The organism is Allobosea sp. NPDC055594, assembly GCF_053618995.1.
In genome coordinates, this window is sequence record NZ_JBSHIO010000013.1 from 53097 (window position 1) to 103893 (window position 50797).

Here is a 50797-nt window from a genome sequence, read left to right on the forward strand (position 1 = left end):
TCGGGCTGGCGCCCGCACCCTGTTCAGAGGTGCGGGGAAATGCGTTCACGTCGCGTTCGCCGCCGGGCATGAATGCAGCCGCAGCCTTGGCCATTTTCTTGCGGCTGGCGGCCCGCGTGTAGACCTCGGCTTGCTTCCCGCTGACCCACCCGAACATGGCCTTGAGCTGTTCTTCGGAAGCCCCGTTCTCAGCGCAGATTGTCGCAGCCGCCTTCCGAAGCCCGTGTGCGGAGCCAGGGACGCCGGCCGCCTTGCACTGCTTGCGAAACCAGTTCGTGAAGCTCTCCTTGGTGTAGGGCGCGCCCCTGTCGCTGACGATGAACGTCATGTCGCCGGTCGGGCCGGCTGCGATCGACTTCGCCAGCTCGGGCAGGATCTCAATCGTCACGTCGACACCGGAAGTCTCTTCCGTCTTGACCGGGCGCAGGAACAGATAGCCCCCGACCACATGCTGGCGGCCAAGCCCCACAAGGTCGGAGCGCCGCAGCCCGGTGAAGATCAGAAGGTCCATGGCTAGCCGGGCGCGCGTGCCGAGCTTGTGGTGATTCTGGTAGCGCTCGATTTCCTCGACGGTCCACGTATGGAACCCGCGCTTGCTGGCGCTGAACAGTTCGACGCCCGTCGTCGGGTTCTGGTGGACGAGCTTTTCCTTGACCGCCCAGGCGAAGAGAGTGCGCATCGTCTTGACGAACGAGTTGGCGGCTTCCGGCTTCGCCTTGCGCCTATCGCGCCCCGCCTCGATAGCCTTCGGCGTGATCTTGCGCAGGTCGTGCCGGCCAGATTCCTCCTCAAGGCGCTTCAGGATATTCTCGCGGGCACGCTTGGTGCTCTCCGCAAGCCCATTCTGAAACGCACTGCTAGCGCGATAGACGCCGATCAGCCACCCAAGGGTGTTGGCAGCATAGGCTTTCCGGCCGGGCTTCTCCGGCTCTTTCCCATTGGCGGCGTCCCAATAGGACTGCATGAATTTCTCGGTGCCTGGCTCGCCCTCGATGCGCGTGCGCTTTCCCTTCCCGGCACGATAGTACCAGACGGTTTTGCCGTGTCGCGTCCTCTCGCAGGACAGGTTTTTGAGCGCGATATCGGCCATGGCGCGAATCATAGAACCACGTCTTCGCTGTCATCAATCAGCGGCGGAGCTTCGACCGCCGGGATGATCGAGATGCGACCGCCTTCGATGTCGATGCGACCGACAGCCAAGCCGGCGGCACGCATCGCGCGCACAGCTCTCTTGATATCGTTCTCGCGGAAGGTCGAAGGGCCTCGTGGCGCCCGAGGCAGTTCGCGTGGCTCGCGCTCGATCGTCGCCGGTACGCGGCTCATCCCATCCTCCTGGGCGGCAGTTTCTTGGCGAGGGGCGAGGAGGCCCGGCGCTGTGCCGGCGGCTTCTCGAACCCTCTCGATCTGATGCGCGAGGGCTTGGCGCTGGCGGCGGTGTGCTTGTCGCGCTGGCGGTCGGCTTTTCGAATGCGGCCGATGTCATCGGACGATTTCGCCCTGTGGCAGACACGGCAGAGCACACGGGCATTCGACAGGACCGGATCACCGCCCAGCGCATCGGGCAGGATGTGGTCGACTTCGGCCTCGCCGACCTTGAGCTTGGCGCTGCACGCTTCACAGCAGCCATTGGCGCGGAGGATGGCTTGAGCCTTCACCTTGCGGGGGAAGTCGCGCCTCATGACGTAAGCCTCATCTCGGCGCGCTGCGTGGCGTTCGCGCTCTGCCACTCCATGAACTTCATGCGGATGTATTCGAGGTGGACCCGCTTGAGCTCAGCCTGCTCGCGAGCGTCGACCATGGTCTTGATGTAGTCGGACCACTCGTCGGAGCCCTTCACCGCCATCTCGGCGCGGCTGACCGGCATATCCCCGAGGGCCGCCATCCGCTTGGCGAGAACGGCGGATTTCGTCTCTTCCAGCATGTCGGCAGCAGACTTCAGCGCGACGTAGTCCTTCGCGACGATCCGATACTGCTCCGACCATGGGAGGTTCGAGGCCGGCGCAGTCATCGCGGTAGGCCCCGGTAATGCGTGCGCGCCTCGTTCAGCACGTCCGCTGCAAGCTGGCCCGGAAGGAGGTTGTCGATCGACGTGCGATGCCCCTCGACCCAAGCCGCCAACGCTGCGCGCTCCCGCGCCATCTTGGCCGCGAAGATGAAGACCTTGGCCACCTGGCTGACAGAAAAGGTCATGCCGCCTCCTTGCGCTCGTAGAGCGACAGAAGGGCTTCGACCTTGGCGTCGAGTTCAGTCAGGAACTTGCCGACTTCCTCGGATATCTCTGCGATCATGGCGTCGTTGCGCGCTTCGCGGCGGACGAACATCCTCATGTTGTCCGGCATGCGAGGGTCGTAGCTGACGAAGTCGCACCACTGACGGCCTGTGCACGCCATCTGCCATTGCATCTGTGTCTCATATTTCGCCGGGATGCTCTGGCCCAGCAGCGTATCGATGTGGGTCGCGGTGTTCGGGCACTTGATCTCGACAAGCCCGGCATCGCTTACCAGTCCGTCAGGGCTAGCGCCGCTCATGGAAATGGTCGGATGGGGAACGAACCCGACCTGGCTGACCTCGGCATCTGTCAGGAACTCGTAAAGCGCACGCGCTTCCGGCTCCTTCTCGGTCCCCCATGCCATGGGGCCGCTAATGAACTTCTCGGCAGGCGCGCCGGTCAGGCGCTCTGCTATCAGTTCGGCCATGTAGTTGGCGCGGCTGGCGCCGTAACCGGTCTTGGTCTTGGCGATGACATCGGAAACGCGGGAGGCTGTGACCTTGCCGCAGCGGATCGCAAGCCATTCGGCGCTGCCCTGAACGATCTCATCCACGGCGCTGCTCCTTGCGCTTGAGCATCGAGACCAGTTCTGGGAACTTGTCGGCTCTGATGGACGACAGATCTCTGGCGCGGACATAGGCCAGCACGCCGCGCTGATCGGCCTTCGTCGCCTCGATCAGCTCTCGCAGCTGCATAACCTGATCTTCAGTGATGGTTTCGGCGTCCTGGCCGCCGCTCTTGCCTCCGTCGTCGTCTTCGGACGCCGCCAACCCGAGCGCCTGAACAAGCGTGTAGCGTTGGAGGTAGGTGAGCGTGCTGCCGATCGCCTGGATGGCGTTCTTGCTGCCGCTGGTGTCTGCGGGGCCGGAGAGTGTCGTTTCCTCTGCGTGCCCGGCTTTGTGCGACAGGATGCAGGTTACGTTGATCCGGTCGGTTTGCGTGGTGCGAAACCTGTAAGACAGGCCGTATTGGCCGATGATCGGGTCAACGACGCTGGCAATCGCCGCGAAGTCGGCATAGCGCTTGTTGTTGTGCCCCTCACGGTTCTTGGCGATCGTGGGGATCTGAGCCTTGGCGCTCGCCACCGCCTCGTCGAAGGCCTTGCGGGCCTGCCCGGCCTCCCAGCGGTCGCGCAGGTCCATGAGCTTTGTCATGACCTCGATGTTGGCGCCGCGCTCGACCGCCATGCTGAGCATGTCGACGGGGGTCATCGCCTGCTGGCGAACGGGGGCGGCCTCTTCAGGCCGCAGGATAAGAGCTGCTTCGCTCATGCGATCCTCCTGCGCTCCAGTCGGAGCAGTTCACTGGTTGCGGACGCGGTGTGAGCCGCGCCGCAGCCGAGCCGTGTTCAGTTCTTCGAATAGGGTTCGAACTCGAAGCTCTCGACCCAGATCGGGATGATCGATGCATACCGGCCGCCGAAGCGTGCGACCCGCATGTCGCACCGCTGGCCATGGCCATTGCTGCCGGGGTTCCCAGATCCGAAGTCGATGGTTGAACTGATGACTTCCAGGACGACGGCAGGATCGCCCGGGCCCTTAACCGAGCCATCCTTGCGAGGAGTGACGAGATCCCCAGCCTTGAAAGGGCAGCCGATCAGAAAGCCGGCATAGCGCCGCTGGTATTCAGCGAGCAGTTCCGGCGCCATTGCCGGCACTCGATCACGGTCTTCTTCCTCCCGCATATCAGCGAGCAATTCAGCCAAACCCATGGAATTCTCCTGTTGTTGGGTCTCAGACCCGGTTAGCCCCTCGCGGGGTTTCTTCGGCCAGCCGGCGATGAACGATCGCGCGGCGGGAAAGGTGGATGTCCTTGACGGGACGGTGATTGCGGCGTGCCTCGGCTTCGGCTTTGCGAAGGGAGGCCAGCTCAGGCATACGGCGCTCGACCCTGCGAGCGAGCCACCAGGAGGTGACGCGGCGGACGATGCGGCGCAGGTCGATCATGCGTCGATCTCCGCCGGCTTGGTGTTCAGCATGGCGGTGAAGATCGAGATATCGGTCTTGCGATCGACTACGGGGCGGAAGCGTTCCGCGAGCCACAGCGGCTCAGCGTCCCCGTCAACATACGGGACGTCAGGGTTGACCAATTCTGCCAGGCGAATGCGTTCGCCCTCAACGCAGCGAACCGTGTAGACGGTACCCGGCTGCGGGAGCTCGAACCCGTATTCGAAAGCAATATTGCGATCCCTGTCGTCATAGGTTTTCACCAATTCGACGCGCTGCCCAACGTACAACATGGCTACTCCCCCGCTTCGCGGAGACGCTGGTCCCGGCGCTTCTCGACTTCAGGGAGGGCGCCTTGCTCGTTCTCTGCGTCGACCGTCTTCCGCCCGAGGTCAGCCCACATCAGGGCGCAGATGCCGGCGAGGAAGATGAGAGCGGGGGCGATGTGGTCGTATTCCATCGGTCAACCTCCAATCGCGATGAAGAACAGGAAGGCCCAGCAGGCGAAGCCGGCCATGTAGAGGGCGAAGGCGGAGAGCTGGGCGAGGGTGAGAAGAGCGGGGCGCATCAGGCCCCGCGCAGCGACCGGCGCGGGCGCAGGCACATAGCTGGCCGCGATCGCCTTGACCGGAAGCGCCTGCTTCGGGAACGCGACGACGTTCTCCATCACGCCGCGCTCCTCTGGTGGTAGTCGAAGCAGCCGCGGTCATCGGCGCGGGCGTCGGGGTCGTCGAGTTCGGCAAGAGCCTCGAAATAGGCTTGGCGAACGAGGGACTGGTTCCCGCGCGAAAGATCGACGTTGAGCCAATCTCCGATGAAGTCCTCGATGTGGCGCGGGGCGCGCTTTAGCGTCTCGGTCTTCAAATCGACCGGGGACCTGATGACGTAATGCACGCTCTCGATTTCGAAGCGGTCGCCGTCTCCGGAAACGCTGATGTCGAGCCAGCCCGCAGCGAGGCCGTTGCCGTCGCTGTCATCGAACTCGCTATTGCGGACTGTGAAGCTGTCGAGCCACTGGGCCATCGGCCTGTTCTCCTCATTGCGTGAGGAGAGCTGTAGCGTGTATCGCTACATTACGCAACCTGTTTGTAGCTCTAAAAGCTACCTTGCTCAGCTGGCAACAAAAAAACCCCGCCGGTGAGGGCGGGGTTCGAAAGCGTTCTGAGTTAGTTGTATCAGGCTACTTTCCGCGGGGCCGGCTCTGGCTGTTGCTTGTCAGCCGCAGGACGGCGCAGCGCCGCACGGAAATAAGAATTTTGCAGCCAGCGCTGGAGGTGCTCCCGATGGCGCTCCTCAACAGCCTGCATCAGCTCAATTTTCTTGTCCCGCTCCATAGCGACTCTCCTATGGCTCCCGCACTCTTTGATGTTGTCGGAACCGTACGCGTCTCAACGTGGGTTTGCAAACCTTCGTTTACAACGAACCAACCGCTCAATCGCCGTCACGTTCCAACGTCCAACATATCTTACCATGATACTCAAACGTGTCGGAAACACGATACCCACAAAGGGTAAACACGTTGCAGAGCAATTCCGACTTAACCAGAGCCCGCTGCGGCAAGTCAGCTCCATATGTGATCATAAAAAATTTCTTTGGGTTGCACCGCAACACAAGCGCGCGCGCTGCATTTGCGACCGCCTCCAGAACGCTCTTCCGGTTGGGCCCTTGGATGAACGGCGTCTCCTTGCCACACCAATATTGCCGGACTTCACTTTCGATCTCGCTATCTGCTGCGATGTAAAAAATAAACTCGAGCTCCCCAGGGGCGGGGACGAAGGAGACAACGACCGAGTAGGAGATTGGCTGGACATCGTCGTAGCCGATACCAGCGACCAGCGTGTTCTCGTCAGACCATTCGATGCCAACGACCTGCGCCCACTGTCCGTCGATGGTGCACACGAAAGCCATTCAGCGCCTGCCAGCCCGTCAATTATCTCGGCAGCACCAATCTGATCGGCGCGACCCATTCGATCCCGACATTCTCTTCGACGGAGCCCCCAACTGACAATAGCGACCAATTGCCGGCACTATACGAGCGATAAACCCTCATCGTCAGGTTCCTGCCGTCCTTCGTACGAATAATACAGAGCTTGCCGACATGCTCATCCGATGGGGCGGCCTGCTCATCGCGATTGTAGCAAGCCGTCCAGTTGTCCATGAGCGCGCCTTGCGGCTCGACATGCATGCGCATGCCGACTGCGGTCTCGTTCAGGACGTCGAGACTGATGCGTTCGCCTGGCTCAGGATGGGGGCGCGGAGGTTTGGCCATCAGAACATCCTGAACCCGCCAACGACCTTACCGAAGATATGCACATCGGCCAGCCGGCGCTTGGTCGTCGAGTGCGAGGGATTGTCCGATATAATCAGGATCATCGGCTCTTCGCCGGATTCGTCGAGCTGCAACCGCTTCACCACGATATTCTCGAAGCGATCGCGCATCGCATAGATGCCGTCAGGGCTCGGGATCTTGTGCGTCGTGTCCACCCAGACGCGCTCGCCCGGCGCTAGTGTGGGCTGCATGCTATCGCCTTCGCACTCGATGACCAGCAAGGCAGTCGCCGGCCGGCGCAGCGTCTCGTTGAGGAAACGCTGGGGAAAGCGCCAATAGTCCGGCCGGATCGCGTCGACCTCTGATACCCCGTCGACTTCGCGCGAGAATGCCGTCAGTGCGGTTTCGCCAGCCCCCATTCCGCCGCGTGGCGCAGCTTCCAGGATTGCGTCCTTCGGGAAGTCGGCGGGGTGCGGCGCGGCGTCCGGCCGGTCATCGCCATGCTGTTCGAGCGGGTCGATTTCGTCAGGGTCGAAGCTCTTGACTAGCTTCGGCCGAAGCGAGGCATCGTCAGGCTTGCCGATGCCAAGGATTTCGGTGATCGCAATCAGCTCATCGGCCGAAATCTTGCGGCCCCCAGTGGTCATTTTGTTGACCGCCGCCCGATCAATCGACCGCCCAAGCCTTTCCGATAGCTCACGCGCCAAACTCGCCTGAGTGTGAGACGACGAATCGAGATTGGTTTTGAGCCATTTCGCGAGCATGGCGGCACCGTAGCCATGGGCGCTACAGTCGTCGCGCGTGATTATCGCTACATTTGAGTTGCGTATTGTAGCGATATAAGCTACATCAATGTCATGACACCGGCATCCGTGATCGTCCAGCGCTTTGGAGGCGCTACCGCAGTGGCCCGCATCGTCGGTGTCCATCGAACGCGCATCTACACCTGGTTGCGAAGCGGGAGAGTTCCGCAGGCCCATCAGCTCAAGCTCCTGACCGAGGCGCAGCGTCGCGGCCTGCCGCTGACGGCTGAAGAACTCATCGGCGCCAAGCCCCAGCCCGAGAAGGCCGTGGCATGAGCGTGCTCCCGTACTCTGCGGACGAAATCGCGCAAGAGGTCGGTGAGTTTGCCGCCCGCATTACCCCGAGCCGGGCCCGGTGGGAGTATTGCCTTTCCCGCGCTTCCTATCCCGGCAAGACTCCATGGGGCAGCGAAACCCTCTATCTTGATCAGCGGACGCTCCCGGTCTGTGACCGGATTGCGGGGGTCAATAGGGGATGCGCCGAAAGCCGTCTTAGGCGCCTTATCCAGTTGGGATACGACGCGGCAGAAGCCGACGCCGCCCAACGGCTGAGTGTCAACGGGAAGCCCTTCTTCGCCGCTGGGCCGCTGGAAGCTTGGCACATCGGCCATGTCTATTTCGCTCGACTGAACGGGTACCCTCATATCGTCAAGGTCGGGTTTTCAAGGCGGGTTCGTGATCGCCTCGATGACATCGAAAGCAAGTGCAAGCACCCCCTGTCCGTGAGGCAGGGAGAGCTTTTCGTCGGCACTATGGCTGATGAGCACATGCGGCATCGCAACTGGCGATCGTCTCGCATCAGCGGCGAATGGTTCTTCGACCCGGCGTCATCTGACCGGAGTCTGCCGCCCTTTCTGACACCCGCTCAGAAGCTAAAGGCCGCTTGAAATGGCCTCGCCCTTTTACCCCCGCGCCACATCCTCCCGGCGCCTCCTTGCCGGGGCGAGCAGAATCGCTCGCCCCGGCCTTTCTCTCTCGACGCTTGCGCCTGTTCTTCCGTCGCAGCGCTTCCAATTCTGCGGCGACCCGCTCGAAGCGCTCGCCTCTCGGGCGGCGATCGCACTTCGCGCCGCCGCCCGATTTTTCCGCGTCGATGCGTTCGCGCACGCCTGCCAGCAACTCGCGAACGATCTCGTCCAGTCTCTGCAAGCCAATCCCTCCAACTCCTGTCTGACGACAGGAGCACGGAACCTTGCGACCGATCATCCACCCCAGACGGATAAATGAGCCACTGATGTCCAGCGTAGAGTTTCGGGACCAGAGCCGCGACATCATCGCGCGGCTGGAGCTTAGAGAGGCCCGTCGCTGCGGGTCACTTTCCGTAGCGCGCCAGCGGCTTGCCCAGCGGCTCGGCACCTTGCCCGGCACACTGGAAACCCTGGCGCGCGGGCGTCTCAAGCGCATCGACGATTGGCTGCGTGCCCGCGCAGAACACCTCCTTATTCGGGAAATCGAGAATGAAATTTCGGCGCTCGAGAGTGAGCTGGCGTGCCTTCGTGCGACGGGCGCTGACCCTCGCCTCCCTGCGATTGGGGAGATTGAGGCGGCGCTGGAGACGGCGCGTAAACTGATGGAGCGGCCATGAGCCTCGTGCCCGTTAGAGAGTACACTTCGGCCGAAGAGATGATGTCGGCCTATCGCGATCGGCTTCGGCCTAAGCAGCCAGTCGTGGCGATCGATCCCGGGCGTGTCACAGAGCCGGAGCCGGAGCCCGTTATCGAGCCAGTCTCGGAACCCCGCCGTCGCGACTGGATCGACGTCGCGAGCCCGAAGGCATTCAAGCCGGCGCCAACGCGCGTCGTCCTGGATGTCGTCTCCCAGGCGACCGGCATCAGCGTGGCCGCCTTGCTCGGTGACCAGCGAGTGGCGTCGATCATCCGCCCGCGGCAGATCGCATGCTGGATCATGCGCCAGGAGACGACCCGCTCCCTCCCGCAAATCGGCCAGGCGATGGGCGGACGCGACCACACGACGATCCTCAACGCGATCCGGCGCGTCGATCAGATCCGCGAGCAAGACGAGGTCTTCGCCGCGCTGGTCGATGACATCCGCGATCAGGTCAAGGCGAGGGTGGCGCAATGAGCGAGGTCATCGACATAACTGCCGCCATCCTTGCGCGCAGGGACGAAGAGCACAGGCGCCGCTTCCAGATCCAGCCGCATGAGACGGCATCGCCGATTGGCTACCTCGCCGCGCGCCTCATGGACCGCGTGAAAATCCAGATGGCGGAGAAGCGGAACCGCGAGGCTGTCGCCCGATGAATGCTCACTTCGACGCCTATCAGGCTTGGGGCGACGGCGTGGCAGGGATCGAGATGTCGCTGATCGGCGGCGTCATCCTTCACTCTGGCGCTGTTGGTCGGGTGCTATTGACCGGCATCGAGGCAGAGCATTTCGCCGATGCCGGTTGCCGGTCGCTATGGCAGCGGATCAGCGACATCATCGGGCGCGGCGGCGCCATCGATCATCGCACCGTCCTCCAAGGCGCCGCCGATATCGTCGAGCCCGGTGCCGGCCCGAATGCGTTCCTCGCCCGCATCTTGGCCGAGGCGGCGACGCCGAACTCGCTCGCCGAGTATGCCAACATCATCAAGTCGGCATGGGTCATCCGGAATTTCATTCAGGTTTCGGAACAGGCTCGTTCCGAGGCTGCCGCGGCTGACACCATCTCGCTGGCTCGGAACCTGATCGATGCCGTTGACGGGTTCCGGGAGGGGGCCTTCGATCGGGCTGGATCGCGCCGCGGCTCGCTTAAGCAGATCTCCGAAATCGTCGGCCGAGAAGCTCAAGAAATGCTGCAGGGCTTGCGCGAAAGGCCGCCAGCAACCGGATGGGCTGACCTCGACAAGCATCTGCCCATGGGCGGGCTGGCCCCTGGCTCACTGGTCATCCTGGCCGGCCGGACGGGAGCCGGCAAAACGATGGTTTCGGCCGCAATGGCCGCGCAGCTCGCTTTCGCTGGTAAGGGCGTCGCCTATTTCTCGCTCGAGGTGCCTTCGACAGAGATCGCGGCGCGCGTCATCTGCTCGCGCATCCGTGGTCGTGCGCCCTCCTATGGCGATATTCTCGCCGGGCGTGTCACGCCTGATGAGCTAGAAGCCTATTACCTCGTCCAGCGGGAAATCGACGCGGTGCCACTCGAGATCGAGGACGCCCCGGCGATGGGTATCCAGGATATCAACCTGGCATCGCGCAAGGTGGCGCAAAAGCTCGAGCGCACCGGCATGGGCTTGGGGCTGGTCATCGTGGACCACGCCCAGATCGTAAAGCCTTCGGTTCGCTATCAAGGCAACCGCGTCGGTGAGCTCGGAGAAATCGCAAACGCCGCCAAGGTCATGGCCAAGCAGCTCGGTTGCGCAGTCGTCCTGTGCAGCCAGCTCAACCGTGGCGTCGAGGGGCGAGAGGACAAGCGCCCGCAGCTTTCGGACCTTCGCGCCTCCGGCGAGGTCGAGGAAGCCGCAGACGCCGTCCTGATGCTTTACCGCGAAGCCTACTATCTCGCCCGCGACAAGGACTATCTGGCCGGCGACGCGACCGCGCTCGATCGGATGGATGTCGTCCGCAACATGCTCGAGGTCGGGGTCGAGAAGTCCCGCCAAGGCTCGACCGGCCGCTGCACTCTCTGGTGCGACCCGGCACGCTCAATCGTCTCTGGATGGCATGGAGATCGCCGATGAGCGCGCCCTGGATGAAGTTCTTCCCGTCCGACTGGCGCGCTGATCCTGCGCTCCGCATGTGCTCGATCGGTGCGCGCGGCCTCTGGATGGAAATGCTCTGCGTGATGCATGAGGCGACGCCGCGCGGCGCTCTCGTCATCAACGGAAAGGCCCTCGGCACGCGCCAGATCGCCGCCCTTGCTGGATGCACCTTGGACGAAGCTGAGGCCATGATCGCTGAGCTCGAGGAGGCCGGCGTGTTCAGCCGCGAGAGCGATGGCACGATCATCAGTCGCCGCATGCAGCGCGACGCCGAGAAAGAAGCGAGGGATAAGGCCAACGGCGGCAAGGGGGGGCATCCTGACATTCGGCGCGGTACAGTTCCAAAGGAGGACCGTGTTCGCCGGTTTCGGCGCTCGGATTCGCCAGCTAAGGCTCGGAGAATTTTCGATAAATCAAACGGCCGTTGCCACTGGTGCGCCAAGCCGCTCAGCTACGACAATCACCACATCGACCATTTGATCGCGGTGCGGGATGGCGGAACGAACGACGAGGGCAACCTCGTCGCGGCTTGTGCCGACTGCAACGGAGAACGCGCGATGTCTTCGGGTCGGTCTGATTCCGACCTTATGGTCGGAAGGCAAACCGACCATAAAGCCCAGAAGCCAGAAGCCAGAAGCCAGATACCAGAAGAAGGCACTGACGTGCCTTCCGCGGCCGAGGCGAGCGTGGAGCGCGATCAGGCTCCCCCTCGCAAAGCCGAGTCAGGGCAGGGCAGGATCGATCTCGAGGAGGTCAATTGCTGGGTTTCCGGGTTGGTTGGCACGAACCCGGTCGCGGTCAATCCCGACATCAGCCCGATCGTGGCGTTGATCCGGGCCGGCTACAGCCGGGAACGCATCGAGATCGGAGTGAGGGCCGCAGTTGCGGCAGCGAAGCAGCCGATCAGGTCGTGGAAGAGTTTCGACGGCTGGGTGAGGAACACGGCGGCCGACGCTGCACCCATCGCCAAGCCCATCGACCGCGAAACCGAGTGGCGCAACAAGCTGAAGCGCTGGACCGAGAAAGGCGACTGGCCGCCGATGTGGGGCGACCCGCCTGGCCATCCGTGCTGTTCGATCCCCGCCGCTGTCATTGCCGCGTTCAAGGCAGATCCCGCCCGCAAGGATGCCGCCTGATGGCCCGCAAGAAGAAGCGCCCCCGTCCGATCCCAGAGATCGAGATCATCGAGTCGCTGCAGCCGGCGCCGGCGGATCTCGACTTCGGAACGAAGGAAAGCCCGAAGCTCTGGTATCTGGTCTGGACGACACCGCGAGGCGAGGAGCGTGCGGCAGATGGCTTGCTCGAGGCTGGCTGTCAGGTTTTCTGGCCGCACTGCATCCGCACCACGCGGCGCCGGAACAAGCCGGAGGTCACGAACAAGGTCTCGACCTTCCCACGCTACCTCTTTGCGTCTGGCCTTCCGAAGCTCGCCCAGCGCCTGACCCTGGTCGGCCCCGACGGCAGGACCGGCATCACCATTGACGGCCGGCCGATCGAGAACATTCGCGAGATTGACGGCGTCGCCGCGGTCGTCAGCAACGAGCGGGGGTGGTGCGCCGTGCCGCGCGCCGCGATCGAGAAGATCGCCCAGACCCACGGCGATCACCCCGAGCCGGTTAGCTCGGCCACTCCGAACGGGGCGAAGCCGCAGGCCGGCGACCGCGTCGTCATCCTAGACGGGCCGTTCATGGGCTTCTTCGCCATCGTCATGGACGTGCTCGGTCACGACGAAGGTTCGATCCTCATCGACATGTTCGGCGGCCAGGTTAAGGCCGACATCGGCCTCGCGTCGATCGCCCCTGCAGCATGATCTTGCGGGAGTGCAAATAGTGCTTGTGCGATTCCGCAAATCAGTGCATATGGGTAGGCGCGGTTTGCTCGGTAGTGTGATCGTCGCCTCGGCGGCTTGTATCTCACGGGCCCCGCGCTGGGTTTCCAGCGAACTGCGAAGCTTTGCCCGGTGACGGCGGATGTACCCGCACCATGGCGACAGGAGCCCGGCCTTAGCAGGTCGGGCTTTCTCGTATCAGCGCTGATCAGCGGAGATGTTCGACTAGGTTCCTCACTGCGGCAGGGCCACCGTAGATGCTGTCTTTGGCTTCCACGACCACATAATGGTGGCCAACGAGCTTTTCACCGATGACAACTTCAATCTCAGATAAGGAGGCAGTGGTCTCCAATGACACGGCGTGCAGTTTGTCGGTTGAGACTTTCCCGAGTTTGGCTAGCTCGGTCGTGAATGAAAGCCAGTCATTCGGAATGGGCGTGTAGATAAGGTAGTTGGCCATAGTGATTCTCGCTGGGATTGGAATTTAGAATACTTAGCGGAGGAGCGCTTGCGCAATCGTGCAAACGACGTGCGCTTAGAGACTTTCCCCGGCCATGCCAGTACTTCCACCTCGTCATCGCCTTGCCCGCATCTCACCTCAAGCCCAGCGCAAGCAGGTCGACGCGCGCAGAGGGTCGGCAAGGGAGCGCGGCTACTCAGCTCGGTGGGATAGAGCCAGCCTCGCCTACAAGGCGCAGCACCCGCTCTGCCTGGGCTGCGAGGCCAGAGGCAAGACAGTCCCGACTGCCGTGGTCGACCACATCGTCCCGCATCGAGGCGATCAGGAACTGTTCTGGGACGTCGGCAACTGGCAACCCTGCTGCCGCATCTGCCACGACAGGGTGAAGGCAAGGCTTGAGGTCATGTGGCAGAGAGGCGAGATAGGAGCCTCGGCCCTGCGCCTCGACAGTCGCCGCGCCATCCAGATCGGAGCCGAGGTCTTCGGCGATCTTGCAAGGATGCAAGGAATGGAGGGGGGAGAGCCAAAGTTCTAGGCTTTCCCTGCCCGGACCGCGCGCCCCGTGATCTTTCCGCGCGTGCAAAACCAAGATGATTTTGTTGCTTGCACCCTTGCAAGGTGACCACCTATGGCGCGACCGCGCAAACCCTCGCACCTCAAGGTCGTCTCAGGCACGGCGCAGAAGTGCCGAATGAACCCCGACGAGCCTGAGGCTCCGAAAGGCGCACCGGACGCGCCGTTGTGGTTGTCGAGCCGGGCGACCGAGATATTCGCCGGCCTGTGCGCGACGATCGATGCCATGGGCTACCTGTCGACCGCCGACCAACATGTGATCGCGCAAGCCGCGAGCCGGCTGGAAGAGGTCGAGATCACCACGGCCATGGTCGAGGATGGCGGGCGCACCTACGTCAGCGCCGCCGACTATGACGCCGAGGGACGGGTGCTGTCCCAGATGATGCGGTCCAACCCGATCGTGGCGCAGAGGAGCGAGGCAATGCGTCATGCTCATGCGCTGCTGTCCGAGCTCGGCCTCACCCCAGCAGCCAGGTCGAAGGTCTCGGCCGGGAAGAAGGGTGATGACAATCCGTTCAAGGCCCTGATGGGAGGCTGACATGACCAACGAGCAGATGGTGAAGGCCTTCAACGAGTGGATGCGCCGCTTCATCGAGGAGCCTGAGCGTTTCGAGGCGGAGTTCCGCACCGTGAACAAGTTCCTCGCCGACGAGGCGGAAGGGCGTGAGCCGAGCTACGGCGAGACCAGCGCGGCGTATCTGACGCAGCTCGCTTCCGGGCAGGCTGCGGCGCAGTAACCATCATGGCGGCTGGTGGCTAAGAACTTCGCGGGCATCGCGGAGCGATACGCTCGCGATGTCGTCGCCGGGAAAATACCGGCCTGCCGCTGGGTGCGGCTGGCCTGCCAGCGTCACCTAGACGATCTCGTCGCATCGAAGGGGAAGGCCTATCCGTATCGCTTCGATGCTGCCGCGGCTGCGAAAGCCTGCGCCTTTGTGGAGCTCATGCCACACACGAAAGGCAAGTGGGCGGCGAAAGGCGAGCGGCTCATTCTTTCGCCGTGGCAGGTCTTCAAGACCGCGGCGCTGTTCGGGTGGCTGAGGAAGAGCGACGGGTATCGCCGGTTTCGCAAGGCTCTGATCCTGGAGCCGAGGAAGAACGGCAAGTCTGCATGGGCGGCGGCGATCGGCCTCTACATGCTGACGATCGACGGCGAGCACGGCGCCGAGGTGTACTCCGGCGCCACCACCGAGAAACAGGCTTGGGAGATCTTCAGACCGGCGCGTCTGATGGCACTGAAATCGCCGCAGCTCGCGAGCGCGGTAGGTCTGACGGTCAATGCGTCGAACCTGCACATGCTCGGAAACGAGAGCCGGTTCGAGCCGCTGATCGGCAAGCCGGGCGACGGTTCGTCGCCGCACTGCGCGCTGATCGACGAGTACCATGAGCACGAGACCGACGACATGGTCTCGACGATGGTCACCGGCATGGGCGCGCGCGAGCAGCCGCTCCTGCTTGTCATCACCACTGCCGGCGCGAATGTGGCCGGGCCCTGCTACCAGATGGTGACCGAGGCGCGGCGGATACTGGACGGGATCACGGACGATCCCGAGATGTTCGTGCTGATGTATGGGATCGACGGGCCGGTCGGAAAGCCGGAGGACGACGACTATCAGCCCGGCGATGACTGGACGAAGCCGGAGACGTTGCGCAAGGCGAACCCGAATTTTGACGTCTCGGTCAAAGGCGATTTCCTGCTCAGCCAGCAGCGCGACGCCATCAACAACGCGCGAAAGCAGAGCGCCTTCCGCACCAAGCACCTGAATGAATGGGTGTTCGCGAAGGACGCCTATTTCAACATCGCGAAGTGGCAGGCCTGCGCGAACCCGGCGCTCAAGATGTCGGACTTCGCCGGCGAGCCGTGCACGGTCGGGCTCGACCTCGCCAGCAAGGTCGACATCGCTGCGGCGGTGTTCCTGTTTCGCAAGCCGACCGGAGGCTTCGCCGCGTTCGGCCGGTTCTACCTGCCGGAGAAGACGATCGAGCTCGAGGCGACCGGCAACTACGCCACCTGGCAGCGGGCAGGGCGCCTGATCCAGACCGACGGCGAGATGATCGATCACGGCCGAATCCTCGAGGATCTGGTCGAGGCTTCGAAGACCTACACGATCGAGAGCATCGGCTACGACCCGGCGCAGGCGACCATGCTGGTCACGGAGATGATGGCGGAGGGGCTGCCGGTGGTGGAGTTCCGCCACACGGTGCTGACGATGTCCGAGCCGATGAAAGAGGTCGAGGCGCTGATCCGGGCCGGCAAGATCGAGCACGACGGCGATCCCTGCTTTGCTTGGCAGCTGGGCAACGTCGTCGCCCGCGAGGACGCCAAGGACAACGTCTATCCGCGCAAGGAGCGCGCGGAGAACAAGATCGACGCCGCGGTCGCGCTGATCATGGCGATGGGCCGGCAGATGGCTGGGGCTGCCAGCGTCGACATCGACGCGCTCGTCGGCTGACCGAGAGGATCACGACATGACCACGATGCACCGCACGACGGCCTCGGCCGGCGAGGGGATGGACTTCGTCATCTCTGACGGCAGCCTCGACCGCCACGGCACGCGGATTAATCCGAAGGGCTGGGACCTCTCGAACTTCCTGCGCAACCCGATTGCTCTCTTCGGCCATTCGGGTGGCTTTCCCATCGGGCGGTGGGAGGACGTCCGGGTCGAGAAGGACAAGGTCGTCGGTCGTCTGGTGCTGGCGGCGGAAGGCACCAGCGCCCGGATCGACGAGCTTCGGAAGCTGGTGGAGCAGGGCATTCTGCGCGCCGTCTCCGTCGGTTTCAGCGTCCTGCAGTGGGGCCAGCCCGGCAAGAGCACCTACGACATCGAGAAGCAGGAGCTGCACGAGGTTTCGCTCGTGTCGGTCGGCTCCAACACCAACGCGCTGGCAGCGGCTCGCGCGCTGAACATTTCCGAATCCACGCTTCGATTGGCCTTTGGCGAGCATGCCGAAGAGGGCCGTGGCGGCGTGTCTACCCCCGGCAAGAACGCCGATCAGACGAACGCCGGCGAGAAGCGCACCCGAGCGGGCCTTCCGTCGCAAAAGAAGGCCAATCCCATGGAAAAGTCCCTTTCCAAGCGTATCGAAGAGACCGAGGCCGAGCTCGTTTCCGAGCGCGATGCCCTCGCTGCTGCGGTTGAGGCGGATGACGCCGCCGAGATGGAGACGCGCTCCGGCACGATCGAGGTGCTCGAAGAGCGCCTGACGAGTCTGCAGCGTGCCGAGAAGGCGATGGGCCAGCGCGCCGCCGGTGGCAGCGACAAGCCGCCGGCCAAGCCGGTCGTGCGCAAGCCCCTGGGCATCAAGGCCCGCCAGCCGAAGGCCGGCGACATGGTCCTTCGTGCCGGCGTCGTGCAGATGCTGGCCTATGTCGGACAGCGCGACCCGATGAAGGTGCTCGAGGAGCGTTATGGAGATCACGAGGAGACCAATGTCTTCGTGCGCGCCGCGGTCGATCCGGCCAAGACCACCGTCAGCGGCTGGGCCTCCGAGCTGATCGAGACCGAGACCGTCGCCTTTCTGGAGACGCTCCGCGAGATCTCGTTCTATCCGCGTCTCGCTGCACTCGGTGCCAATCTGCAGTTCGGTCCCGGCCGAGGGCAGATCAAGATCCCGGCCCGTGCCTCGACCCCGTCGATCAGCGGTTCGTTCGTTGCGGAAGGTTCGCCGATTCCAGTTCGGCGCATCGGTCTGACCAGTGCGACGCTCTCGCCGCACAAGATGGGGGTGATCAGCTACTTCACCCGCGAGGTCGCGAAGTACTCGACGCCGCAGATCGAGAACCTGCTCCGACAGGAAATCCGCGGCGACACGGCGGACACGATCGACACGCTGCTGATCGACACGACGGCGGGTTCGACCACGCGCCCGGCCGGCCTGCTCAACGGAATCTCGGCGCTCACTGCGTCGACCGCCGGCGGCTGGCAGGCCATCATGGAGGACATCGATACGCTGGCTGCCCCGTTCGACACGGCCAAGGCCGGCCGTTCTCTCGTCCTGCTGATGAACCGGCGCGAGGCTCGCAAGCTGAACTTCGTGCCCGGACCCGATGATCGGCTCGGCTCGATGCGCCAGCTTCTGGCCGACTCAGGCATCACGCCGATCTCCTCGGTCAACGTGCCGGCCGGCCGTCTGATCATGATCGACGCGGCGGACTTCGCCACCGCAGCCGGTGATCAGCCGGAGTTCGACGTCAGCGAGCAGGCCGTGATCCATGCCGAGGATACCAGCCCGCAGCAGATCGGCACGGCCGGCACGCCGAACGCCGTGGCCGCGCCGGTCATCTCCATGTTCCAGACGGCGAGCATCGCGCTCCGCATGCTCCTCGATGTGACCTGGGCGATGCGGCGCAGCGGCATGGTCCAGTGGATCGATGGCGCCGACTGGGCCTATCCCGCGCCCACTCCTTGACGGGCTGGACGAAACAGGAGGTAGGGCAATCGCGCCCTGCCTCGATCCAAATTTGGGAGGCCGAGATGGCTGACGATCTGGAAAAGCTGCGCAAGGACTACGAGGAACTTCTGGGCAAGAAGCCGTTCAACGGCTGGGACGCCGCGGAGCTCCAGAAGCGCATCGACGATAAGCTCGCAGGCGAAATTCGTGCGGACGATGAATCAGGGATCCCGGCCCCGGCTGACCCGTTCCCGTCGCAGGCCGATCTCGATGCCATGCGCGCCGGCACGTACGGCAATCGCGAGCTTAAGATCCGCTGATTATGGCGAACTGGCTCGCCCGGGTGTTGCCTTCGTGGCTGACTCGCTCGAAGGAGGGCGAGTATCGCCCGGGCCCATACCAGCTATCTGATGGTTGGCTCTCGGCCAAAGCTGGTTCGATCCTGAACTGGTGGCAGTCGGGCTATTCGCTCCAGCCCTACGGCGATGGCGGCGCGATGGTCGAGGCTTGCGTCTCTGCCTACGCCCAAACCGTCGCGATGTGTCCCGGTGACCATTGGCAGAAGCTCGAAAACGGCGGCCGGAAGCGGGTCACGACGTCGGCTTTGAGCCGCATCATGAAGAAGCCGAACGACTACCAGTCGATCAGTGACTTCCTGCTCAACCTGTCGCGCCGGCTGTACGAGAAGGGCGAGGGTTTCGCGCTCGGCATTCGGAACGACCGTCGCGAAATCACCGAAATCCACTTCATGCTTCACGGTCGCGCGCTCGTCGCTGAAGACGGTTCGATCTTCTATCAACTGTCCGGCAATGAGATCGCTGAGCGGCGCTTCGACCTGTCCAACCCCATCCCCGCCCGCGACGTTCTGCATGTGCGCCTGCATACGCCGCGACACCCTCTGAAGGGCGAGAGTCCGATCCTGGCGACGGTGCTCGAGCGCGCGATGGCCGGCGCCGCTCTCAATCAGCAGGTCGCCTACTATCTCAACCAGTCGCGGCCATCGTGGCTTCTGGAGACCGAGCAGAACCTGACATCGGATCAGGTCCGGCAGCTCAGAGAGCGCTGGGAAGAGCAGACGATGGGCGAGAACGCAGGCCGCACGCCAATTCTCACCGCAGGCCTCAAGGCCAAGGCAGCTCCGACGACGGCGGCGGACAGCCACCTGGCCGACATGCTCAAGCTGACCGACCAGAGCATCGCCCTGGCATTCCGAATTCCTCTGCAGGTCCTTGGTCTCGGCGGCGCGGCATTCGCCTCGACGGAAGCGCTGATGGCGTCGTGGAAGGCATCCGGCCTCGGCTTCGCATTGAACCATATCGAAGAGGCCTTCGGCCTGCTGTTCGGCCTCAAGGGTCAGCCCGACGAGTATCTCGAGCTCGACACCGATGCGCTGATGCGCAGCGCATTCAAGGACCGGATCGAGGCACTCGCTCGGGGCGTCATCACCGGTATCTACTCGCCGGATGAGGCCCGGGAAAAGGTCGATCTGCCGGAGGTCCAGGGCGGTCACGGAAAGATGCCGCGGGTTCAGCAACAGGTTGTCCCGCTCAGCTACGGGACAGAGATGAAGCCGCCCGATCCGACGAAACCAGCGCTGCCGGCGCCCGCGGCCGAACCCGATATCGAGGACGACGATGACGCAGACCGCAGCTTCGATGACTTCGCGCGCGACATCGATGCCCGGGTCTCTGCGCTCCTTCACTGATGCTGCCGCTGATGCCGTCGCGCGCGAGATCGCGTCGCTCCGGCGAGAGGCCCAGCGGGAAGGCGAACTTCGTGCGGCTGAGCATGCTGCGCGTCTCGCGCTGCTCGATGCTCGGCTTTCGTCGGTGGCTGATCTGGAGCGGCGGCTCGCCGATCGGCTGGCCTCATTGAAGGACGGAGAGCCTGGCCGAGATGGCAGGGATGGAGCAGACGGTCGAGACGGCAAAGACGGGGCCGACGGCAATTCGATCACGATCGAGGATTGCGCTCCGCTGATCGGCGCAGAGGTTGAGCGCGCGCTGTCGACCTGGGAACGACCGCGCGATGGCGCGAGCGTCACGGTCGACGATCTCGCCCCCGCGGTCGAAGAGGCCGTTCAACGCGCCGTTGCAGCGCTCCCGGTGCCCAGGGACGGCCGGGATGGCGCCGACGGCAAAGATGGTCGTGATGGAAGGGATGGCACGAGCGTTAGCGCTCACGAACTGATGCCGGTCATGGAGGAGATGGTCCAGCGGGTGGTTTCCGAACTGCCGCCGCCAAAGAGCGGGCGCGACGGTGCCGATGGTCGGGACGGGCGCGATGGGGTCGACGGCAACGACGGCCAGTCCGTCACGATGGAAGAGATCACCCCCGTCATCGCGGAAGCGGTCCAGCGAGCAGTAGCGGAACTGCCGGTCCCTCGCGACGGCGTCGACGGAAAAGATGGCCGCGATGGCGCTGACGGGCGAGACGGCATCGATGGGCAGGAAGGCGCGCCCGGCAAGTTACCGGTCGTAGGCGAATGGTCCGACAGGATCTTCTACGAGGGTGATGTCGTCATCCACGGCGGCTCGACCTATCAAGCTACCCGCGACACGGCCAAAGAGCCGCCGCATGCGGATTGGTCATGTCTCGCCAAGGCAGGCGTTGACGGTCGAGAGGGTCGATCGTTTACGATCCGCGGGACCTGGTCGGAAGTCAGCGAGTATCAGGCGCTCGATGTCGTCGCCCTTGGCGGCGCATCTTTCGCGGCTCGGCGTGATGATCCCGGTGCGTGCCCCGGTGAGGGCTGGCAACTGATCGCGGCTCAGGGCAAGCGCGGAAACCCGGGTGAAAAGGGCAGGGAAGGGCCGCGCGGCATCGCTGGCGTCCAGATCAAACAGATGGACGTGGATGCCGAAGGCCTCCTCACCATCACCAACGACGACGCCTCGCAGGTCTCGTGCGATCTATACCCGGTCCTGTCGAGGCTATCCTGATGCGCACTGTCGTCATCACCGAGCCACCGGTCATTCTGCCGACTGCGGACGCCAAGGCCCATCTTGCCATCGACGCGTCCGATACGCACGACGATGGGAAGATCGCGGCCTGTGTCGAGGCGGCGACGGCGCACATTGATGGTCCGGCCGGCTGCCTTGGCCGGTCACTCGGCAAGCAGACGCTGGAGCTTCGGCGCTGCGGGTTTCCGACCTGGATCGACCTTCAGTATGGGCCGGTCCTAGCGGTCATCAGCGTGAAATACGACGATCCGGACGGCGCCGAGCAGACGCTCGATCCGTCGCTGTATTCGGCCTACGGCAGCATCGTCGCGCGCGCGCCGGGCACCTTCTGGCCGGCATTGCGCACGGGCCCCGAAAACGTCCGCGTCCAGTACGAGGCGGGGTACGAGGACGGCAAGGTTCCGACGCCTATCCTGCAGGCGATCAAGCTCATGGTGGGCGACTTCTACCGCTTCACCGAAAGTGCGGCCGTCGGCTCGATCGGCAAGGTGCCGATGTCGGCGACGGTCGAGGCCCTGCTGTCCCCCTATCGTGTCTGGTGCATCTGATGCAGGGGGCAGGACAGCGCACGCGTAACCGCGTCCGGTTCGAAAGGCGGGTCGCCGGCGGTGATGACGGCTACGGCAACACCCTGCCGTCGACATGGACCGAAATCGTCACGATCTCCGGCGGCTTCCGTCCGAAATTCGGCCGCGAGCAGCTTGAGGCTGGCCGGCTGGAAAGCACGATGCAGGGCACGCTGACGGTGCGCCGGACGCCGACGACGACCGCGATCGACGCGGCGGCCCGCGCTGTGTTCGTCGCCGGGCCCTACAACGGCAAGGCCTGCCAGATCCGCTCGATTGTGCCGACGCCTGACAATCGCGAACTGGATTTTCTTCTGGAAGAGGGGCGCGCGACGTGAGCACGGAAATCGAAAAGCTTGGCCAACTGCAGATGCTCAACGTCCGCCCCGGCGATCGGTTTGTCCTGACTTCGGAGCGGGCTCTTACCCGGGAGCAGATGAAATCCATCCGGGGTACATGGGAGCGGTATTTCTCTTCGGGCGCCGTGCCGGAGCTTCTCATCCTGGATGGAGGCCTAGAGATTGGCGTGATCCGCGCCGAGAGCGCCGCCCAATGCCCCGCGTGACCTTCCTCCGCGACTTCACCTGTCCCTTCCCGGGCGGCTTCGTCGAATACAAGGCCGGCGGCCCGAAGCTCATTCCCCATGCCCATGCCGAGCGCGCCCGCGCCGCAGGAGTTCTCGCCGATGGTGAAGGGAGCAAAGGCGCTGCAGCGCCGGCTGGACAAGATCCCGATGGACGTTCGGGCCGCCGCCGCGACCGAGGCGCTGCTCGCCGCCCTCGGGCTTAGCGAGGCGATGAAGCAGGTCGTTCCGGTCGACGAAGGCGATGTGAAGGCGTCGATCAGAGTGGAACGCGGCAAGCGCGGTGATCGGTTCTATGTGAAGGCGGGCGGCCCGACCACGACGAAAGCGGTTCGCGAGGGCTACGACAGTAGCTTCGACTACGCGACCGCGTCGGAGTGGGGCACCAAGAAACAGCCTGCCAAGCCTTGGTTCTATCCGACCTGGCGGCGCAACAAGAAGCAGATCCGCGCCGGGCTGGAGCACGAAATCAAGAAGGCGGTTCGAAAGTCCAATGGCTGACCCGTCTCTGGTGCTTCAGGGCGCCTTCAATGCGCGCCTGCGGGTGCAGGTTGCGGCCCTCGGGGGGCGCTTCTTCGACCGCGTTCCTGCCGATGTCGTCTTCCCCTATCTGGAGTACGGCGAGTTCCAGACGGTCGACGATGGTGCCCAGTGCCATGACGGGCAGGAGGTCTTTGCGACCCTGCATGTCTGGTCCCGCGCCATCGGGCAGGTCGAGGTCAAGACCATCGCCGGCGCCGTCCGCGGCGCACTGCACGAGGCCGAGCTCGACCTCGGGGCCGCCTGGCAGTTCCTCGAGATCGCGCATCAGGACACGCGATACCTGAAAGACCCGGATGGCCTCACCAGCCACGCCGTCCTGACTTTCCGCGCGCTCGTCGCCGCGGCCTGATCACATCTCGCATCACCGGCTCATTCAACGGAGGCCATCATGGCGCAGCCGACTGTTCTGTCGTTTGGGAGAGGACTCGTATTCGTCGGCGACGGCGCCTCGCCCGACGAGGTTTTCACGAAGCTCTGCGGCTTCAATTCGATGTCGCTGACGATTGAGAAGGACACCAACGACGTCACTGTGCCCGATTGCGACAATCCCGACGCGCCGGCCTGGCAGGCGACGGATGTCCTTTCGCTCGCCTGGAACATGGAGTTCGAAGGCATCTATGCCAAGGAAAGCTCCGAACTGCTCTGGGCGGTCACGACCGACGGACAGTCGCGCAGCATCCGCCTGCACCTGGTCGGCGGTGGCACCGGCGGCGCCACTCCGGATCTGCGCTTTTCCGGCAAGGGCCATTTCGGCCTCGGCATCTCCGGCGAGCGTGGCTCGAAATGGCAGAACGCCGTCAACGTCACCGGCGACGGCGCCCTGGCGCGCGCCAGCGTGGCGGCGCTGCCATGAGCCTGTGTAAGATCGATTTTGACTGGGCGGACGGGCATTACACCTTCGCCCTGCCGATCGCGCAGCTCGAGGAGCTGCAGCGCCTTTGCGATGCTGGTCCCATGGTCGTCGCCGAACGCCTGCGGCATGGCGTTTGGAAGATCGAGGACATCCACGCCACGCTCCGACTCGGTCTGATTGGTGGCGGGATGGAGCCGATCGCGGCGCTTCACCTGGTCAAGACCTATGTCCACAACCGGCCCTGGGGCGAAAACGTTCTGCCGGCGCTGGCGATCATCAACGCCGCGCTCTTCGGCAAGCCGGATGAACCCGTGGGAAAATCGCCGGCGGTCGGGGAGGAGAGCGACCCGCCCGCCCGAACGGAAAGCTCGACTTCCGAGACTTCTACGGCCTCGGCGTCGTGATGGGCTTCTCGCCGCAACAGGTCGGCGAGATGTCGCTCTGGCAGTTCATGGCCTGTGCCGATGGCTGGGCTCGTGCCAACTCGCCGGACGCCGCCAAGATCACGAACGATGACGACGAAGCCGGCGTCCGGGCGCTTTACGACGCCGCGCCGACCTACCTGCATTAACATCGCAAGGTCCCAAACATGGCCACATCCGATCTCGTCATCAGCGTCGGTACCAATATCCAGGCTCTCGAACGTCAGATGAAAGCCATGGGGCGCGTTTCGGAGAAGGCCGCGCAGGACATCGAGAACCGATTCAAGAGGGTCAATCCGTCGATCTCGACCTCGGCGCTGACCGGTGCGCTGAAGGGCTTCGCAGCCGCGTTTACGGTCGACAAGATGATCCGCGGTCTTGCAGCCGCGAATGCGGAGCTTGTCCGGATCGGTGACACCGCCAAGCGGGTCGGCCTCGATCTCCAGCGCTTTCAGGAGCTGCAGTTTGCCGGCCGCCAGAACGGTCTGGCGGGGAAGGATTTCGGCAGCGGCATCGAGGGCCTTGCCGAAAAGCTGAACGAGGCCCGCCAGACCGAGAATGATCTCAGCAAGCTCTTCGCCGACAACAACATCAGGCTCAAGGACCGTAAGGGCGAGGTCATCGGGGTCAACGAGGCGCTGGGACAGGCGGCCAACCTGGTCCAGAACGCGGCGACCGAGTTCGACAAGATCAAGATCGCCGAGACGCTCGGCCTGACGAAGGACTGGGTTCCGCTCCTCGAACAGGGCGCCGATGCGATCGACCGGCAGGCCGCGTCCGCTTCGGCTGCCGGCGCCGTCATCGACTCGTCCATCATTCAGAAGGCGAAGGATTTCGAGCGGGAGTGGGCCTCAGCCGTCGATCGCTGGGTGACGATGTTCCAGGCGAATGCTGGTGCTGTCATCGGCTTCCTCGACACGCTGATCGCGAAAGCCAGTGGTCTTCTCGGGATGGTGTCCGACTACGCCGCTCGGGTTTCTGCGGTCCAGGACATTCAGAACAACGGCGTCGACAAAGCATCGAAAGAATCGCTCGAATGGGCGGTTCGCGAAGGTCGGCGGACGGGCACGGCTGAGAAAGACCTCGCTGCTGCGCAAAAGCGCATCGAGGAACTGAACGAGCTCGAGCGCGAGGCATCCCGCGGGCGGCGCCCGCCCGCGCCGCTGGAGGTGACGGTTCGAGGCGGCAAGCGGACCAACACCTCGTCGCTGTTCGGAGGTTCCAAGGGCGGTGGAGGCGGTAGCTCCGGCAAGTCCGAGGACGAGCAGGCGCAGGACCGGCTCGATCGCTATATCGAGAGCCTGGTTCGCCAGCGCGCCGTGATGGAAGCGGAGATCGCGACCGTCGGAAAGTCGAATGCCGAGCGCAAGGCGGCGGTCGAGATCGCCAAGGCGCAGGTCGACCTTGAAAAGCTCGGAACGGCAGCGAAGGCGGAATACATCGCCAAGCTCACCGAGGAGGTCGGCAAGAACGAAGAGGTTCGCGCTTCGAAGGAGCGGCTCCAGCAGGCGCAACAGGGGCTGAACGATGCGCAGAAATACTTCGGCAATGCAGCAGTCGACGCGCTGGAAGACCTGATCATCAATGGCGAGAAGGCCGAGGACGTGGTCAAGCGCCTCGCTGCATCGTTGGCGAAGGCTGCTCTGCAGGCCCTGCTCATCGGCGAAGGGCCTCTGGCTGGGCTGTTCGGCATGAAGGGTATCGGCGGCGGCGCGGGCGGGCTTCTCGGTGGCATCAACCTGTTCGGCCGCGCCACCGGCGGCCCGGTCAATGCCGGCCAGCCTTATCGCGTCGGTGAGCGTGGGCCTGAAACCTTTGTGCCGACGACGCCGGGCAAGATCATTCCGGCGGGGCGCAGCGGCAGTCTCACGGTCAATCCGACCTATCAGATCGACGCCCGTGGCTCGCAAATGTCCGAGGCACAGTTCCGCGCGATCCTGTCCGAGAACAATGCGGCGCTGAAGGCCGAGATGCCTGGCTATCTCGGCAAGCTGCAGCAGCGAGGCGGGACGTGAGCTTCCTCGGTCCTGACGCCCCGGCCGTCGCCGGCCCGGTCGCGCGTCTGGCGCTGCTCGCTTGGTTCGATTTCGTCGGCGATCCGCGCTGGTACTGGACCGGGTTCGGCCCGCTGCGCACCTCGGACGGCCAGATCTGGGAAGGCACAGCCGGCCTCGCCACGATCTCAGGCCTTTCGGTGCCGATCGGCACAGCGGCTCAGCAGGTCAGCTTCGGGCTATCCGGCGTTGATCCGCGCGTCATCGCATTGGCGCGCCAGCAGTCGGCCAGGGTCAAGGGCCGCGATTGCTCGGTCTATCTTCAGCTCTTTAACGAGGACTGGAGCCTGCGCGGGCCCGTGCGTCATGTCTGGAGCGGTCTGCTCGACGTGATGACCTACAAGATGGAAGCCGGCGGCACGTATTCTGTCGACCTCACTGCCGAGAATCTCTGGGCTGGCCGGCGCAAGCCGCCGCATGGCTACTATACCGATGCCGACCAGCAGGCCCGGTTTCCCGGCGACCTCGGCTGCCAGTATGTCGCGTCGCTGCCGGGCAAGACGATCAACTGGCCGGGCTGATAGAGGATCTAGATGATGACCAGCATGATAGAGCGGGTTGCGCGGGCGATCTGTATCGCCACTGGCCTCGAACCTGACAGGAAGAATCGGTCTTCCGATGAGGGAGATGGAACTGCTCCGCATGATCTCGCATGGCATGCGTTCCAACCGGAGGCGCGAGCTGCCATTTTGGCCATGCGCGAGCCGTCTGATGCGATGTTGTCAGACCGTGTTATTCGCGAGCATGGCTATGCTGGCGATATAGATCTTGTCTGGCACGCACTGATCGATCTGGCATTGGCGGATGCTCCGTCCGCCTAACGATCTGCAAGCAAGCGCGTTCTGTCGCTTCTAGCCTTACCGACATTTCAATGACCCGTTCCGAACGCCTGACCGCCTTCCTGGCGGAAGGCGCCCGCACGCCCTTCATCTGGGGAACGCGCGACTGCACACTCTGGGTTGCCGATTGGGTTGCAGCTGAGACCGGGCGAGACCCGGCGGCCCCGCGACGCGGCAGTTACGCGAGCGCACTTGGGTGTCGGCGCATGCTCCATCGCGCCGGCGGCTTGTCGCTCCTCGTCGCTGATCTGATGGCGCGCGCTGGGTTTGCCGAGACCGATGCCCCGCTGGTGGGCGATGTCGGCCTGCTTGGTACGGCGGCTGGTCCGATGATGGCGATCTCCACCGAAGAGCGCTGGGCGCTGAAAACAGCAGATGGCGTCGCTGTCATAGCCGCTGATCCTCTCAAAACGTGGAGAATCTGATGGCTCTTGCGATCGGGACCGCGCTCCTCACCTCGGTCGGCGCGACGACCCTGGCTGCCTCGACCACGGCGGCCACGGTGGTCGGTAGCGTCGTCATTACCGGCGCGCTGGTCGGAGTAAGCTATGCGACGCAAACGCTGACGCAGCAGAAGCCGAAGCGCGAGCGTCAGCAGGCGACGCTCAACGAGGCGATGGGGCCGCGCCGGTTCGTCTACGGCAAGGCGCTGGGCGGCGGCACGCGCGCCTTCTGGGATGCTCGCGGCGGCATGATGTTCCAGTGCATCATGCTTGCTGGACATGAGATCGACGGCATCGCCGAATACTGGATCGGTGATCAGCGCGTGACCACGGACGGCGGCGAGGCCGGAGGCAATGTCACCACCGTTCCGATGAACGGCGCGATCTTCTTCGAACGCTATCTCGGCACGGCAGGCCAGACCGCGGCCCTCCTGCTCAACACAAATTTCCCTGAGGTCTGGACCGCGAACCATCGCTTGCGTGGAATCGCCCATGTCTGCGTCGTCTTCAAGGGGGTGCCGGAAAAGCACCAGAACAAGGTCTTCCCGCAAGGCGCACACACGGTTCTACGCTTCGTCGTGCGCGGCAAGAAGATCTATGACCCCTCGCTTGGCTGGATGGACCCGGAGAACCCGGCAGCCTGGCTCTGGGGCGACAATTCCGGCGACGTCATTCTCGACTATCTGCGCGATCCGAACGGCTATCGTCGCTCCATCGCGCAGATCGACATGCCAGCCTTCGCCGATTTCCATGCGCACTGCGCGGAGAACGTGCCGCGCAAGGACGGTACGCCGGTCGGGCGCTATCGCAGCTGGGGCACGATCGGTTTCGACGAGGAGCCGCAGGCTGTGCTGGCCCGGCTCTGTGCCAGCTGCGACGCCACGCTCTATCAGGGCCCCTCGGGCAAGATCGGGATCCGCAACAGTGTCTGGACTGGCCCGCTGATCAACATCTCGACGCGGCACATCACCGGCGCGGCGCTGACCCAGGGCAATGACAAGCTCGACAGCTATAACCGGCTGAAGGTCAGCTATACCGACCCGGACAACTACTATCAGCCGACAGAGCTGACGCCGCGCGACGATCTCTCATCGCAGGCCGCGATCGGGGTGATCGAGGAAACGCGCGACCTCGTCATGGTCCCGGAATGGACGCAGGCCGCCCGGCTCCAGAAGATCATGATGGCGAAGGAGAACCCAATCTGGAAGGGCTCGATCGCGACGGATCTCATGCCGCTAGATGCGCTTGACGCCAAGGCGGTCGATATCACCTTTGATCCTGTCCCGGGCGGCGCCGAGCCGCTCATGAACGCGCCCTGCGAGTTCACCTCGTTCGCCTTGCGCGGCGATGTCTCAGGCTGCGATATCGGCTTCAGGTCGGTGCCTGCGAGCGCGTTCACCTGGAATGCTGCGGTCGAGGAGCCGCCAAGGCCCGTGACGCCGGCGAGCATAGTCCAGGTCAACGCGATCACAGCGCCGAGCTCCGTTGTGGCGACGATCGAGCGCCCTGCATTGTCGAGTTCCATCAACGGCGTCTCAATCCGCTTGTCATGGGCCGCCTCATCCAGGTCCGATGTGACGCCCGAGGCGCAGTATTCGGCCACCGGGATGGGCGACTGGATCGCCATGTCGCTTGCGGGCGACGGGTTATCGGCAGTGACGCCGCTGCTCTCGGATGGCGGGTCATATGACCTTCGGGTGCGTTTCGTCGCCGGCGGCACCTCGAGCGACTGGTCTGCGGTTGGCCCGATCACTGCAATCGCGGACACGGTCCTGACTGGCCCGCCGACGGGATTCGTCGCCAATGGAGGCGCCGGCCAAGTCTTGCTGGCCTGGACCGCGCCCGGCAACACAAACCTCTCCGCAGTGTGGATCTATCGAGCCTTCGCCGGCGCTGGGTTCGGTTCGGCGGTCGCGATTGCGGCGGTGAGCCTCGCCCCGAACCAATCCTTCGACATGATCGATGGAAGCCTGCCAGCGGCCTCCTATGATTATTGGGCGCGCGCGCTCAACCGCTCCGGTCTCGGTGATGTGTCGAGCACTGCGGGGCCTGTGACCGCCTTGGTGAGCTGAAGGCCCAGTCAATGACCATTCCGACATGGCCGGCTGCGCTGAAGGCGCGCAGCTGGGACGCGCATCTGCGCAATCTTTCCGCCTCGGGGGGTACGTCTCCGACGGGGCGGGCGCAGCGTGTGTTCGGCGACGGCGGCTTCTGGGAAGTCCGGATCGGCGGCATCCGGATCCGCAACCGGGGAGAAGCTGCAGCCTATCGTGCGCTGATCGCACGCCTCCGCGCCGGCGAGGATATTCTCCTGCCGGTCCGTGATCTCTACCAGCCCGCGGGGAGCCGACTGGAGACCGCTACGGTCACGCTGAGAGTCGATGCGCCGCTGCGATCAACACAGATCGCCTTGACGGTGGCGGGGGTCGACGTTGAGGCCGGCCATCACATGACGCTCGGCGACCGGCTCTATCTGGTCAGCGAAGTTGTCTCCGGGCCGAGCACCCCGCCGGTGCTTAACCAGCTCATCTCGGATTCGCCTTGGTCCGATGCGTTGCCTTGGTCCGATGCGGTCTCCGGCGCCTCCGCCTACACGCTCAAGATATTGCCGCCACTGCGCGCCGATCTATTCGCCGGAGAGCCCGGACGGTTCGACAACCTGCTCGTTCGCTGCGTCCTCAAGGATCCGTTCGACGGTGACCTTGATCTCGATCTCGGCCGCTTCGGCTCGCCGAGCCTGACCTTCATCGAAAGTCTCTGACGGCCTCGCCGTCCCTACCCACACGGAGAATCTGCATGGCTATCGCTCCGATCAGCGTCGGGGATACGAACGCGCGCGCCAAGATGAACGAGGTGATCGCGAAAGCGAACCTTGTCGATGACAAGGCGTCGGTTGCGCAGGTTTCTGCGGAGACAGCCGCGCGTCAGGTGGCGATCGCGCAGGAGGCCGCTGCTCGCGGCGCCGGCCTCTCTGCGGAAGCGGCGGCGCGTCAGGCGGGCCTGACCGCGGAAGCTGCGGCGCGTCGTGCAGACATCCTCGCTCTGCCGCTGCCTATGCCGGTGCAGCGTCGTCCCGGAGACGCTCCGCTGGAGTTCGGCCGCTCGCTTGCCGACGGCGAGGCAGCCGGAATCGCGCCCTTGCCAGACTGGCTGCTGCGCTATGACGAAGCCGGCAAGGTCGCCCGCCTGACCGGTGACGACATCGTCGCGCCGCGCCACCTTTTCGCGCTCGAGCCCGGCCGTCGCTATCTTGTGACATTCGCGGTTCAGCGCCGGGTCAACTCGCCCGACCCAGACAATGACGCGATCCGCTGCGCTTTCGCCTGGTATGGTCAGGGTAAGGGCCGCCTGCTTGCGACGCCGCAGACCATCGCACAGGACTTGCTCGGCTTGACGACAGGCTCCGGTCGGCAGGTGGTGCGTGCAGTCGTGTCCCGCGCCGCCGGCGCCAATGTCGACGTCGTTGCACCGGCCGGTGCGCGTTATGTCCGCCCTTACGTCCAGACCTATGGCACGCTCGTTCAGAACGATGTCGAAGTCATTGACTGGGCCGACATCACCGATGTCGTCGCCTTCGCCCCGGATGTCTCGGCTCTTGAGGGGCGAATCGCTGCGGTGGAGAGCATCGACGCCGGCGACCGGCTTGATGTCGTGGAGGCCGCGATCGCGGCTCCAGATACCGTTCGCTTCAAAACTCTGGGCGGCCTGGTTGCTGGCTCCGTCCCGATCATTGTCGATGCAATCGAGGTGCTCGGGTACGCGGCGCCCGGCGATGGCGGCGGGCATCGTCGCCGCCGTGTCGCGGTGGCGAGCGACGCGACGGTGGTCGATGCTGACGGCTACATTTGGGAGATCGCAGAGCCGACAGTAACGCCTGAGATGCTCGGCGGGAATGTGCAGGCCTCGATGTTGGCCGCCGCTGCTATCGGAGCGCGATGGAAAGCTGCCCCGAAGATCTACACCGTTTCGGCGTTGACAGTCCCCAGCGACTTCGACGGCGAAATGGGCGTCGCGCTCATCGCGTTTACCAATTCAGCTGGCCCCGCCGACGCCTATCTGTCTATCGGCGAGCGGGTTTCGTTCGACCGGCTGAATCTCACCTTCGACGGGAGCCAGCAGGGGACCGGAACATTCCCCTCTCTCGTGAAGGCCGGCGACGACTTCGCCTGTGTTTCGGTCGGCATGTCTGCGCCGTCGGCCATCGGGTACGACAAGAACCTGAACGGCCTCCTGACCACAGGCGTGCGCACGCGCATCCGACGCATGCACACCACCAATATTGACTACCCGCTTAGCCTCATCAACCCGTCGACCACGACCCTGGCGACAGGCTCGCAGATCGGCGACATCAAGGCGGACGGCTATCTTCGCACGCTCTACGCGCAGTTCATCTCGGCAGACATCGGCAACATCACCGCTCTCCGTCGAAGCGCGAACGCTAGCCTCATCTCGGCGCCGGGTCGGTACATCACGAACCTGTTCGAGGGCGTGCAGGATACGACGGTCGGTAACCTCCACCTCGAAGAATGCGGCCACGGTGTCCGCATCGGCGGCTCCCCCCATGCCAACGCGAAAACGCAGAACATCACGTTCGGCGATATCTATGTGACGAAGACACGGGGCTGCGCGTTCAAGGTCAATCCGACCCTGCTGCTCGATGCCTCGCTGCCTCTAACCCCCTACAAAACCGAGCGCGCTTTCGGCATCACGACCGGCAATATCGTAGGCGTCGATGTCGGAGACGGCACTTCAGAGGGCAACCGCGAGTTCATCCGCCTGACGCGTGCTGACAAGGTCTCGCTCGGACACTGCCGGGCGTTCATTCGGGATGCGACGTTCTCTGGTCAGGCTGGAATCAGTCTTTGCAACGTGACGGGTGTCAAGCTGGCGTCACTGTACGGCGACGGCTTCGCGACGCCTTTCGTGTCCATCGATTCCCAACAGGAAAGCGATGGCATCACGTTAGCTTCCGGCCCGGTTTACGGCGTCGACATCCCTATCGTCTCCGGCAAGTCCAACAGCTCGTCTTTCTTGGTGATCCAGAGCGCACCGTTCTACACGATGGAGTATGGCGACCTGAATTTCGGCATGGCCGGGGCCATTTTCGGCACGAGCTCCAGCGCGAACACCCGCGTATTCAATACGTTCACGGGTGGCGGCGGGACGCCGATTCTGGTCACCGGGCGCAGGGTGGACATTACTGGAACCCCGAACACCGTGTATCTGCCGCAGTTCCTGAACCTGCCTTCGAACGCAGGCCCCGACAATTTCAACGTGGATCTTCGTTGGAACGGCCGCCGTTTTAGCGGCGTGCCGAACAATCCGCGCTTTCTTGCGGGGCATGCTGTCCAGGCTGGCGGTTTTGAGGCCGGAACACCAGGCAATCAGATCGCGGATGGTATGTTCTCGACCTATTACGCCGTCCAAGTCGGAACGGGTGCCGGCGATCTTGTTCCGGGCGGAACGTTCGCCGCTTCGCGGCCAAACTCGTCCCGCCGCGGCGCGGTCTTCGGAGCTATCCAGGTTGGAGCAAGCCCGACCAGCGTAGGCGCCGGCATCTGGACCGGGCTTGGCGCAGTTGGGGAGGATCAGGTGCAGCTCGGAGCGATCATGCGCCCTGATGGGTTCTTCGAGCTGCGGAACGGAAACAGCAACGGCTGCATCTTCCTTTCTGAAACCGGCGTTCGCAAGAAGATTACGGTCACTGATGCGAACACCATTGTCGTGGCCAACGCCTGACCATTCAATGGCTGATGCTAGGCCGCGTCTTCAGCCCGTCATAGTATTCTTTGCCACCCTGCGTCAGCATAATCCTCACCTGGAAAAACGAGTAATCTACCTCAACCCAGTCGGTGTGAATTATCTTCCAGATCTCCTCTGGTGTCGTAATCTTTCGTCCGCCAGCGCAAAAGTGATCGTCAACCCGCAGGAGTTCGCCGCCGTTTTCTACGACTAGCTTTAGAAGATGCTCCATTTCTTCGGTAACAATACCGACTGGTTCGTCGTCATGCATGTACCCACTCCCACACAAAGAACGGTCCGAACTTCGAGGATTCCCTCTTAGACCGCAATCCCCGGCGCCTTCGGGCTGCAGGGTGGCCTGTCGCTTGGTTGCGTCCTAGCCGGTATCGTTTTGTGTGAGATCCTCGCGCTGATCCAGGCCGACGGTCGCAAGCGGACTCCAGCCTGACGACTGCCCCGATCAACCTTTCATGCCGCCTCTGGGCGATCTTCCTCCTCCCGGCGGGCGCTGCTGTTGGTCGGGCCTGATCAGACCGGGCGGCTCAGGAACCAGAGAAACGGGACGAGCCAGACCAGCTGAGCGGTGGTCAGCACTACCAAAATCAGAGACCGGACTGAAAGGTCGCCCGTGGGCGCCGTATCGGCGGCCTTCTCAAGGTGTCCGCTACTCATCACGCAGTCAGACTGACGAGCCGCCAGCCATTCTGCAATTGCATTGGAGCAACACATGGACACGACCGCTTTGCAGCGGGCGCTGATCGCGCACGGCCATCCGCTGCCGCGCTTCGGCGCAGATGGCCACTTCGGCGGCGAGACGCGCACCGCCTTGCAGGCCTTCCAGCTCAGGACTGGGCTGCGGGTGACCGAGCGGCCGGATGCGGCGACGATAGCGGCATTGCAGGCCGTGCCGGCGAAGAGGCCGCCGGCTCCGACCGGCCCGGCCGTCAAGCTGCCCGCCTTCCCCAAGCCGACGACCCGCCGCATCGAGGAGATCATCGTGCACTGCACGGCGACGCCAGAAGGGCGCCCTGTGTCCGTCAACACCATCCGCGGCTGGCATATCGGCCAGGGCTGGCGGGACATCGGCTATCACTGGGTGGTGCTGCTCGACGGCACGATCGCGCCAGGCCGGCCGGAATCGCAGGTCGGCTCGCATGTAGCCGGCCACAACTCCGGCACGCTGGGCGTCGTCTATGTCGGCGGCGTCGGGGCCGATGGGAAGACGCCGAAGGACACCCGCACGCCCGCACAGAAGACCGCGCTGCTCGAACTCTGCCGCGCGCTGATCCAGCGCTACCCGGCGATCCGCAAGGTCACCGGCCATAATCAGTACAGCAGCAAGGCTTGTCCCAGCTTCGACGTTCGCAAGGACGACCTCGGAAGGCTGATCTGATGGGCGCGCGCGGCGTTCTCAGAATCATGGCCGGCGGGCTTGTCGGGTTCATGTGTCCTGGCTGCAAGGAGATGCACCAGGTCCGCGTCGACGGCCAGGGGCGGCCGGTGTGGGGCTTTAACGGCGACTATGACCGGCCAACCTTCACGCCGTCGGTGCTCGTCCGCACCGGGCACTATGTACCCGGCCATGAGAATGGGCCGTGTTGGTGCACCTGGGCCAAGGAGAACCCGGACGAAGCCGATGACGGTTTCAAATGCTCCGTCTGCCACTCCTTCGTTCGCGACGGCCAGATCCAGTTCCTGAACGACTGCACGCATTCGCTCGCAGGCCAGACCGTCCCGCTGAAGCCGTTCGACGAAGACTGATCCCGCCGGCGGTTGGCTGCTGAGCTACCCAGGATTTCCAGGCGGGCGCAATCTGCTGTCGAGGTCGGCACGTACCGCTTCGTCACATGGTTTAAGAGGCTCTTTTTCCTGCCCAGCAGCCACCGAAACGGCTGCCTTCCGCTCCGATCGCTTCTTGGCAATCAATTCCCATAGTGTTGCGCGCCTCAGATAAGAGGCCGCCGAGCGCTTCTTTAGCGTCATTTTCCCTGCCCCCCACGGGTACAGGGATGCGCGGTGTTCGCTGTCGTGGTCTCACAGCAGCGGTAAGGCGATCAAAGTCCCCAGCCCCACCACGATCGCTGCCCTGATCCAGGCGCCCCAAACGTCTGAAGTCGTTACGCCCCGCAACATTCCACGCACCTCCGCCCCGCATTGAGGCTGATCGCGCAGCATCGCTGCGTCAAGCCTGCGTTAACCAACCTCCCCATGGAGATCATCATGAAGCTGTTCGCCTATCTGGGCGCGCTGGCGCTCGCCTGCGTCGTCGTCATTCTGCTCGCCGTCTCGGCCGAGGCGCAGACCGCCGCTGCTGATGAAGGCCTGCTCACGATCTTCCGGCCGCTGCTGACCGAGCTCGCTATCCTGGTCGTGCTGGGGCTCGCCGGCTGGCTCGGCCGGTTCATCGTCGCCCGGCTGAAGCTCGACATCGAGGCGCACCATCGGGACACATTCCAGACCGCGCTGACCAATGCCGCGGGCATCTACCTGGCAACCGGCGATATGCGCCGCGCGGTCACCTATCTCGCCGGCGCCGCGGCCGATGCGCTGAAGGCCTTCAGGCTCGACGACACGGCTCTACCGGAAAAGGTCGAGGCCAAGGCCGGCGTGCTGCAGGCCGCCGGCAAGTTCATCGACGCTGTGAAGCCCTGATCACTCCTCCCGGCCGGAGCCTGCCTATGACGGACCCGCATGACTACGATCGGCGGCTCGGAAAGGTCGAGACGGATCTCAAACTGCTTGGCGTCGGTGTTGACAACCTTGGCGGCGATCTGCGCAGCTTCCGGCGCGAGTGGTTGGAAAAGGCGGAAGAGGATCGCGCCGCGCATAAGGCCGCGCGGCTCTCGCTGCCCCAGATCGTCGGCATGTTGGGGACGGCTGTCGGCGTCACCGCGATCTTGCTCGGCGGCATGATGTTTCTCCTCAACTCGCAGATCGCAACGGTTCGGCTCGATCTCGCGTCGCAGCTCGCACAGGTGAGCCTTTCGGTGCGCGGCCAGGGCGACGCCATCACTGCGCTCAACACGGCGCAGCAGCAGCTGCAGCGCGACATCGCTGCGGATCGGGTGAAGCTCGGGCTGGTCGAGCAACTCGCCGGCCAGCACGCCCGCTTCATCGAGCAGGCCCAAGGCTTCGACGCGACGATGGCGCGCCACGACGAGCGGTTGAAGTCGATGGAGCTGCTCACCCGCGAGCTTGCCGTTCGACGGCCGCCGTAACCAAAGCTGGGGAGCCCGTTAGCCCCTCCGAAATGGTGCTGCCCTCCTTGGGCGTATCCTCCTTGACTGGCCCGGTCTCGCTTGCGCGGGGCCGGGCGCTTTCCGTTTCTGATCCTGCCAACCGACGACAATCATGCGGATGTGGTGGCTGAGACCCGCGCCACCTTGTCGTTCAGCACTTCCTCTGACAAGCGCTCTTGAGCGCCCCGACCTCACAGCGGGGGCGTTGGCCTGCCGGCAGCACCCGACCCTCAACGATTTAGATTACGGCCCAGCGCGGATTCCATCCGGCGAATGATCACCGTGGCATTTTCGGTGAACCCGCCGGTTCCGCTCACATCTGTAAATGAACTATACGCTTTCCCGGGACGGGGGTACTTAAAGAAATACCAGTAAGGTTCAAATTGTATCCATTTAGCTCCAGAATAAATGGCGCTCTCTGACCAATATGCTAGGTACTTTGGGTCACATTTATCTTCAGGAACCCGCACTCGATCGCACAGCCAAGCCTGGTCTGACAAGCCGAACCCAATTTTCGAATCGATTATTCTAGATGGGATTACTTTTGACCAATCTGATATTCGATTCATCAACGGATCGCTGCCTTGCTTGAGAGGCTCGTTATTAGCATAAAAAGGAACAAGAACGCCGGGGTACTTTTTTAAAAAATAATAAAGATCGTCTTCAATCTGCGTTTGTTTTACAAACGGCTTCCTAAGATAATAATTACCTCCGGCGATCCAATAAGGATCGCTGAATGACAGAATCATGTTTTCCTGATAGGCAAATAGAAAATACTTCTCTAGTCTGCTTCTAGAATAGTACCCATCCTTCGGATACATCCAGGATTTGCGAGGGAACCAATCCTCCCCGTTCAGATAAATTTGCACAGACAAATTTGACGCCGAAACCTCGTGGAGTCGTATTCCAGCAAAATGAGCGCCAAAAGCCACCTTCAGAATACGTAGAGAGGCAATATCCATGCACTCTCCGTATTGCTTACTATAAGGCGATGAGGCCGCATCATTTATAGCGTTCGGCTGGAATTTTGTATCAGTGGTCCAAACATCGAGAAAGAACGGGACATCCACCCTCTTCGATATCGATAGTGCGTGATAAAGCTTGTCCTTATCTCGCTGTGAACAACCAAACAGCGCATAGACGTTCCAATGCTTCCTCAGTGACGAAACATCCGAGAACGTTCGCTCCAGGGATTGAAAATCCATGTTCTGGACGGGGCTGTTCGGGAACGACTGCTCAATCGAGAAGATCAAATTTATCTTGGTATCGCTTGCGAGCGCGCGGCTCGCGCCCGCAAGCAACAGAAGCCAGAATCCAACCGCCAGGATTCGATTAAACATTCAAGACCTTCTGCAGGAAGCTCCTGTTAGCCTCCCGGCACTCAGCCAGAGCGCCTGGATACGTCTTTGCAAGAGGCGCAAAGCGCCTCCAATCAGACGGAGCGCACAGGGGAGCCGGATGCATTACATCATAGAATTTTGATGAGGTCGGGAAAGCAACAACTCTCTTGCCAAGCAGGGTGCCCCAATAGAGGCCGTGATAGCTGTCAGTCAAAATGAGCTCTGCGCTACCGAGAAATGCTATGACCTCATCGAACGGCTTATTATTTGTCAAAATAGGCAAGCCTGTTGGTAGTGTTTTCCTGAAATTTTCATTTGCCAGGGTCGCAGAATGAGCATAAACGACCACTTCTCGGCTGGTGTCGAATTTTTTATCAAACACTTCGTGCATGCATGTAACGCACGGAACCCAATCGTAAGGGTGACCGGCATCCCGCACACCAACAAGATCGAACGGCATGTCTTTTAAATTGATTACTTGCTTGAGACGGCGCCAATCAGATATAATCCAATTGTTATGACCCCCACCCCAGAATATTGTCTTAGCTTTAGGGTTTTTCTGCGAAAAAATCGCCTTGACTGAATCTCTGAAATAGTCGATCTCTAAAAGACCGCCTCCCCCTACAATAATATTTTCAGACGACTGAACTTGGTCGAGCCAGGACTTACGTTCTTCCGTCGTGTAGCCTTCCTCTCTGTGGAACCCCCTGATCTCGGCCCGAGCAGAATCCTTCAGTTCAGGAAAATACAGCACAGGCGCGCACATAAGATCGCCAATATTTTCTGTTTTTAGGCGATGAAGGTTCAGATACTTAGCCATGCTTTATAGACCTATTAGGACCGTGAATGCGATTCAGCCTCTAAAGGCCGTGCGGGGATCTCGCCACACTTATCGGCTAAACGGGTGCAGTCAGCAAGTTCATTGGGGCCGGAGCTGGCTGCCGGTACCGGCCTCACATATTGACTGTGGCAATACCCAAAGGTCGGGCCCAGGCCGTAAGCCTCCCCTTCTCTTCAACGTAGACCTCAGAGCGAACCCGGCAGACATCCAAGCGCTGCATGTGTTGCTGCCATCCATGCTTCGGCGCGCTGCGCCCGCCCTCCTTCATGGCGGGCGCCGCCCAGGGTGATGGATCACCCCCAGGCCTTGAGTGGCGCAAAGACCTTGCGTCGTTCTATTCTCTGTCGATCGAGTACCGCCAGTGCAAATCAAGCTCACTAGCAGGTTGAACTCGAGCGTACTGCCGAGCGGATTCATGCAGGCTGTCCGCTATCGGCATTCTCTGCTTCTCGGCCTCCAGAATCGCATTAATCCCTTGCGCCAAAGCCTGCTTCAGGTCCTTTGCTAATCGAATGTTACCACGCGTCACGCGTGGGCTGTCGGCCCGAGTATAATGGGTTTGAGCAATAGTCATAAGCTCCTGATATATATCAGGATACTCCCTGATTAAATCATCATCGAGCAGGAGCGAGGCAGTCAACTCCTCCCTGGACTCGAGCAGGCTGCTCAGTTCCTGCGCCTCGTCCTGAGACATGAGCACTGACCGCATTATGAGGTATGCATCCAGCGTGAACGATGGGCTCAGCATTGATGGTCCATCTCCTTAGCACGCCGCGCAGCCGCATAGTAGGCTGGTAGCGCCTGCTCGACCATAGTTGCCACCGTGAAGCGGCTTTCGAATTCCGACCTTGCGCCCCGACCGAGTTTCTCGCGCAATTCTCGATCGCGCGAAAGGCGTATCAGGTGCTCGCCACAAAGCTCAGCAGCCTCTGGACCAACGGGCACCAGATAGCCAGATGTCCCGCTTGTCACGACCTCCTTCAGGCCTCCGGCCGCCAGGGCGACTACGGAAGCGCCCCCGGCCATGGCTTCAATGGCCACAAGACCGAAGCTTTCATATCTGCTCGGCATGAGCACGGTATCTACCGTGCAGAACAGATCGTCCAATGCATCGCGCGAGATCAGTCCTCTAAACTCTACCCTATCGTTGTCCAGCAGGTTCTCGGCGCCGGCGTGAATGAACACATCCCTGACCTTTGCGTTGAGATCGTCGCCCGCAAAGATGACTCTTGCATGCGGATCCGACGCGACGAGTTTCGAGAGCGCTCGAGCAGCGATATCAAAGCCCTTGCGCTCTTCGAAGCGCCCGACATAGCCTACCTCGAATGCTGACTTGCGCTGCGCTCGCAGACCAAGACGACTCGGCCTGGTTTCGAACGGATCCCAGGTGCCGTGCGGAGCGAGAATCGCACGGCTGGAAAAATCCGCCTCATACTCTCTTTCGAGGTCCGCAATGATAGCGTTGGAATTAGCCAGTATGACCGGCACGGTGCCGAGCAGCTTCTTCTCGTTTCTGATGATCTTGTCGATAGAGAGATGACGATGAAGCGGGCGCAGCTGCCATTCACGCTTGAACGGCAGCGCCATTTTGTAGCTGGTGTGTAGACTCATCACCACGCCAATATCTGGATCATCGGCAACAGCCGTCCCCTCGACATCCCAGATGGGGAACGACAGAGCATCAAGGCCGAAGCTCTTGATGAAGGAAACTTCCGCCTTAACGGCCGCGGCCCATGCGGCCACGTGAGGGGGGACGTCGTGCTCCGCCATCACCTCGGCCTCGTTAGCATGGTCAGGCATGATCCTATGCAGCCAGTAGCCGTGCTTGAACTCGACGCTGGGACTTTCGGATGCTCGCGCGATGACGTGAACGGAATGCCCCTTCGCCGCCAGACCGATGGCCATCATCGAAGTCCAGCGCGCAATTCCTGCATCGTTCGAGGGAGGGAATGCTTGGCTAACCAAGGCGATCCGAAGCCCTTGCCCGCTCGGGAACGGCAGAAAGGGAGCCGCCTTGACCTCGAGGTTCAGATCCCCACGCGCACGTCCGATGTTGCGCATGCCTAGGGTCGCACCATCCTCGGTTCCGCTGGCGACGTCCTGATCAAGTGAACTGCGATGCGCTTTCGTAATCTCGCCGTGCTCTTCGAGCCAGGCATTTGCCCGATACAACTCGGCCTTATAGGCATCGAGCTGATTGCTCGCAGCAGTGACGTCAGCTGAGCCGTGGCGCATGATGAAATAAGACTTGCTTACCGCCGAGGGGAACAGAGTCTTCGGAATCCTTCGCGGTGATCTGATGTGCGACTCGGCGAATTGATGATATACGATTGCCTGCGGTGCATAGACAATTTGATAGCCCGCATCGACGACCCTCAAGCAAACATCTGTCTCATCGAGAAAATAGCGAAATGTGTGATCAAACCCTCCTACCTCCTTGAGAACATCCAGGCGGAAGGATGAATTGGTTCCTAATAGACTTGGGTAGGCCGGGCTTCCTGAGAAGCACAATGGCCGCTCATCAAAAAAGGCGGACATCGAGAAGGCGTTGCCGAACCGATCACAGATAGTCTTGCAGGCTTGGTAATTGATGCCCGAATTGTCGACCGTAAAACCGCCTACGCCACCAACCCGCTTATCAGCATAGCAGAGAGCAAGCTCTTCAAGCCACGTTGGATGCGGCGCAGCGTCATCATCGATAAAGGCAACAATATCGCCCGACGCAGCCTCAATCCCGATATTGCGAGACATCGACAGGTTTGCATCCGGGCAACTGAGAAGCTTAACCTTACCTTCGTAGGACGTCATGAGCGAAGCCGTCGCATCCGTCGATGGCCCATTGACGACTATGACTTCGAAATTATCGTATTGAAGGCCATTTAAGCTGGCCAATGTGTCCTTTAACGCGACGGCACGATTATAGGTATTGATAACAATAGAAAAGCTTAGCGACTGTTTCATCATAGACCCTGTGACCGCTCGAATGCCACACGAAGCAAATTTCGGTTCGAGTGAACGAACTCCGGCTTGCGCATCAAGCTCTGAACAACATCGCGGTTTTTGTCGCAAACTGTCATAATTTCATGGACTTGATCAATGCTGTTAGGATTGACACCCAACAGCGTTCTATAGAGCATTTCAATGTCTGCTCTGGTCGGCGGGGCGTCCAGCAATTTCGTTCCAGCGCTACCTGTCCAAAAGTGCTTTACGCGCTCGAGCACGCCCCTATCGATAGATATACCGCTTCTGGCAGCGCAGAACGATGTATGCTCGATCAGATCTCCCTCGACTTCTCCAAGAGCATAGGCGTTGCGGTAGGCAACCCCTGCGTCGATATATTTTTCCTGCTCCTTGAGACAGTGCCCATACTGAACAAAATACCCTGCCAATAAAGGGTATTCTTTCAAAATCTTAAAATAAGAAAATTCAGCGTCTGCCCACCGCCGCTTGTCTCGTTGCAAATCGGCCTGCTGTATTGCCGATTTAGTATGGTCATCAAAATGGATGAAGCGCCCAGTGAGTTCGACAGCGAGTTTCCTATCGCTCGAAAAGGCATGAATGGCTCGCTTGAGTGCGATACCCACCTCGACATCGTTGACAACTTGGCTCTCCTTATCCTTCCGGATCTGGTCAACCAAGCGGTGGGCAACCTCGCTGCGATCGCCATTGCAGTCGGCATTCAATTCACGAAAATCGGCCGGGGAGAAGTCGAGCAGACGGCCTCCGCCCTGCTCGCTCGGCTTGGGCCTTTGAGAGCCCTTGAAACTGGGACGCTTCCTCAGGAGGTTCTGCAAGCTCATCGACTCTTGTTCCTCATTAGATCGTCAACCCAACTACCGAAAATCAGCGGGCTCTGTGGCCTCAGCAGCTCAGACGCGATCTGTCAGCGCCGCGCATAGATGTCCTCGAGACGAACTATGTCGTCTTCGCCGGTGTAGCTGCCGACCTGGACCTCAATGAGTTCAAGCCCGATCCTGCCCGGGTTCTTCAGGCGGTGAGTACAGCCGATCGGCAGGTAGATCGACTCGTTCTCGTGAACGACGCGGATCGTTCCGTCGAGCGTAACCTCGGCAGTGCCATGCACCACGACCCAGTGTTCGGCGCGGTGGAAGTGCTTTTGCAGGCTTAGCTGTCCACCTTCCTTGACGTGGATGCGCTTGACTTGGAAGCGGCCGCCGATGTCGATCCGCTGATACCAGCCCCAGGGTCGGTAGATGCGTAGATGCTCGCTGGCCTCGGGCCTACCGGCGGCCTTCATCTGGTCGACCAGCGCCTTGACCTGGCCGGCCGCGGCCATGGAGGCGACGAGCACCGCGTCGCGGGTCGATACCACAACGACATCGTCGAGACCGACCACCGTGGTCAGCATCTCCTCGCTGCGGATCAACGATCGTCGCGTGTCGAGGGCGACGGCTGGGCCTTCCAGTACGTTGCCGTCGTCATCCTGCGGCTTGATAGCGTGGATCGAATCCCAGGAGCCGACATCAGACCAGTCGAAGGAGGCGGCCAGCATGCCGGCAAATTCCGTGCGCTCCATCACGGCGTAGTCGATCGAGATCGGAGTGGCCTGGGCGAAACTCTCAGGATCGAGCCGCAAGAAGTCGAGGTCTCGTCCTGCCTTTTCAACCGCGGCCTCCGCGGCTTCGAGCACCTTGGGAGCGTGACGCGCAAGCTCGCTCAGCATCGTGCTCACGGCGAAAAGGAAGTTGCCACTATTCCAAAGATAGCCGTCGGCGACATACGCCTCGGCGATCTCGAGCTTGGGCTTCTCGACGAAGCGCGTAAGGCGGCTAGCGCCTGCCTCGGCCAGCGCTTCGCCAGGGGCCAGATAGCCATAGGCGGTCGAGGGGTGCGTCGGCTTGATGCCCAGCGTCATGATCAGGCTGGTCGCGGCCAGCCTCGCGGCGCGCTTGCAGTCCTCTCGAAAGGCCTCGACATCGGTCACGACATGATCGGAGGCTAGCGCGACGCAGACAGCCTCGGGATCACGCTGCCGCGCCACGATCGCGCCAACCGCGATGGCTGCTGCGGAATCGCGGCGTTCCGGCTCGAGAACAATCTCGCCCCGGATCCCGCAGGCGAGCATCTGCTCGGCGGCGATGAAGCGGAATTCGTTGTTGGTGATGACGATCGGCGTATCGAAGGTTGGGTCGGCCAGCCGCAGCAGGGTCGCCTGAAAGGTAGAGAGCCCACCCTCCAGCAGCGGAATGAACTGCTTCGGCATGGTCTCGCGCGAAAGCGGCCAGAGACGGCTTCCGGATCCGCCAGCCATCACGATGGGGACGATCAAATTGCTATTCACGAGACCCCAGGCTGTGCGATTGATCGAAGCAGCGCGCTGCTACAACATTCGCTCAGGATTGAAAATAGCAAACTTAGCCCTTCGAACCTTCGAGCCACCTAATTATATGCTTTGCGGCAGTGTCATAGCCCGCGTCGGCCACCTCCTTTTCACCATCAAGTATTAAATCATTTAATTCTGTCTTGATCTCCTCCTCGGATATCAAGCCCTTCTTTATAAGTAGTCTTATCAAGGCGATCACCGATGCAGTCTGGCCTGTGAGGACCATGGGCAGGTTCGATGCCTGCGGGACATCCGGCGAAGGTGACGCCTTAGCGTTGGGGCCAATTAACCACGCCAGAATCAGCCTTGGGGCTACGCCGAGACCTTCATCTGAGGTTCCCTTCTGGTCCAGGGAGTTGATATCCAGCATCCGGTTGACGACATCGTTCTTCGAGATGACCCCCTTCTCAAGCAACATCTCGATTATCACGAAAGTCGTCGCCGTCATTCCGGCTAAGGCACTAAAAATACCGCCTTTAGGCTCCAATATCATTCTCCTAGCAACTGTCTCGCGAAAACGGCCTCACTATCCATTAGGGCATTATTGACAACGTAGCCAGATGCAGGCTGCGGATAGGGAGGCAGCTCGAGAGCGGGCATCTAAGCCGCGAATCTCGCCTCATCGCCTCGTCGCAAGCAAGGCTGGCGGGCTTGGCATCTGTCCGTATCGCGGCGGCCGCGCTTATTCTAAAATGCTCCGCGAGTGTCTCGCCATGCCGGTCTTCGCGAGATCCTGCGAGGGGTTCTGAACCGTGATCGACCAGCCCCAAACAGGTTCTGGCCTCACGCTGTCGTAGACGATCGCGCCGAAATAGATGCCTTCGCAGGTGACGCTCCAAATGCCCTGGCGCGTCGCTTCGGCGTGGTCGTCGGGATAGGAGCGAGAGAGCGCCAGCGTCATGCCGCTCTGATCTGCTCGTCGAATTCATCCGGGATCGCGCCGTGCCGGGCGATAACCTCGATCGATGCAACCTCGCCCGTCTCGTCATCGGCGACGACATGCACGACAGCCGCGCCCTCGGCCGTTCGAGCCAAGCGCTCGCCATCCTGCAGGGCATGATGCCTCGTCTTTGCGGGCACGCGCTGCCGCGAAGTAGTCTCTATTCTTGATTGACGGCCATCGGAGTGCCTGCATCATGCTCGGCACTCGGAGGTCGATAATGCGACAAATCGTGCTGGCTCTTGGGCTGCTTCTGTCGTTGGCAGCTTTCGCGGCTGCTAACTCCCCGACGCCTGGGCAGGTCAGGATTGTGGGCGAGACGATCGAGCGAGATGGCAAGCGCTGGAATATGAAGGGAGCCCAGGTTGCGGGGCGCCTGACGCCGAAAGACCGGCTGTCTGTCGTCGCCCCCGCGCTCACGATCGCTCACAATCAATTCGGCCCCTCTCTCCTCGATAAGATCGTTGCCTTTGGGGCTGACACCGTCGTTCTGAAGGTGTCGCTTCCTGCGCTGAACGAAAAGAGCGAGTACTTTCGTCCAGAGTACCTGCGCGTTGTCACGGATGCCGTCGATCTCATCCGAGAGCGCGGCCTGACCGTGATCATATCCATGCAGTGGCAGTCAGGCTCCGGCTCCTACAAGGAGACCGGGCTACCCGATCAAACAGCGTCGAACGCTTGGCGGCGCCTGTTTACCGCCCTTCAAAAAGATGACCACGGGTTGCTGTTCGAGTTACTCAACGAGCCGAAGGGAGACGGCTTGAAGCAAGCCGATTGGCTCGTTTGGCAGAAGCACTTCAATCGATTGATTGCCGAAGTACGCGCTCAAGGGTTCAACCAGGTCGTGGTGATCAACGGCCTGACGGGAGCTCACGTCCTTGAAGGTGCACCGCCGCTCACGGACTCCGCGAACCAGATTGCCTACGGGGTACACCCGTATTTCAACAGCAAGCGGCTGCCGAGCTTCGGGCCGCCGATGTGGGAAGGCTACTTCGGCGGGTTTTGCCGGCAGCATATCTGCTTGGCGACGGAGTGGAACGCCTCGAAAGGCTGGGAAGGCCGCCCCTCCGCCGGATGCGCCGGGGATGTACCAAGGATATCGCGCGAGCTGCTGCGTTATCTCAAATCGCTTGGGATGGGGATCGCTGGGTGGGCGTTTGACTACCCAGGCACAATCTTCAAGGACGACGATCTGACAGAACTCACCACCTACGATTCGTGGGCTGGAGGCTGCGGGGCGTCGGAAGGCCCCATAGGAGCCGGGAAGCTCCTACGGGATTGGTTCCACGCAAATCCTTGACGGCTCTCAGCCCTTGCCGAGCGCCTTGCTGTCCCAGAAGTACAGGTTCCCGAACTCCTCGCCGAACTCCATCGTCGCGGTCGGGGGAACCCCATCGTTCCAAGCGATGAGGTCGGAGAGGGGGATGCCCTTCGACCCCTTGACCTTGTTGTACGATTCCGGCGCAACGATGATGATGTTTTTCGCGATCCGGCGGGCTTCGAGGAAAGCCTCTTTCTGGGTCGGGGTCAGATGGTGATAGACGCGAAGAGCGATGAACAGTTCATAGGCGTTGTCTTCGATCGGCCACGGGATCTCACGACCGTCGTGGGCATGCGTCGGCTGCTTGCCCTTGAAGTTCCAGCCTTCGGCGTAGTCGATGGTATGGCTGCCAGGGACGATATTGATGCCCATGGTGCCCATCTCGAGGACCTTGCTAGGAGATGACGGGTTCGCGAGGCGGGAGAAGGTGACGGCGGCGCCGTGGTAGACCCAACGCCGCTTAGCGTTGCTCCAGTGGCCACCCCCCAAGTCGGACGTGATAGCAAGATAATCGTCGTGCGTCAGATATGCGTTCACTTCAGAGTATCCCTTTTTCTTAATGTTAGCGTCCAACTGAGCCCGCGACGCGCGGATGGGCACTTCTGTTAGCCCAGCGTCGTGCAACTGTCGAACAGCTTTTAGCCCGCTAATCTCGGCCAAGCCAAACCTCTCTAGATCAGGGTGATCGACGCGAAGGGCCGTCTCTTCCTTGCTGGATAGGCTTTTGACCGCGCGGCGAAGCGACGCCCATGCTTCGTGGCGGAAGGCCACCAAGGCTGGCACTTCTGGGATTTGCAGCAGGCGTGCGGCTGCTAGCCGGTGCTGGCCTTCCAAGAATATGATCTCGCCAAGCGGGCCGATGCCAACCTTTATTTCATTCGTAGGGTCTGTCTTGTCGTAATAATCGCCAATCTTGAATGTCTTGCCTGGGTCGTCGGCTTGTCCATTAGCTTTTGAAAGCTCCATGAACTCAGATTGAGTAAGATATCCATGCTTTGAAAGGCTTATTATTAAATCTTGTATATCGCTATAAAGTCGTTTCTTAAATGTTTCTGTATCCCTGCAGCCCCACATGCTTTCGCCTCGATCGATCAGGCGAATTACATTATTATAAAATTCAGTTTCTTCCCATTTTTTCCCGAGCAAATACACAGAGCGCATCGCGGCGTACAGCGCGTTTTGCTCGAACGGGACGAGCTTAGGCATCCTGTCGGCCTTGAGTGAGGCGCCGAAATTCCTAAAGGCTCTCCAGTTGCCTTTCTGAGCTCTGGGGCCGAATGCGTCTCTGGGGTGGAAGTTTACCTTCGTCGTCAAAATGTCGGCCGCTGGCTTGATGAAGATCAAGCTATCGTTTGCCGGCGGGTTATCCCATCGCCTCATTCAATTCGCCCCTCAAGCGATCATCCAGAGCGGGGTTGCCCACCCGGACCCAGTGTGTCACAAAACTGTCATGTCTTAAGTCCGAGCAGGCAAGTCAATGGTCGACGATATCACTAGAGAAATTGCGTTCGCCATCGCGCGCGCCAGCGCTGAAGAGGCGAACCGCGTTCTTGCGGATCACCCGCAGAAGGATATTTTCATCACGGACCCGTCTGAAAGCGCGAGTGCGCACTGGCAAGATTATTTGCCTCAGGCGCGAGCTGTCGTTCAGTGTCAGGCGGTGATTGTCTCTCTGGCGCATGCCCCCCAGAGGCGGATGTCTGTCTAAGAATTGACTGAACGCCGGTAGCAAGAACTGCTGCCGGAGGACCAGAGCCGCCCTCCCTGGGCGGCTTTGTTTTGCCTACGAACCGTGTTCGGCCTCGCAGGTAAGGTGCGATCGCTGCCCCAACGCGTGTCGCCATATCTGTTCTGAAATTACGTCCCACTGCTCTGGTGTGATGAAAAACTCGTGGTCGGTGTCGACATCCACGATCTGCACTTGCCTGGAAAGCTGGTATCGCTTTTCCGCTTCAGCCCTGCTCAGGTAGCAATCCATGTCGCCTTGCAGGATCAATACCGGGGTTTTGATATTCGCGAGATGACCCGTTCTAGCGGGGTCCTCCGGCTGCCCAGGCGCGCAAAATGGATACCCCAAGGCGACGACAGAGGTCAGAGGGGCGCCTTCGAAAGCGGCTAACGTGGCAATCCGTCCGCCAGAGGAACGACCGATCGCGATAACGGGTCTATACCTAAAGGTTCGGCTTAGCTCGTTGAGCATGGCCTTGCGTGTTTCTAAAGCCAATTGCATGCCGAAGATTTGGCGCTGCCCAAAGAACGATGCGCCGCGCGCTGTCAAGCGTAGGCGGAGCGCCTCTTCTACGTGGGCGTCCTTCGGGAACGAATTTCCGGCTAGGTAAAGAAAGATCGGGTTGGTCATATTGTTAGCGAAAGCATAGTGGCGCTGCGCTTTCAACGGATCTGGCTCAAGCCGCTCGCGAAGCCGCCCTTCTGTAGCCGTCAGCCTCTCATCGCCAAGCCCACCCCAGCCGCCCCTAGCCGGGCGGTTTTTCTTTGTTCGGAGCACGCTCATGAAGGTCAGCCCCGCCGGCCGGAAGGCCATCGCCGCCCATGAGGGCGTGCGCCTGAAGGCCTATCCCGACCCCGCAACAGGCGGCGAGCCGTGGACGATCGGTGTTGGCCACACGAGCGCCGCCGGCCCGCCCAAGGTCACCAAGGGCATGACGATCACGGCTGAGGAGTGCGACGCGATCCTGTCGCGCGACCTCGCGACGTTCGAGAAGGCGGTACTCAAGGCGGTGACCGCTCCGCTCAATCAGAACCAGTTCGACGCGCTCGTATCGCTAGCCTTCAACATCGGCGCCGGCAATTTCTCGAAGTCCACGCTCGTCAAGAAGCTGAACGCTCGCGACTACCGAGGCGCTGCGGACCAGTTCACCGTCTGGAACAAGGCGGCCGGCAAGGTGATGAAAGGCCTCGTCAACCGCCGGGCTGATGAGCGTGCGCTGTTCCTGAAGGTGAGCAGCGAACCAGTCGCCAAGCCCGTGCCCGCGGTCGATTGGCCGCCGCCCTACCGGAATGACGGGACCTACACCACGCCGCCCGGCTTCTTCGCCCGCTTCTGGAACGCCTTCAAGAAAAGGATCGCAGCATGAGCCTGATCACGGCCTTCCTGCCGACAATTCGCGTCTGGATCTTCGGCATCGTCGTTTGGCTGCTGGCGCGCGCCGGCTTGCCGGCCGAGCACGCCGAGCCGGTCACAGCCTGGGTTTCTGACGGCCTCGCTCTCTTCGTCGGCATCGCATACGGAGCCTGGGCGTCGAAACGCGAGCAGGCCAAGGGCTCCGGGTCCAAATGACCGCCATCGAGGGCAATCCCATGAACACGAGCGGGGTGCACGAAAAAGTGTCTTGGGATAACCACGAACGCCTTGTCCGCCTTGAGACAAAACACGAGCACCTGACCGAAAAAGTCTCGAACATGGCCGGGAAGGTCGACGAGATGCATGAGCTGCTTACTCAGGCTCGCGGGGTCAGGTGGGTCATCATCGCCATGGCGACGGTTGGCGGTTTCCTCGCATCGAAGGTCGGTGCGATCCTGCCATGGCCACGTTGAACTAAGCCGAGCCCCAGCCCAACGCTCGGCTGTCAGCCGCCGTCATCCTCAGGGGTGGCGGCGGCCTTTTCTGCGTTGTCAGTCAGCGCTCTCGCGATCTGCTTCGCGACGATCTCGGCCTCAGCCTTCGTCATCCGCTTCGTCACGATCCTGCGCTTGGGATCGTCGTCGAAGTAGAGGTAGCAGACGCTGTAGCCCTCGGCATCCTGAATGCCGAAGCTCTCTTGATACTGGTATAGGCGCAAGGGGAGTTTCATCCCGGCAGGATTCACTTTCGGGGCGGGCTCGTCTACAGTGGCCCTCGTGGTGCCAGGGGTCGAAGCTGGGCTCCACTGTCAACGGGGCCTGCTTTCGCGAGACGCGAGGCAGGCTTCACCGTTTCATCGCCAAGCCCCTACCCACCATCCATACACAGCAGCCCCAGCCAGCAGCACCAGGACAACCGCCATCCTCGCGTCTGAGGGGCCGTAGCGCATTAGGGCTGCTGAGCCCGGATGGCTTCTGCCGTGCCTTGATCGAGCCCGCGCCCAACGCAGTCCATAGGGTCGAGCGTCAATTCTCTCAGATATCCGGGCAAGCTCGACGGGACGTTCTTGCAGTTCCAAAACCACCAATTGTCAGTGAGGCTCTGCGGTGTGGCGTGCTGATATGTGATGCCGAGGGCCTTCATGACATGTTGGGGGTGCCCGGTTTCCCCTTCGTCTTGCGCTGCATACAGGCTGAATCTTAGGTGCATCTCACTCCCCCTGCGCCCGGATGGCTGCGGCAAGCCGGCTGAGACGATCGCCGGCCTTCTCATCATCGTCGCAGATTATGTCCGCGTCTAAGATTGCTTGGCGAAGTGAGCCCAGCGCGGCTTCTGCGGCTAGGGCGCGGGCTTCCATGGCGCGGCATGCGTCGCGGTAGCAGCAGGCGTTGAACGGGCTGTCGATCGAGGCGTCCTGCTTGATCTGCTCGTGCCATCCGTCGATG

At 62.0% G+C, this 50797-nt stretch carries 72 protein-coding genes (2 of these 72 only partly in view); 40 read left to right on the top strand and 32 right to left on the bottom strand.

The features are described 5' to 3' along the window. The 17 genes from ACWGRX_RS21570 to ACWGRX_RS21650 form a co-directional block, all read right to left on the bottom strand. Positions 1–1090, bottom strand: the 5' portion of a protein-coding gene (locus ACWGRX_RS21570; protein WP_452119209.1) for a tyrosine-type recombinase/integrase. 32 nt of this gene lie to the left of the window's left edge; only the first 1090 of its 1122 coding nucleotides appear in the window; its start codon is at positions 1088–1090; its stop codon lies beyond the left edge, outside the window. A gap of 8 nt (positions 1091–1098) precedes the next feature. Beyond that, a complete protein-coding gene (locus ACWGRX_RS21575; protein WP_452119210.1) occupies positions 1099–1323 on the bottom strand; it encodes a hypothetical protein in 225 nt (74 codons plus the stop codon). After that, a complete protein-coding gene (locus tag ACWGRX_RS21580) occupies positions 1320–1679 on the bottom strand; it encodes an HNH endonuclease (RefSeq protein ID WP_452119211.1) in 360 nt (119 codons plus the stop codon). The genes ACWGRX_RS21575 and ACWGRX_RS21580 overlap by 4 nt, the downstream gene beginning before the upstream one ends. Next, positions 1676–2008 carry a hypothetical protein gene (locus ACWGRX_RS21585; RefSeq protein WP_452119212.1) on the bottom strand — a complete coding sequence of 111 codons (333 nt, stop codon included), beginning with the start codon at positions 2006–2008 and terminating at the stop codon, positions 1676–1678. Before ACWGRX_RS21585 ends, ACWGRX_RS21580 begins: the two co-directional genes overlap by 4 nt. After that, complete coding sequence (locus tag ACWGRX_RS21590; RefSeq protein WP_452119213.1) at positions 2005–2190, bottom strand: hypothetical protein; 186 nt, start codon at positions 2188–2190, stop codon at positions 2005–2007. The genes ACWGRX_RS21585 and ACWGRX_RS21590 overlap by 4 nt, the downstream gene beginning before the upstream one ends. Continuing rightward, entirely contained in the window at positions 2187–2822 is a 636-nt protein-coding gene (locus tag ACWGRX_RS21595) for a lambda exonuclease family protein (RefSeq protein WP_452119214.1), read from the bottom strand. Before ACWGRX_RS21595 ends, ACWGRX_RS21590 begins: the two co-directional genes overlap by 4 nt. Further along, positions 2815–3540: an ERF family protein gene (locus tag ACWGRX_RS21600; RefSeq protein WP_452119215.1), complete on the bottom strand. Its 726-nt coding sequence runs from the start codon at positions 3538–3540 to the stop codon at positions 2815–2817. The genes ACWGRX_RS21595 and ACWGRX_RS21600 overlap by 8 nt, the downstream gene beginning before the upstream one ends. 77 nt (positions 3541–3617) lie before the next feature. Then, positions 3618–3980, bottom strand: coding sequence for a hypothetical protein (locus ACWGRX_RS21605; protein WP_452119216.1), 363 nt, complete (start codon positions 3978–3980; stop codon positions 3618–3620). A gap of 22 nt (positions 3981–4002) precedes the next feature. Continuing rightward, positions 4003–4215: a hypothetical protein gene (locus tag ACWGRX_RS21610; RefSeq protein WP_452119217.1), complete on the bottom strand. Its 213-nt coding sequence runs from the start codon at positions 4213–4215 to the stop codon at positions 4003–4005. Further along, positions 4212–4508 (bottom strand): hypothetical protein, encoded by a 297-nt coding sequence (locus ACWGRX_RS21615; protein WP_452119218.1) that lies wholly within the window; start codon positions 4506–4508, stop codon positions 4212–4214. The genes ACWGRX_RS21610 and ACWGRX_RS21615 overlap by 4 nt, the downstream gene beginning before the upstream one ends. 2 nt (positions 4509–4510) lie before the next feature. Then, positions 4511–4675 (bottom strand): hypothetical protein, encoded by a 165-nt coding sequence (locus ACWGRX_RS21620; RefSeq protein ID WP_452119219.1) that lies wholly within the window; start codon positions 4673–4675, stop codon positions 4511–4513. Between the two features lie 3 nt (positions 4676–4678). Beyond that, positions 4679–4885: a hypothetical protein gene (locus ACWGRX_RS21625; protein ID WP_452119220.1), complete on the bottom strand. Its 207-nt coding sequence runs from the start codon at positions 4883–4885 to the stop codon at positions 4679–4681. Further along, a complete protein-coding gene (locus tag ACWGRX_RS21630) occupies positions 4882–5238 on the bottom strand; it encodes a hypothetical protein (protein ID WP_452119221.1) in 357 nt (118 codons plus the stop codon). The genes ACWGRX_RS21625 and ACWGRX_RS21630 overlap by 4 nt, the downstream gene beginning before the upstream one ends. 152 nt (positions 5239–5390) lie before the next feature. Further along, positions 5391–5549, bottom strand: a complete 159-nt coding sequence (locus ACWGRX_RS21635; RefSeq protein ID WP_452119222.1) for a hypothetical protein — start codon at positions 5547–5549, stop codon at positions 5391–5393. 97 nt (positions 5550–5646) lie between these two features. Next, on the bottom strand, positions 5647–6114 hold the full coding sequence (locus ACWGRX_RS21640; RefSeq protein ID WP_452119223.1) for a hypothetical protein: 468 nt from the start codon (positions 6112–6114) through the stop codon (positions 5647–5649). Positions 6115–6145: 31 nt separating this feature from the next. Next, positions 6146–6484 carry a hypothetical protein gene (locus ACWGRX_RS21645; RefSeq protein WP_452119224.1) on the bottom strand — a complete coding sequence of 113 codons (339 nt, stop codon included), beginning with the start codon at positions 6482–6484 and terminating at the stop codon, positions 6146–6148. Then, positions 6484–7248, bottom strand: coding sequence for a S24 family peptidase (locus ACWGRX_RS21650; RefSeq protein ID WP_452119225.1), 765 nt, complete (start codon positions 7246–7248; stop codon positions 6484–6486). Before ACWGRX_RS21650 ends, ACWGRX_RS21645 begins: the two co-directional genes overlap by 1 nt. A 93-nt stretch (positions 7249–7341) precedes the next feature. Here ACWGRX_RS21650 and ACWGRX_RS21655 point away from each other — a divergent pair, with 93 nt between their 5' ends. The 8 genes from ACWGRX_RS21655 (at position 7342) to nusG (ending at position 12794) form a co-directional block, all read left to right on the top strand. Then, a complete protein-coding gene (locus ACWGRX_RS21655) occupies positions 7342–7563 on the top strand; it encodes a carph-isopro domain-containing protein (protein ID WP_452119226.1) in 222 nt (73 codons plus the stop codon). Then, on the top strand, positions 7560–8174 hold the full coding sequence (locus ACWGRX_RS21660; protein ID WP_452119227.1) for a GIY-YIG nuclease family protein: 615 nt from the start codon (positions 7560–7562) through the stop codon (positions 8172–8174). The genes ACWGRX_RS21655 and ACWGRX_RS21660 overlap by 4 nt, the downstream gene beginning before the upstream one ends. Before the next feature lie 347 nt (positions 8175–8521). Further along, on the top strand, positions 8522–8872 hold the full coding sequence (locus tag ACWGRX_RS21665) for a hypothetical protein (RefSeq protein ID WP_452119228.1): 351 nt from the start codon (positions 8522–8524) through the stop codon (positions 8870–8872). Next, positions 8869–9369 (top strand): helix-turn-helix domain-containing protein, encoded by a 501-nt coding sequence (locus ACWGRX_RS21670; protein ID WP_452119229.1) that lies wholly within the window; start codon positions 8869–8871, stop codon positions 9367–9369. The genes ACWGRX_RS21665 and ACWGRX_RS21670 overlap by 4 nt, the downstream gene beginning before the upstream one ends. Beyond that, a complete protein-coding gene (locus ACWGRX_RS21675; RefSeq protein WP_452119230.1) occupies positions 9366–9548 on the top strand; it encodes a hypothetical protein in 183 nt (60 codons plus the stop codon). The genes ACWGRX_RS21670 and ACWGRX_RS21675 overlap by 4 nt, the downstream gene beginning before the upstream one ends. After that, the gene (locus ACWGRX_RS21680) at positions 9545–10963 is read left to right on the top strand and encodes a replicative DNA helicase (protein WP_452119231.1); all 1419 of its coding nucleotides are present in this window, start codon (positions 9545–9547) and stop codon (positions 10961–10963) included. The genes ACWGRX_RS21675 and ACWGRX_RS21680 overlap by 4 nt, the downstream gene beginning before the upstream one ends. Next, a complete protein-coding gene (locus tag ACWGRX_RS21685) occupies positions 10960–12120 on the top strand; it encodes an HNH endonuclease (RefSeq protein ID WP_452119232.1) in 1161 nt (386 codons plus the stop codon). Before ACWGRX_RS21680 ends, ACWGRX_RS21685 begins: the two co-directional genes overlap by 4 nt. Next, positions 12051–12794, top strand: coding sequence for a transcription termination/antitermination protein NusG (gene nusG / locus ACWGRX_RS21690; RefSeq protein WP_452119233.1), 744 nt, complete (start codon positions 12051–12053; stop codon positions 12792–12794). Before ACWGRX_RS21685 ends, nusG begins: the two co-directional genes overlap by 70 nt. Positions 12795–13020: 226 nt before the next feature. On the opposite strand, the gene ACWGRX_RS21695 is transcribed toward nusG, so the two are convergent. Continuing rightward, the gene (locus tag ACWGRX_RS21695) at positions 13021–13272 is read right to left on the bottom strand and encodes a hypothetical protein (protein WP_452119234.1); all 252 of its coding nucleotides are present in this window, start codon (positions 13270–13272) and stop codon (positions 13021–13023) included. 94 nt (positions 13273–13366) lie between these two features. On the opposite strand from ACWGRX_RS21695, the gene ACWGRX_RS21700 reads away from it, so the two are divergent. From ACWGRX_RS21700 to ACWGRX_RS21810, 23 genes are all read left to right on the top strand, one after another. Then, a complete protein-coding gene (locus ACWGRX_RS21700; protein WP_452119235.1) occupies positions 13367–13807 on the top strand; it encodes an HNH endonuclease signature motif containing protein in 441 nt (146 codons plus the stop codon). Positions 13808–13963: 156 nt separating this feature from the next. Further along, positions 13964–14383 (top strand): phage terminase small subunit P27 family, encoded by a 420-nt coding sequence (locus ACWGRX_RS21705; RefSeq protein WP_452119236.1) that lies wholly within the window; start codon positions 13964–13966, stop codon positions 14381–14383. A 1-nt stretch (position 14384) separates the two neighbouring features. Further along, positions 14385–14582 carry a hypothetical protein gene (locus ACWGRX_RS21710; protein ID WP_452119237.1) on the top strand — a complete coding sequence of 66 codons (198 nt, stop codon included), beginning with the start codon at positions 14385–14387 and terminating at the stop codon, positions 14580–14582. Positions 14583–14597: 15 nt separating this feature from the next. Further along, positions 14598–16298, top strand: coding sequence for a terminase large subunit (locus tag ACWGRX_RS21715; protein ID WP_452119238.1), 1701 nt, complete (start codon positions 14598–14600; stop codon positions 16296–16298). 16 nt (positions 16299–16314) lie between these two features. Further along, positions 16315–18255 (top strand): phage major capsid protein, encoded by a 1941-nt coding sequence (locus tag ACWGRX_RS21720; protein WP_452119239.1) that lies wholly within the window; start codon positions 16315–16317, stop codon positions 18253–18255. A 65-nt stretch (positions 18256–18320) separates the two neighbouring features. After that, on the top strand, positions 18321–18557 hold the full coding sequence (locus ACWGRX_RS21725; RefSeq protein WP_452119240.1) for a hypothetical protein: 237 nt from the start codon (positions 18321–18323) through the stop codon (positions 18555–18557). Positions 18558–18559: 2 nt separating this feature from the next. Next, the gene (locus ACWGRX_RS21730) at positions 18560–19942 is read left to right on the top strand and encodes a phage portal protein (protein WP_452119241.1); all 1383 of its coding nucleotides are present in this window, start codon (positions 18560–18562) and stop codon (positions 19940–19942) included. Further along, positions 19872–21179, top strand: a complete 1308-nt coding sequence (locus tag ACWGRX_RS21735; RefSeq protein ID WP_452119242.1) for a collagen-like domain-containing protein — start codon at positions 19872–19874, stop codon at positions 21177–21179. The genes ACWGRX_RS21730 and ACWGRX_RS21735 overlap by 71 nt, the downstream gene beginning before the upstream one ends. Then, positions 21179–21748, top strand: coding sequence for a head-tail connector protein (locus ACWGRX_RS21740; protein WP_452119243.1), 570 nt, complete (start codon positions 21179–21181; stop codon positions 21746–21748). Before ACWGRX_RS21735 ends, ACWGRX_RS21740 begins: the two co-directional genes overlap by 1 nt. Beyond that, on the top strand, positions 21748–22104 hold the full coding sequence (locus ACWGRX_RS21745; RefSeq protein WP_452119297.1) for a phage head completion protein: 357 nt from the start codon (positions 21748–21750) through the stop codon (positions 22102–22104). Before ACWGRX_RS21740 ends, ACWGRX_RS21745 begins: the two co-directional genes overlap by 1 nt. After that, the gene (locus ACWGRX_RS21750; RefSeq protein WP_452119244.1) at positions 22101–22331 is read left to right on the top strand and encodes a hypothetical protein; all 231 of its coding nucleotides are present in this window, start codon (positions 22101–22103) and stop codon (positions 22329–22331) included. Before ACWGRX_RS21745 ends, ACWGRX_RS21750 begins: the two co-directional genes overlap by 4 nt. A 78-nt stretch (positions 22332–22409) precedes the next feature. After that, positions 22410–22850, top strand: a complete 441-nt coding sequence (locus tag ACWGRX_RS21755) for an HK97-gp10 family putative phage morphogenesis protein (protein ID WP_452119245.1) — start codon at positions 22410–22412, stop codon at positions 22848–22850. Next, complete coding sequence (locus tag ACWGRX_RS21760; RefSeq protein ID WP_452119246.1) at positions 22843–23241, top strand: DUF3168 domain-containing protein; 399 nt, start codon at positions 22843–22845, stop codon at positions 23239–23241. Before ACWGRX_RS21755 ends, ACWGRX_RS21760 begins: the two co-directional genes overlap by 8 nt. Before the next feature lie 39 nt (positions 23242–23280). Further along, entirely contained in the window at positions 23281–23745 is a 465-nt protein-coding gene (locus ACWGRX_RS21765) for a phage tail tube protein (RefSeq protein WP_452119247.1), read from the top strand. Then, on the top strand, positions 23676–24149 hold the full coding sequence (locus tag ACWGRX_RS21770) for a gene transfer agent family protein (RefSeq protein WP_452119248.1): 474 nt from the start codon (positions 23676–23678) through the stop codon (positions 24147–24149). The genes ACWGRX_RS21765 and ACWGRX_RS21770 overlap by 70 nt, the downstream gene beginning before the upstream one ends. Continuing rightward, the gene (locus ACWGRX_RS21775; RefSeq protein WP_452119249.1) at positions 24149–24316 is read left to right on the top strand and encodes a hypothetical protein; all 168 of its coding nucleotides are present in this window, start codon (positions 24149–24151) and stop codon (positions 24314–24316) included. The genes ACWGRX_RS21770 and ACWGRX_RS21775 overlap by 1 nt, the downstream gene beginning before the upstream one ends. 18 nt (positions 24317–24334) lie before the next feature. Then, positions 24335–26182 carry a coiled-coil domain-containing protein gene (locus ACWGRX_RS21780; protein WP_452119250.1) on the top strand — a complete coding sequence of 616 codons (1848 nt, stop codon included), beginning with the start codon at positions 24335–24337 and terminating at the stop codon, positions 26180–26182. Beyond that, positions 26179–26742, top strand: a complete 564-nt coding sequence (locus ACWGRX_RS21785) for a hypothetical protein (protein WP_452119251.1) — start codon at positions 26179–26181, stop codon at positions 26740–26742. The genes ACWGRX_RS21780 and ACWGRX_RS21785 overlap by 4 nt, the downstream gene beginning before the upstream one ends. Before the next feature lie 15 nt (positions 26743–26757). After that, complete coding sequence (locus ACWGRX_RS21790; protein WP_452119252.1) at positions 26758–27042, top strand: hypothetical protein; 285 nt, start codon at positions 26758–26760, stop codon at positions 27040–27042. A gap of 50 nt (positions 27043–27092) precedes the next feature. Next, entirely contained in the window at positions 27093–27485 is a 393-nt protein-coding gene (locus tag ACWGRX_RS21795) for a DUF6950 family protein (RefSeq protein ID WP_452119253.1), read from the top strand. Continuing rightward, entirely contained in the window at positions 27485–29575 is a 2091-nt protein-coding gene (locus ACWGRX_RS21800) for a phage tail protein (RefSeq protein WP_452119254.1), read from the top strand. Before ACWGRX_RS21795 ends, ACWGRX_RS21800 begins: the two co-directional genes overlap by 1 nt. Positions 29576–29586: 11 nt before the next feature. Further along, positions 29587–30264 carry a hypothetical protein gene (locus ACWGRX_RS21805; RefSeq protein WP_452119255.1) on the top strand — a complete coding sequence of 226 codons (678 nt, stop codon included), beginning with the start codon at positions 29587–29589 and terminating at the stop codon, positions 30262–30264. A 35-nt stretch (positions 30265–30299) separates the two neighbouring features. After that, positions 30300–33242, top strand: coding sequence for a hypothetical protein (locus tag ACWGRX_RS21810; RefSeq protein WP_452119256.1), 2943 nt, complete (start codon positions 30300–30302; stop codon positions 33240–33242). Between the two features lie 4 nt (positions 33243–33246). On the opposite strand, the gene ACWGRX_RS21815 is transcribed toward ACWGRX_RS21810, so the two are convergent. After that, entirely contained in the window at positions 33247–33516 is a 270-nt protein-coding gene (locus ACWGRX_RS21815) for a hypothetical protein (protein ID WP_452119257.1), read from the bottom strand. 456 nt (positions 33517–33972) lie between these two features. Between ACWGRX_RS21815 and ACWGRX_RS21820 the strand changes: the two genes are divergently transcribed. From ACWGRX_RS21820 to ACWGRX_RS21835, 4 genes are all read left to right on the top strand, one after another. Beyond that, on the top strand, positions 33973–34638 hold the full coding sequence (locus ACWGRX_RS21820; RefSeq protein ID WP_452119258.1) for an N-acetylmuramoyl-L-alanine amidase: 666 nt from the start codon (positions 33973–33975) through the stop codon (positions 34636–34638). Continuing rightward, positions 34638–35006 carry a ubiquitination-like system serine protease family protein gene (locus ACWGRX_RS21825; protein WP_452119259.1) on the top strand — a complete coding sequence of 123 codons (369 nt, stop codon included), beginning with the start codon at positions 34638–34640 and terminating at the stop codon, positions 35004–35006. The genes ACWGRX_RS21820 and ACWGRX_RS21825 overlap by 1 nt, the downstream gene beginning before the upstream one ends. A 459-nt stretch (positions 35007–35465) precedes the next feature. Beyond that, on the top strand, positions 35466–35897 hold the full coding sequence (locus tag ACWGRX_RS21830) for a hypothetical protein (RefSeq protein ID WP_452119260.1): 432 nt from the start codon (positions 35466–35468) through the stop codon (positions 35895–35897). Positions 35898–35923: 26 nt separating this feature from the next. Next, complete coding sequence (locus ACWGRX_RS21835) at positions 35924–36463, top strand: hypothetical protein (protein ID WP_452119261.1); 540 nt, start codon at positions 35924–35926, stop codon at positions 36461–36463. 251 nt (positions 36464–36714) lie between these two features. Here the strand turns inward: ACWGRX_RS21835 and ACWGRX_RS21840 are convergent, their stop codons facing one another. The 9 genes from ACWGRX_RS21840 to ACWGRX_RS21880 form a co-directional block, all read right to left on the bottom strand. Then, positions 36715–37824: a hypothetical protein gene (locus tag ACWGRX_RS21840; protein WP_452119262.1), complete on the bottom strand. Its 1110-nt coding sequence runs from the start codon at positions 37822–37824 to the stop codon at positions 36715–36717. Next, positions 37817–38644: a polysaccharide pyruvyl transferase family protein gene (locus ACWGRX_RS21845; protein WP_452119263.1), complete on the bottom strand. Its 828-nt coding sequence runs from the start codon at positions 38642–38644 to the stop codon at positions 37817–37819. The genes ACWGRX_RS21840 and ACWGRX_RS21845 overlap by 8 nt, the downstream gene beginning before the upstream one ends. Before the next feature lie 355 nt (positions 38645–38999). After that, the gene (locus ACWGRX_RS21850; RefSeq protein WP_452119264.1) at positions 39000–39413 is read right to left on the bottom strand and encodes a hypothetical protein; all 414 of its coding nucleotides are present in this window, start codon (positions 39411–39413) and stop codon (positions 39000–39002) included. Next, complete coding sequence (locus tag ACWGRX_RS21855; RefSeq protein ID WP_452119265.1) at positions 39407–41626, bottom strand: glycosyltransferase; 2220 nt, start codon at positions 41624–41626, stop codon at positions 39407–39409. Before ACWGRX_RS21855 ends, ACWGRX_RS21850 begins: the two co-directional genes overlap by 7 nt. After that, entirely contained in the window at positions 41626–42465 is an 840-nt protein-coding gene (locus tag ACWGRX_RS21860) for a hypothetical protein (RefSeq protein ID WP_452119266.1), read from the bottom strand. The genes ACWGRX_RS21855 and ACWGRX_RS21860 overlap by 1 nt, the downstream gene beginning before the upstream one ends. A gap of 83 nt (positions 42466–42548) precedes the next feature. After that, entirely contained in the window at positions 42549–43955 is a 1407-nt protein-coding gene (locus ACWGRX_RS21865) for a mannose-1-phosphate guanylyltransferase/mannose-6-phosphate isomerase (RefSeq protein WP_452119267.1), read from the bottom strand. An 85-nt stretch (positions 43956–44040) separates the two neighbouring features. Beyond that, positions 44041–44439 carry a hypothetical protein gene (locus tag ACWGRX_RS21870; protein WP_452119268.1) on the bottom strand — a complete coding sequence of 133 codons (399 nt, stop codon included), beginning with the start codon at positions 44437–44439 and terminating at the stop codon, positions 44041–44043. Between the two features lie 252 nt (positions 44440–44691). Then, entirely contained in the window at positions 44692–44910 is a 219-nt protein-coding gene (locus tag ACWGRX_RS21875) for a hypothetical protein (protein ID WP_452119269.1), read from the bottom strand. Next, positions 44907–45044 (bottom strand): hypothetical protein, encoded by a 138-nt coding sequence (locus tag ACWGRX_RS21880; RefSeq protein ID WP_452119270.1) that lies wholly within the window; start codon positions 45042–45044, stop codon positions 44907–44909. The genes ACWGRX_RS21875 and ACWGRX_RS21880 overlap by 4 nt, the downstream gene beginning before the upstream one ends. 125 nt (positions 45045–45169) lie before the next feature. Between ACWGRX_RS21880 and ACWGRX_RS21885 the strand changes: the two genes are divergently transcribed. After that, positions 45170–46249 (top strand): glycoside hydrolase family 5 protein, encoded by a 1080-nt coding sequence (locus tag ACWGRX_RS21885; protein WP_452119271.1) that lies wholly within the window; start codon positions 45170–45172, stop codon positions 46247–46249. Positions 46250–46255: 6 nt separating this feature from the next. Here ACWGRX_RS21885 and ACWGRX_RS21890 read toward each other — a convergent pair whose 3' ends face one another. Then, entirely contained in the window at positions 46256–47614 is a 1359-nt protein-coding gene (locus ACWGRX_RS21890; protein ID WP_452119272.1) for a hypothetical protein, read from the bottom strand. A 133-nt stretch (positions 47615–47747) separates the two neighbouring features. Between ACWGRX_RS21890 and ACWGRX_RS21895 the strand changes: the two genes are divergently transcribed. After that, on the top strand, positions 47748–47978 hold the full coding sequence (locus ACWGRX_RS21895; RefSeq protein ID WP_452119273.1) for a hypothetical protein: 231 nt from the start codon (positions 47748–47750) through the stop codon (positions 47976–47978). Between the two features lie 75 nt (positions 47979–48053). On the opposite strand, the gene ACWGRX_RS21900 is transcribed toward ACWGRX_RS21895, so the two are convergent. Further along, entirely contained in the window at positions 48054–48782 is a 729-nt protein-coding gene (locus ACWGRX_RS21900; protein WP_452119274.1) for an alpha/beta family hydrolase, read from the bottom strand. On the opposite strand from ACWGRX_RS21900, the gene ACWGRX_RS21905 reads away from it, so the two are divergent. The 3 genes from ACWGRX_RS21905 to ACWGRX_RS21915 are packed head-to-tail and all read left to right on the top strand — an operon-like array spanning position 48781 to position 49825. Beyond that, a complete protein-coding gene (locus ACWGRX_RS21905; protein WP_452119275.1) occupies positions 48781–49365 on the top strand; it encodes a lysozyme in 585 nt (194 codons plus the stop codon). The two genes, ACWGRX_RS21900 and ACWGRX_RS21905, sit on opposite strands and share 2 nt — an antisense overlap. Next, on the top strand, positions 49362–49568 hold the full coding sequence (locus tag ACWGRX_RS21910) for a hypothetical protein (RefSeq protein ID WP_452119276.1): 207 nt from the start codon (positions 49362–49364) through the stop codon (positions 49566–49568). Before ACWGRX_RS21905 ends, ACWGRX_RS21910 begins: the two co-directional genes overlap by 4 nt. Beyond that, the gene (locus tag ACWGRX_RS21915; protein WP_452119277.1) at positions 49565–49825 is read left to right on the top strand and encodes a hypothetical protein; all 261 of its coding nucleotides are present in this window, start codon (positions 49565–49567) and stop codon (positions 49823–49825) included. Before ACWGRX_RS21910 ends, ACWGRX_RS21915 begins: the two co-directional genes overlap by 4 nt. Before the next feature lie 32 nt (positions 49826–49857). Here the strand turns inward: ACWGRX_RS21915 and ACWGRX_RS21920 are convergent, their stop codons facing one another. Together ACWGRX_RS21920 and ACWGRX_RS21925 are read right to left on the bottom strand one after the other, a co-directional pair. Continuing rightward, positions 49858–50082 (bottom strand): hypothetical protein, encoded by a 225-nt coding sequence (locus tag ACWGRX_RS21920; RefSeq protein ID WP_452119278.1) that lies wholly within the window; start codon positions 50080–50082, stop codon positions 49858–49860. A gap of 480 nt (positions 50083–50562) precedes the next feature. Beyond that, a protein-coding gene (locus tag ACWGRX_RS21925) for a hypothetical protein (protein ID WP_452119279.1) crosses the window boundary here: on the bottom strand, positions 50563–50797 show its final stretch. The gene runs 377 nt beyond the window's last position; only the last 235 of its 612 coding nucleotides appear in the window; its start codon lies beyond the right edge, outside the window; it ends in the stop codon at positions 50563–50565.

Bases quoted from the DNA above. Each gene is read 5' to 3' on its own strand.
- ACWGRX_RS21575 (WP_452119210.1), bottom strand. From the start codon at position 1,323: ATGAGCCGCGTACCGGCGACGATCGAGCGCGAGCCACGCGAACTGCCT.
- ACWGRX_RS21580 (WP_452119211.1), bottom strand. From the start codon at position 1,679: ATGAGGCGCGACTTCCCCCGCAAGGTGAAGGCTCAAGCCATCCTCCGC.
- ACWGRX_RS21585 (WP_452119212.1), bottom strand. From the start codon at position 2,008: ATGACTGCGCCGGCCTCGAACCTCCCATGGTCGGAGCAGTATCGGATC.
- ACWGRX_RS21590 (WP_452119213.1), bottom strand. From the start codon at position 2,190: ATGACCTTTTCTGTCAGCCAGGTGGCCAAGGTCTTCATCTTCGCGGCC.
- ACWGRX_RS21600 (WP_452119215.1), bottom strand. From the start codon at position 3,540: ATGAGCGAAGCAGCTCTTATCCTGCGGCCTGAAGAGGCCGCCCCCGTT.
- ACWGRX_RS21605 (WP_452119216.1), bottom strand. From the start codon at position 3,980: ATGGGTTTGGCTGAATTGCTCGCTGATATGCGGGAGGAAGAAGACCGT.
- ACWGRX_RS21610 (WP_452119217.1), bottom strand. From the start codon at position 4,215: ATGATCGACCTGCGCCGCATCGTCCGCCGCGTCACCTCCTGGTGGCTC.
- ACWGRX_RS21615 (WP_452119218.1), bottom strand. From the start codon at position 4,508: ATGTTGTACGTTGGGCAGCGCGTCGAATTGGTGAAAACCTATGACGAC.
- ACWGRX_RS21620 (WP_452119219.1), bottom strand. From the start codon at position 4,675: ATGGAATACGACCACATCGCCCCCGCTCTCATCTTCCTCGCCGGCATC.
- ACWGRX_RS21630 (WP_452119221.1), bottom strand. From the start codon at position 5,238: ATGGCCCAGTGGCTCGACAGCTTCACAGTCCGCAATAGCGAGTTCGAT.
- ACWGRX_RS21635 (WP_452119222.1), bottom strand. From the start codon at position 5,549: ATGGAGCGGGACAAGAAAATTGAGCTGATGCAGGCTGTTGAGGAGCGC.
- ACWGRX_RS21645 (WP_452119224.1), bottom strand. From the start codon at position 6,484: ATGGCCAAACCTCCGCGCCCCCATCCTGAGCCAGGCGAACGCATCAGT.
- ACWGRX_RS21650 (WP_452119225.1), bottom strand. From the start codon at position 7,248: ATGCTCGCGAAATGGCTCAAAACCAATCTCGATTCGTCGTCTCACACT.
- ACWGRX_RS21655 (WP_452119226.1), top strand. From the start codon at position 7,342: ATGACACCGGCATCCGTGATCGTCCAGCGCTTTGGAGGCGCTACCGCA.
- ACWGRX_RS21660 (WP_452119227.1), top strand. From the start codon at position 7,560: ATGAGCGTGCTCCCGTACTCTGCGGACGAAATCGCGCAAGAGGTCGGT.
- ACWGRX_RS21665 (WP_452119228.1), top strand. From the start codon at position 8,522: ATGTCCAGCGTAGAGTTTCGGGACCAGAGCCGCGACATCATCGCGCGG.
- ACWGRX_RS21670 (WP_452119229.1), top strand. From the start codon at position 8,869: ATGAGCCTCGTGCCCGTTAGAGAGTACACTTCGGCCGAAGAGATGATG.
- ACWGRX_RS21675 (WP_452119230.1), top strand. From the start codon at position 9,366: ATGAGCGAGGTCATCGACATAACTGCCGCCATCCTTGCGCGCAGGGAC.
- ACWGRX_RS21680 (WP_452119231.1), top strand. From the start codon at position 9,545: ATGAATGCTCACTTCGACGCCTATCAGGCTTGGGGCGACGGCGTGGCA.
- ACWGRX_RS21685 (WP_452119232.1), top strand. From the start codon at position 10,960: ATGAGCGCGCCCTGGATGAAGTTCTTCCCGTCCGACTGGCGCGCTGAT.
- ACWGRX_RS21695 (WP_452119234.1), bottom strand. From the start codon at position 13,272: ATGGCCAACTACCTTATCTACACGCCCATTCCGAATGACTGGCTTTCA.
- ACWGRX_RS21700 (WP_452119235.1), top strand. From the start codon at position 13,367: ATGCCAGTACTTCCACCTCGTCATCGCCTTGCCCGCATCTCACCTCAA.
- ACWGRX_RS21705 (WP_452119236.1), top strand. From the start codon at position 13,964: ATGAACCCCGACGAGCCTGAGGCTCCGAAAGGCGCACCGGACGCGCCG.
- ACWGRX_RS21710 (WP_452119237.1), top strand. From the start codon at position 14,385: ATGACCAACGAGCAGATGGTGAAGGCCTTCAACGAGTGGATGCGCCGC.
- ACWGRX_RS21720 (WP_452119239.1), top strand. From the start codon at position 16,315: ATGACCACGATGCACCGCACGACGGCCTCGGCCGGCGAGGGGATGGAC.
- ACWGRX_RS21725 (WP_452119240.1), top strand. From the start codon at position 18,321: ATGGCTGACGATCTGGAAAAGCTGCGCAAGGACTACGAGGAACTTCTG.
- ACWGRX_RS21730 (WP_452119241.1), top strand. From the start codon at position 18,560: ATGGCGAACTGGCTCGCCCGGGTGTTGCCTTCGTGGCTGACTCGCTCG.
- ACWGRX_RS21735 (WP_452119242.1), top strand. From the start codon at position 19,872: ATGACGCAGACCGCAGCTTCGATGACTTCGCGCGCGACATCGATGCCC.
- ACWGRX_RS21740 (WP_452119243.1), top strand. From the start codon at position 21,179: ATGCGCACTGTCGTCATCACCGAGCCACCGGTCATTCTGCCGACTGCG.
- ACWGRX_RS21745 (WP_452119297.1), top strand. From the start codon at position 21,748: ATGCAGGGGGCAGGACAGCGCACGCGTAACCGCGTCCGGTTCGAAAGG.
- ACWGRX_RS21755 (WP_452119245.1), top strand. From the start codon at position 22,410: ATGCCCATGCCGAGCGCGCCCGCGCCGCAGGAGTTCTCGCCGATGGTG.
- ACWGRX_RS21760 (WP_452119246.1), top strand. From the start codon at position 22,843: ATGGCTGACCCGTCTCTGGTGCTTCAGGGCGCCTTCAATGCGCGCCTG.
- ACWGRX_RS21765 (WP_452119247.1), top strand. From the start codon at position 23,281: ATGGCGCAGCCGACTGTTCTGTCGTTTGGGAGAGGACTCGTATTCGTC.
- ACWGRX_RS21770 (WP_452119248.1), top strand. From the start codon at position 23,676: ATGGCAGAACGCCGTCAACGTCACCGGCGACGGCGCCCTGGCGCGCGC.
- ACWGRX_RS21775 (WP_452119249.1), top strand. From the start codon at position 24,149: ATGGGCTTCTCGCCGCAACAGGTCGGCGAGATGTCGCTCTGGCAGTTC.
- ACWGRX_RS21780 (WP_452119250.1), top strand. From the start codon at position 24,335: ATGGCCACATCCGATCTCGTCATCAGCGTCGGTACCAATATCCAGGCT.
- ACWGRX_RS21790 (WP_452119252.1), top strand. From the start codon at position 26,758: ATGACCAGCATGATAGAGCGGGTTGCGCGGGCGATCTGTATCGCCACT.
- ACWGRX_RS21795 (WP_452119253.1), top strand. From the start codon at position 27,093: ATGACCCGTTCCGAACGCCTGACCGCCTTCCTGGCGGAAGGCGCCCGC.
- ACWGRX_RS21800 (WP_452119254.1), top strand. From the start codon at position 27,485: ATGGCTCTTGCGATCGGGACCGCGCTCCTCACCTCGGTCGGCGCGACG.
- ACWGRX_RS21805 (WP_452119255.1), top strand. From the start codon at position 29,587: ATGACCATTCCGACATGGCCGGCTGCGCTGAAGGCGCGCAGCTGGGAC.
- ACWGRX_RS21810 (WP_452119256.1), top strand. From the start codon at position 30,300: ATGGCTATCGCTCCGATCAGCGTCGGGGATACGAACGCGCGCGCCAAG.
- ACWGRX_RS21815 (WP_452119257.1), bottom strand. From the start codon at position 33,516: ATGCATGACGACGAACCAGTCGGTATTGTTACCGAAGAAATGGAGCAT.
- ACWGRX_RS21820 (WP_452119258.1), top strand. From the start codon at position 33,973: ATGGACACGACCGCTTTGCAGCGGGCGCTGATCGCGCACGGCCATCCG.
- ACWGRX_RS21825 (WP_452119259.1), top strand. From the start codon at position 34,638: ATGGGCGCGCGCGGCGTTCTCAGAATCATGGCCGGCGGGCTTGTCGGG.
- ACWGRX_RS21830 (WP_452119260.1), top strand. From the start codon at position 35,466: ATGAAGCTGTTCGCCTATCTGGGCGCGCTGGCGCTCGCCTGCGTCGTC.
- ACWGRX_RS21835 (WP_452119261.1), top strand. From the start codon at position 35,924: ATGACGGACCCGCATGACTACGATCGGCGGCTCGGAAAGGTCGAGACG.
- ACWGRX_RS21840 (WP_452119262.1), bottom strand. From the start codon at position 37,824: ATGTTTAATCGAATCCTGGCGGTTGGATTCTGGCTTCTGTTGCTTGCG.
- ACWGRX_RS21845 (WP_452119263.1), bottom strand. From the start codon at position 38,644: ATGGCTAAGTATCTGAACCTTCATCGCCTAAAAACAGAAAATATTGGC.
- ACWGRX_RS21850 (WP_452119264.1), bottom strand. From the start codon at position 39,413: ATGCTGAGCCCATCGTTCACGCTGGATGCATACCTCATAATGCGGTCA.
- ACWGRX_RS21855 (WP_452119265.1), bottom strand. From the start codon at position 41,626: ATGAAACAGTCGCTAAGCTTTTCTATTGTTATCAATACCTATAATCGT.
- ACWGRX_RS21860 (WP_452119266.1), bottom strand. From the start codon at position 42,465: ATGAGCTTGCAGAACCTCCTGAGGAAGCGTCCCAGTTTCAAGGGCTCT.
- ACWGRX_RS21875 (WP_452119269.1), bottom strand. From the start codon at position 44,910: ATGACGCTGGCGCTCTCTCGCTCCTATCCCGACGACCACGCCGAAGCG.
- ACWGRX_RS21885 (WP_452119271.1), top strand. From the start codon at position 45,170: ATGCGACAAATCGTGCTGGCTCTTGGGCTGCTTCTGTCGTTGGCAGCT.
- ACWGRX_RS21895 (WP_452119273.1), top strand. From the start codon at position 47,748: ATGGTCGACGATATCACTAGAGAAATTGCGTTCGCCATCGCGCGCGCC.
- ACWGRX_RS21905 (WP_452119275.1), top strand. From the start codon at position 48,781: ATGAAGGTCAGCCCCGCCGGCCGGAAGGCCATCGCCGCCCATGAGGGC.
- ACWGRX_RS21900 (WP_452119274.1), bottom strand. From the start codon at position 48,782: ATGAGCGTGCTCCGAACAAAGAAAAACCGCCCGGCTAGGGGCGGCTGG.
- ACWGRX_RS21910 (WP_452119276.1), top strand. From the start codon at position 49,362: ATGAGCCTGATCACGGCCTTCCTGCCGACAATTCGCGTCTGGATCTTC.
- ACWGRX_RS21915 (WP_452119277.1), top strand. From the start codon at position 49,565: ATGACCGCCATCGAGGGCAATCCCATGAACACGAGCGGGGTGCACGAA.
- ACWGRX_RS21920 (WP_452119278.1), bottom strand. From the start codon at position 50,082: ATGAAACTCCCCTTGCGCCTATACCAGTATCAAGAGAGCTTCGGCATT.